General features: G+C 42.9%; 53 protein-coding genes and 1 pseudogene (1 of these 54 running past the window's edge). 2 read left to right on the top strand and 52 right to left on the bottom strand.

All coding sequences use genetic code 11. From position 1 onward, the window contains the following. Positions 1 to 182: 182 nt before the first annotated feature. Complete coding sequence (locus tag SPSYN_RS11810; protein WP_161822684.1) at positions 183 to 1,400, bottom strand: transposase; 1,218 nt, start codon at positions 1,398 to 1,400, stop codon at positions 183 to 185. A gap of 164 nt (positions 1,401 to 1,564) precedes the next feature. On the opposite strand from SPSYN_RS11810, the gene SPSYN_RS11805 reads away from it, so the two are divergent. Beyond that, positions 1,565 to 2,530: an acyl-CoA dehydratase activase gene (locus tag SPSYN_RS11805; protein WP_161822683.1), complete on the top strand. Its 966-nt coding sequence runs from the start codon at positions 1,565 to 1,567 to the stop codon at positions 2,528 to 2,530. 250 nt (positions 2,531 to 2,780) lie between these two features. Here the strand turns inward: SPSYN_RS11805 and SPSYN_RS11800 are convergent, their stop codons facing one another. The 28 genes from SPSYN_RS11800 to SPSYN_RS11665 all read right to left on the bottom strand — a co-directional run bounded on the left by SPSYN_RS11800 (position 2,781) and on the right by SPSYN_RS11665 (position 29,383). Next, positions 2,781 to 3,953, bottom strand: a complete 1,173-nt coding sequence (locus SPSYN_RS11800) for an aminotransferase class V-fold PLP-dependent enzyme (protein ID WP_161822682.1) — start codon at positions 3,951 to 3,953, stop codon at positions 2,781 to 2,783. Between the two features lie 190 nt (positions 3,954 to 4,143). Then, the gene (locus SPSYN_RS11795) at positions 4,144 to 5,544 is read right to left on the bottom strand and encodes a phage-shock protein (RefSeq protein ID WP_161822681.1); all 1,401 of its coding nucleotides are present in this window, start codon (positions 5,542 to 5,544) and stop codon (positions 4,144 to 4,146) included. 382 nt (positions 5,545 to 5,926) lie between these two features. Then, positions 5,927 to 7,384, bottom strand: a complete 1,458-nt coding sequence (guaB, locus tag SPSYN_RS11790; RefSeq protein WP_161822680.1) for an IMP dehydrogenase — start codon at positions 7,382 to 7,384, stop codon at positions 5,927 to 5,929. 111 nt (positions 7,385 to 7,495) lie between these two features. Further along, complete coding sequence (locus SPSYN_RS11785; protein ID WP_161822679.1) at positions 7,496 to 7,720, bottom strand: helix-turn-helix domain-containing protein; 225 nt, start codon at positions 7,718 to 7,720, stop codon at positions 7,496 to 7,498. 52 nt (positions 7,721 to 7,772) lie between these two features. Next, a complete protein-coding gene (locus SPSYN_RS11780; RefSeq protein WP_161822678.1) occupies positions 7,773 to 8,255 on the bottom strand; it encodes a sporulation membrane protein YtrI in 483 nt (160 codons plus the stop codon). Then, a complete protein-coding gene (locus SPSYN_RS11775; RefSeq protein ID WP_161822677.1) occupies positions 8,252 to 8,578 on the bottom strand; it encodes a YtrH family sporulation protein in 327 nt (108 codons plus the stop codon). The genes SPSYN_RS11780 and SPSYN_RS11775 overlap by 4 nt, the downstream gene beginning before the upstream one ends. A 212-nt stretch (positions 8,579 to 8,790) precedes the next feature. Further along, complete coding sequence (locus SPSYN_RS11770) at positions 8,791 to 9,045, bottom strand: translation initiation factor 2 (RefSeq protein ID WP_161822676.1); 255 nt, start codon at positions 9,043 to 9,045, stop codon at positions 8,791 to 8,793. Positions 9,046 to 9,310: 265 nt separating this feature from the next. Then, a complete protein-coding gene (locus SPSYN_RS11765; RefSeq protein WP_161822675.1) occupies positions 9,311 to 10,138 on the bottom strand; it encodes a PHP domain-containing protein in 828 nt (275 codons plus the stop codon). A 93-nt stretch (positions 10,139 to 10,231) separates the two neighbouring features. After that, positions 10,232 to 11,179 (bottom strand): dipeptidase, encoded by a 948-nt coding sequence (locus SPSYN_RS11760; protein ID WP_161822674.1) that lies wholly within the window; start codon positions 11,177 to 11,179, stop codon positions 10,232 to 10,234. 108 nt (positions 11,180 to 11,287) lie between these two features. Then, a complete protein-coding gene (locus SPSYN_RS11755; RefSeq protein WP_161822673.1) occupies positions 11,288 to 11,548 on the bottom strand; it encodes a stage V sporulation protein S in 261 nt (86 codons plus the stop codon). A 120-nt stretch (positions 11,549 to 11,668) separates the two neighbouring features. Next, positions 11,669 to 12,448, bottom strand: coding sequence for a TIGR00282 family metallophosphoesterase (locus tag SPSYN_RS11750; protein WP_161822822.1), 780 nt, complete (start codon positions 12,446 to 12,448; stop codon positions 11,669 to 11,671). A 15-nt stretch (positions 12,449 to 12,463) separates the two neighbouring features. Continuing rightward, positions 12,464 to 12,982, bottom strand: a complete 519-nt coding sequence (locus SPSYN_RS11745) for a hypothetical protein (protein ID WP_161822672.1) — start codon at positions 12,980 to 12,982, stop codon at positions 12,464 to 12,466. Positions 12,983 to 13,164: 182 nt separating this feature from the next. After that, positions 13,165 to 14,712: a ribonuclease Y gene (rny, locus tag SPSYN_RS11740; protein WP_161822671.1), complete on the bottom strand. Its 1,548-nt coding sequence runs from the start codon at positions 14,710 to 14,712 to the stop codon at positions 13,165 to 13,167. Positions 14,713 to 15,009: 297 nt separating this feature from the next. Beyond that, entirely contained in the window at positions 15,010 to 15,486 is a 477-nt protein-coding gene (locus SPSYN_RS11735) for a regulatory protein RecX (protein ID WP_161822670.1), read from the bottom strand. A 5-nt stretch (positions 15,487 to 15,491) separates the two neighbouring features. Then, the gene (gene recA, locus SPSYN_RS11730) at positions 15,492 to 16,568 is read right to left on the bottom strand and encodes a recombinase RecA (protein ID WP_161822669.1); all 1,077 of its coding nucleotides are present in this window, start codon (positions 16,566 to 16,568) and stop codon (positions 15,492 to 15,494) included. A 32-nt stretch (positions 16,569 to 16,600) separates the two neighbouring features. After that, positions 16,601 to 17,137 carry a CinA family protein gene (locus SPSYN_RS11725; RefSeq protein ID WP_161822821.1) on the bottom strand — a complete coding sequence of 179 codons (537 nt, stop codon included), beginning with the start codon at positions 17,135 to 17,137 and terminating at the stop codon, positions 16,601 to 16,603. Positions 17,138 to 17,373: 236 nt separating this feature from the next. Next, positions 17,374 to 18,849, bottom strand: a complete 1,476-nt coding sequence (locus tag SPSYN_RS11720) for an AAA family ATPase (protein ID WP_161822820.1) — start codon at positions 18,847 to 18,849, stop codon at positions 17,374 to 17,376. Then, positions 18,842 to 19,393 carry a hypothetical protein gene (locus tag SPSYN_RS11715; RefSeq protein WP_161822668.1) on the bottom strand — a complete coding sequence of 184 codons (552 nt, stop codon included), beginning with the start codon at positions 19,391 to 19,393 and terminating at the stop codon, positions 18,842 to 18,844. The genes SPSYN_RS11720 and SPSYN_RS11715 overlap by 8 nt, the downstream gene beginning before the upstream one ends. Before the next feature lie 179 nt (positions 19,394 to 19,572). Further along, positions 19,573 to 20,115 (bottom strand): CDP-diacylglycerol--glycerol-3-phosphate 3-phosphatidyltransferase, encoded by a 543-nt coding sequence (gene pgsA / locus SPSYN_RS11710; RefSeq protein ID WP_161822667.1) that lies wholly within the window; start codon positions 20,113 to 20,115, stop codon positions 19,573 to 19,575. Beyond that, positions 20,112 to 21,443 carry a 30S ribosomal protein S12 methylthiotransferase RimO gene (rimO, locus tag SPSYN_RS11705; RefSeq protein WP_161822666.1) on the bottom strand — a complete coding sequence of 444 codons (1,332 nt, stop codon included), beginning with the start codon at positions 21,441 to 21,443 and terminating at the stop codon, positions 20,112 to 20,114. Before rimO ends, pgsA begins: the two co-directional genes overlap by 4 nt. 93 nt (positions 21,444 to 21,536) lie before the next feature. Next, positions 21,537 to 22,271, bottom strand: coding sequence for a helix-turn-helix domain-containing protein (locus tag SPSYN_RS11700; RefSeq protein ID WP_161822665.1), 735 nt, complete (start codon positions 22,269 to 22,271; stop codon positions 21,537 to 21,539). Positions 22,272 to 22,432: 161 nt separating this feature from the next. Beyond that, complete coding sequence (locus tag SPSYN_RS11695) at positions 22,433 to 22,651, bottom strand: hypothetical protein (protein WP_161822664.1); 219 nt, start codon at positions 22,649 to 22,651, stop codon at positions 22,433 to 22,435. After that, positions 22,648 to 22,983: a tRNA 2-selenouridine(34) synthase MnmH gene (locus SPSYN_RS11690; RefSeq protein ID WP_161822663.1), complete on the bottom strand. Its 336-nt coding sequence runs from the start codon at positions 22,981 to 22,983 to the stop codon at positions 22,648 to 22,650. Before SPSYN_RS11690 ends, SPSYN_RS11695 begins: the two co-directional genes overlap by 4 nt. 150 nt (positions 22,984 to 23,133) lie before the next feature. Further along, positions 23,134 to 25,425 carry an FtsK/SpoIIIE family DNA translocase gene (locus tag SPSYN_RS11685; RefSeq protein WP_161822662.1) on the bottom strand — a complete coding sequence of 764 codons (2,292 nt, stop codon included), beginning with the start codon at positions 25,423 to 25,425 and terminating at the stop codon, positions 23,134 to 23,136. A gap of 211 nt (positions 25,426 to 25,636) precedes the next feature. After that, a complete protein-coding gene (gene uppP / locus SPSYN_RS11680; RefSeq protein ID WP_161822661.1) occupies positions 25,637 to 26,419 on the bottom strand; it encodes an undecaprenyl-diphosphatase UppP in 783 nt (260 codons plus the stop codon). A 157-nt stretch (positions 26,420 to 26,576) separates the two neighbouring features. Continuing rightward, complete coding sequence (locus SPSYN_RS11675) at positions 26,577 to 26,792, bottom strand: YlzJ-like family protein (protein WP_161822660.1); 216 nt, start codon at positions 26,790 to 26,792, stop codon at positions 26,577 to 26,579. Continuing rightward, entirely contained in the window at positions 26,789 to 27,613 is an 825-nt protein-coding gene (locus tag SPSYN_RS11670) for a ClpP family protease (protein WP_161822659.1), read from the bottom strand. The genes SPSYN_RS11675 and SPSYN_RS11670 overlap by 4 nt, the downstream gene beginning before the upstream one ends. A gap of 105 nt (positions 27,614 to 27,718) precedes the next feature. Continuing rightward, positions 27,719 to 29,383, bottom strand: a complete 1,665-nt coding sequence (locus SPSYN_RS11665; RefSeq protein WP_161822658.1) for a ribonuclease J — start codon at positions 29,381 to 29,383, stop codon at positions 27,719 to 27,721. Between the two features lie 374 nt (positions 29,384 to 29,757). Here SPSYN_RS11665 and SPSYN_RS15780 point away from each other — a divergent pair. Next, positions 29,758 to 30,995 (top strand): annotated as a pseudogene (locus tag SPSYN_RS15780) (IS4 family transposase). A 225-nt stretch (positions 30,996 to 31,220) separates the two neighbouring features. Here the strand turns inward: SPSYN_RS15780 and dapA are convergent. From dapA to infB, 23 genes are all read right to left on the bottom strand, one after another. Further along, positions 31,221 to 32,105: a 4-hydroxy-tetrahydrodipicolinate synthase gene (dapA, locus tag SPSYN_RS11655; RefSeq protein WP_161822657.1), complete on the bottom strand. Its 885-nt coding sequence runs from the start codon at positions 32,103 to 32,105 to the stop codon at positions 31,221 to 31,223. A 45-nt stretch (positions 32,106 to 32,150) separates the two neighbouring features. Next, positions 32,151 to 32,213: a hypothetical protein gene (locus SPSYN_RS16520; protein WP_480935910.1), complete on the bottom strand. Its 63-nt coding sequence runs from the start codon at positions 32,211 to 32,213 to the stop codon at positions 32,151 to 32,153. Positions 32,214 to 32,845: 632 nt separating this feature from the next. Then, a complete protein-coding gene (locus SPSYN_RS11650; protein ID WP_161822656.1) occupies positions 32,846 to 33,865 on the bottom strand; it encodes an aspartate-semialdehyde dehydrogenase in 1,020 nt (339 codons plus the stop codon). A 40-nt stretch (positions 33,866 to 33,905) separates the two neighbouring features. Continuing rightward, positions 33,906 to 34,496: a dipicolinate synthase subunit B gene (locus SPSYN_RS11645; RefSeq protein WP_161822655.1), complete on the bottom strand. Its 591-nt coding sequence runs from the start codon at positions 34,494 to 34,496 to the stop codon at positions 33,906 to 33,908. A gap of 33 nt (positions 34,497 to 34,529) precedes the next feature. Continuing rightward, positions 34,530 to 35,411 (bottom strand): dipicolinate synthase subunit DpsA, encoded by an 882-nt coding sequence (gene dpsA, locus SPSYN_RS11640; RefSeq protein ID WP_161822654.1) that lies wholly within the window; start codon positions 35,409 to 35,411, stop codon positions 34,530 to 34,532. Positions 35,412 to 35,501: 90 nt separating this feature from the next. Continuing rightward, on the bottom strand, positions 35,502 to 36,302 hold the full coding sequence (gene dapB, locus SPSYN_RS11635; protein WP_161822653.1) for a 4-hydroxy-tetrahydrodipicolinate reductase: 801 nt from the start codon (positions 36,300 to 36,302) through the stop codon (positions 35,502 to 35,504). 190 nt (positions 36,303 to 36,492) lie between these two features. Next, positions 36,493 to 36,681 carry a hypothetical protein gene (locus SPSYN_RS11630; protein ID WP_161822652.1) on the bottom strand — a complete coding sequence of 63 codons (189 nt, stop codon included), beginning with the start codon at positions 36,679 to 36,681 and terminating at the stop codon, positions 36,493 to 36,495. Between the two features lie 47 nt (positions 36,682 to 36,728). Beyond that, a complete protein-coding gene (locus SPSYN_RS11625) occupies positions 36,729 to 37,712 on the bottom strand; it encodes an SDH family Clp fold serine proteinase (RefSeq protein ID WP_161822651.1) in 984 nt (327 codons plus the stop codon). A gap of 93 nt (positions 37,713 to 37,805) precedes the next feature. Beyond that, positions 37,806 to 38,075: a YlmC/YmxH family sporulation protein gene (locus tag SPSYN_RS11620; RefSeq protein WP_161822650.1), complete on the bottom strand. Its 270-nt coding sequence runs from the start codon at positions 38,073 to 38,075 to the stop codon at positions 37,806 to 37,808. 35 nt (positions 38,076 to 38,110) lie between these two features. After that, a complete protein-coding gene (locus SPSYN_RS11615; RefSeq protein ID WP_161822649.1) occupies positions 38,111 to 38,446 on the bottom strand; it encodes a hypothetical protein in 336 nt (111 codons plus the stop codon). A 118-nt stretch (positions 38,447 to 38,564) separates the two neighbouring features. Then, positions 38,565 to 39,014, bottom strand: coding sequence for a dUTP diphosphatase (gene dut / locus SPSYN_RS11610; protein WP_161822648.1), 450 nt, complete (start codon positions 39,012 to 39,014; stop codon positions 38,565 to 38,567). A gap of 23 nt (positions 39,015 to 39,037) precedes the next feature. Beyond that, entirely contained in the window at positions 39,038 to 40,297 is a 1,260-nt protein-coding gene (locus SPSYN_RS11605) for a M16 family metallopeptidase (protein WP_243153031.1), read from the bottom strand. 118 nt (positions 40,298 to 40,415) lie between these two features. Then, positions 40,416 to 41,534: a D-alanyl-D-alanine carboxypeptidase family protein gene (locus tag SPSYN_RS11600; RefSeq protein ID WP_161822647.1), complete on the bottom strand. Its 1,119-nt coding sequence runs from the start codon at positions 41,532 to 41,534 to the stop codon at positions 40,416 to 40,418. 133 nt (positions 41,535 to 41,667) lie between these two features. Further along, on the bottom strand, positions 41,668 to 42,357 hold the full coding sequence (locus tag SPSYN_RS11595; RefSeq protein WP_243153030.1) for a polysaccharide deacetylase family protein: 690 nt from the start codon (positions 42,355 to 42,357) through the stop codon (positions 41,668 to 41,670). Positions 42,358 to 42,544: 187 nt separating this feature from the next. Then, a complete protein-coding gene (locus SPSYN_RS11590) occupies positions 42,545 to 44,782 on the bottom strand; it encodes a polyribonucleotide nucleotidyltransferase (protein WP_161822646.1) in 2,238 nt (745 codons plus the stop codon). A gap of 421 nt (positions 44,783 to 45,203) precedes the next feature. Next, the gene (gene rpsO, locus SPSYN_RS11585; protein ID WP_161822645.1) at positions 45,204 to 45,473 is read right to left on the bottom strand and encodes a 30S ribosomal protein S15; all 270 of its coding nucleotides are present in this window, start codon (positions 45,471 to 45,473) and stop codon (positions 45,204 to 45,206) included. A gap of 98 nt (positions 45,474 to 45,571) precedes the next feature. Then, positions 45,572 to 45,793 carry a hypothetical protein gene (locus tag SPSYN_RS11580; RefSeq protein WP_161822644.1) on the bottom strand — a complete coding sequence of 74 codons (222 nt, stop codon included), beginning with the start codon at positions 45,791 to 45,793 and terminating at the stop codon, positions 45,572 to 45,574. 5 nt (positions 45,794 to 45,798) lie between these two features. Beyond that, entirely contained in the window at positions 45,799 to 46,029 is a 231-nt protein-coding gene (locus tag SPSYN_RS11575; RefSeq protein ID WP_161822643.1) for a hypothetical protein, read from the bottom strand. Between the two features lie 129 nt (positions 46,030 to 46,158). Further along, positions 46,159 to 47,097, bottom strand: coding sequence for a bifunctional riboflavin kinase/FAD synthetase (locus tag SPSYN_RS11570; RefSeq protein ID WP_161822642.1), 939 nt, complete (start codon positions 47,095 to 47,097; stop codon positions 46,159 to 46,161). A gap of 26 nt (positions 47,098 to 47,123) precedes the next feature. Continuing rightward, positions 47,124 to 48,041: a tRNA pseudouridine(55) synthase TruB gene (gene truB / locus SPSYN_RS11565; RefSeq protein WP_161822641.1), complete on the bottom strand. Its 918-nt coding sequence runs from the start codon at positions 48,039 to 48,041 to the stop codon at positions 47,124 to 47,126. Between the two features lie 2 nt (positions 48,042 to 48,043). After that, on the bottom strand, positions 48,044 to 49,030 hold the full coding sequence (locus tag SPSYN_RS11560) for a DHH family phosphoesterase (protein WP_202623820.1): 987 nt from the start codon (positions 49,028 to 49,030) through the stop codon (positions 48,044 to 48,046). After that, positions 49,023 to 49,370, bottom strand: coding sequence for a 30S ribosome-binding factor RbfA (rbfA, locus tag SPSYN_RS11555; protein WP_161822640.1), 348 nt, complete (start codon positions 49,368 to 49,370; stop codon positions 49,023 to 49,025). Before rbfA ends, SPSYN_RS11560 begins: the two co-directional genes overlap by 8 nt. 33 nt (positions 49,371 to 49,403) lie before the next feature. Then, positions 49,404 to 51,799 carry the 3' portion of a translation initiation factor IF-2 gene (gene infB / locus SPSYN_RS11550; protein WP_161822639.1) on the bottom strand. It continues 313 nt past the right edge of the window, so 2,396 of the gene's 2,709 nt are visible here — the last part of the coding sequence; its start codon lies beyond the right edge, outside the window; it ends in the stop codon at positions 49,404 to 49,406.

Below are 51,799 nucleotides of genomic sequence, written 5' to 3'. Positions count from 1 at the left end.
TAAGCATTTTGCATAATTTCTGTAGCATAAAATTCAATGCCATAATTTAGAACTGCAATCGCATTAACTTAACACAGTTATGGTAAGTTGCTATGCTAAATGCTATTTTATAACTGTGGATAATCAAAAATGGACAAAAATACCCCTTTGAGCTATAGAGAGTTTTAAAATACCAGTATCGCCTAAGCTACCTGCTTTACAACTTTGGGCTCAAATACTGAAACCATCGCTGTGGATAACATTGCAATACATGATAATAAGACACGCGCTTTTACTTTTTTGAACCCTCGCACATTTAAGTTTTTTAGGCTCAGGTATTCTTTAAGGCGACCAAAGCAGCGCTCGACGGATGTACGTTTATTGTATATTTTGGTCCAGTTCTTACTGCCACGATGGGGAGTGTTAAACCGTCTGGGGTCATCTTTAACCCGTGTTTTCACTACTAGCCCGTAGTTTGAAGAAGAGCACCAGGCTAAACCATGTGGGCAGTTTACTTTACCCAAAACATGCGGGCACCTAAATTTATTGCAACCATTCTTATCACTACCCCAGTAGATCATAGGGTAACCACCGGAGCAAATAGGGGTGCCGTTAAAATCAAGGCCTTCAGGCGGCATTTTAGCTCCACGTAAGTTTAGCGGTATAATGCCTTGTGAATTATATTCGTGATAAAGGGTTGCGTAGATTTCCTTGATATCGTAACCGGAATCCATTGTCCAATGTTTTGGATAATCTTTTTTCGCCAGAGGCGCAGTTACTTTTTCTACAAGAGGTAGTGCTTCCATGCTATCTGATCTACTGGCAGGAGTTAAATTTACGGCCAGCGGCATTTCGCTTTTACAGTCAACCGCTAGGTGTACTTTCCAGCCAAACCAGGTTATTTGATTGCCGTGACTGTCTTTTTTGGAGCCCCAATCCGGTTGGGTACCATCTTGTTCTATGGTTTTCTTAGGTTTTGCTCTTTCTCGGGATTCTAATTTGGTTGCATCGATAGCAACACAATTACCGTCTATAGTCCCTTGTTTCCGGAGTTGACTCACAAGTTGTTGAAAATACTGTTCTAACAATTCATTTTCGGATATTGCTTTAAATAGTCGGCTAAAGGTGGAAACGCTCGGTGCTTGACTTGCTATTGGAAAACCGCATGCAAATCTAAAAACAGGATCTTGGCTTAATCGTTCGGTTAAAGCAGTAAAATTCGGTATTCTTTCAATAACCATTGCAAACAGAGCTCGTAACTTTGCAGCCATAGAGTACCCATTAGGCCCTAAAGAACTTTTCTCAAAGTTATCAATAATGGGGCTAAGATCGAGGGTATGAAAAATCTTTTCTAACCGGGTTTCCGGTTGCAGTTTCATAATTTCGTCAAAGGAAAACAGGCACTGTTGTTGAATATACAAGTAACTTCACCTCTGGTTTTTGTCGTTTGTTATTAGGTGCTACTTGTAATATTCGGCAAAACAAGGGGTGAAGTCCTTTTTTGTGGCCTTGAAACCCTTGATTCTATTGGCTTATGGATTATGCAAAACACTTAATTAATTCCAACAACCAAGGAAGTGAATTTATGAAAGCTTATCTTGGTATAGATGTGGGCTCAGTTAGCACTAACCTGATTATCCAAGATCAGTCCGGAAAAATTATTGCCAGTCTTTATCTACGTACAATGGGGCGCCCGGTAGAAACCATACAGGCTGGTTTAGAGCAAATAGCCAAAGCAATACCTGAACAGACACAGATCTGCGGAGTAGGCACCACCGGCAGCGGGCGATATCTAGCTGGGGTAATGGTGGGAGCAGATGTCATAAAAAATGAGATCACTGCTCACGCTGTTGCCTCCTCTCATTTTATTCCCGAGGTGCAGACAATTTTAGAAATAGGTGGACAAGATTCGAAGATAATAATCCTTAGAGATGGTATCGTCACTGACTTTGCCATGAATACAGTATGTGCCGCAGGCACCGGTTCTTTTTTAGATCAGCAAGCCTCTAGGCTGGGCATACCCATCACCGAATTTGGCTGTTTGGCCCTTAAATCAACTAATCCAGTACGTATCGCCGGTCGCTGTACGGTATTCGCTGAATCAGACATGATCCACAAACAGCAAATGGGTCATCCCATATCTGATATTATTAACGGTTTATGCGAGGCGCTGGTGCGAAATTATTTAAACAATGTAGGTAAGGGCAAAGAGATACTTGCTCCTGTTGTTTTCCAGGGGGGAGTCGCCGCGAATGCAGGAATAAAGGCAGCCTTTGAAAGGTCGCTGGGAACGGAAATAGTCGTACCTCCCCACTATGATGTCATGGGAGCCATCGGAGCAGCAATGCTGGCTAAGGAAGAACTGGCCGACACTCAACAATCAACAAGATTCAAAGGTTTTTCCATAGCTGGCTTGACCTATCATACTAAAAGCTTTGACTGTCAAGGTTGTGCCAACAACTGTGAAATTGCTCAAATATTTGAGGAAGACCGAGTAATCGGACGCTGGGGGGCAAGGTGTCCGAGATGGGATATTCTTCAGGAGGGATAGCGTGACAGAGCACGACTTAAGAATACTAGCAGTTTTTTTTAACACTGTAATTGTTCTTATTATGCTCGTCTCCGGCTTGTGGGTAAGTATTGATGCCCGTAAAACAGGGCGCACCTGGACAGAGTCTATCATGTGGGGTATTTTTGCCTGCTGGTTATTTATAGTGGGTCCTGTAGTATATTACTTTTTTAAACATAGATTTTACAAATAACAAATTGCCCGGGTTACCCCGGGCATCATTGATTAATGATTATTCACTGTTACACCCATAGCCACTAAACTGATCAATATTCCTTTCCTTAAGGTCATCTAGACATTGCAGTGCAATATCCACTTCCTCAAGTTTATTGAAATATGAAAAACTAAACCTAACCAACATGCTATTTAAGGTGCCTAATGTGCGGTGGGCATCCGGAGCACAATGCAGTCCGGCGCGGCAAGCAATATTATACCATTGGTCCAGGGCACCAGCCACAGCAATACTATCCTTATCCTGTAGTTGAAAGGAAACTACCGGCACACGGTTGGCAGTATTCGGCGAACCGAATATTTTAATGCCAGGTATTTCCATTGCTCCCTGCAAAAACCGATTAATAAGCATCAGCTCATGCTCTAGTATTTTGGATATCCCGGTATTGCGAATATAATTCACTCCGGCAGCCAGCCCGGCAATACCCACAAAGTTAAGTGTACCACTCTCATATTTTTCAGGTAAATAATCTGGCTGTGCACCTAACGAATGTAAGCCTGTGCCTCCCTCACGCCAGGGTTTTAGCTTGACCCGATCTCCCACATATAGTATCCCGGTGCCCGGTGGTCCCATTAATCCCTTATGCCCGGGCACAGCCAGTAAATCAATATTCATTTTAGCCACGTCGATATCCAGTAAACCTGCGGTTTGAGCCGCGTCAACAATGAAGATGATCCCAGCCTGGCGAGCCATTTCCCCGATTTCCCTAATTGGCATAACCGTACCGGTAACATTTGAGGCATGAGTTAATATGATAGCCCTGGTATTATAATTAATGGCTCTTTTAACCGCATCCGGGTCCAGCGTACCATCATGAGCACAGCGCACCTTGGTTACAGATATTTTGCCCCACATTCCATATAACGGCCTGACCACTGAGTTATGCTCCATAGAACTAATTACTACATGATCACCAACCCTTAGAGACCCTTTAATAGCCATGTTCAATGCATCTGTAGCATTTAAAGTAAATATCACTCGCTCGCTTTCTTTAATATTAAATAGCTCGGCTATAGATTGCCTGGTATCATCAACTAACTTCCCGGCTGCCAGTGACATTTTATGGCCAGACCGGCCTGGATTAGCCCCTATATTTTCCAAGCAATGATGCATTGCATCCAACACTTCGGGTGGTTTAGGCCAAGTAGTAGCGGCATTATCAAAGTATATCAATACATAACCTCCCGGTGGTTAATTATATTAATAGTTATTTCTTTAATAATTAACTTAGACCAGAAAAATAAATTAATTGTTTGATAGTGGATGGCTTCTTCTATAATTCAGTCAGTTAAAAAAATTATTAAGCTTATTTTTTGCTAATATACCAACCCACAAATAAAAATAAGGATACCAACAGGTATCCCTATGAAGCCACTTGTCTGGCATTCTTTCTAAATAAGCTTACCAATCTAGCCATCATTCTCACTAAGGGATGAGTTAAATGATTTTCTAAGTATTCATACTCATTTTTTATTTTTTCTAACTCTTGCTGAGCTAAGCGCAATGCGTTGCCCAGCTTCTCACTTTCAGACATGGAATGCTTAAGATCAGCACTAAGGGTATTAATTTCCGTCCGCCAAATTTTTTGCTCCTGACTAGTATTTTCCTTTAGCCGTTCCAATTTTTGTTTTAATTCAACAATCTCTGTTTGCAGTTCAGCAACCCGGTTAGCATGACTCTCTTTCATCTCAATTAATTTTGCCCTATTCTCACGTTCCCTCTCTTTATATTGCTGAAGTTTAGAGAATAACGATTCCTGACTTGATTGATTAACGTTTAAAAGCTGTTGTAATTTTTGTATCTCTTTTTCTTTCTCTTTATATCTGGCTACCCATAGCCTGCACTGGTACAATATACTATTTGCCTTAGCATCTAGCTTTTGCATATGTTCCTTATATCGATAGATCTCCTTTTTCCTCAATGCTAGCAGCAGATCCTTTTCAGCCATTTGAGTAGTCATTTGCTCAAACTGACTTACTTCGTTTTGACGTAAAGCCAGTGCTGCTGCAACCTCACGATGTGTCGCCGAAATCTCCTCAATTTGTTTCTGCAAGCCGGCACATTTTTGGGACCATTTCAAACGTTCTCTATGCCAACGATCCCTTTGGCGCTTGATTGACTTCAAATATCTTTTTATTATTCGCTCATAAATAACCCTGGCTTCTGCATTGTAACACCACACCCCATTACCTATTTCATCGAAATAAGGAAATTTTCTTAAAACTCCATATATTTCTTTCTGCCCTGCTGTCTGCCGCCAGTTACCAACCACATCAGTTAATTGTGCCAACGATAGGCCGGTCGGATGTATCTTCAGAGCTTTAATAATTAAATGCTTTAAGGAATACTGTTCTGTTTCTACCTCCCATTCTGTCAAACCCCATTGACCATTGGACAGTTGAATAAACCTACCATCGTTGATTAGTTCCGCCTGTTCCGCTAAAAGCTTATTTTTTTTCTTCTTTAAACCATTCTTAATTAGTTCGCTAGAACTAAGCGGTTGCTGTTTCTTCAGCAACAGATTATACAATTGGTCATTTTCACGTTTTCCTTCCAAGTTCAGGACCCATATGTAACCATCACTACTTTCAAAGCATTTATGCTGTTCTAAACATAAGCAAATATTTTCTTCTACTTGTTCCTGTGAATAATCCACCAGCATCTGCTTGTGCACATAAGGTGTCAATTCAGCTACAGTAAGAGATTCAAAGAAAAACAAGGTCTTTTTAAGTACGTCGGTAAGCGAATTTAATTTACCGCTCATCAAATGTACACCACCTTAAGCAATTATTTACATTTATTTCCTAGATATATACTTCATCTTTAATTTCAAATATCCTTCCTTATTTTAAATTTTTTTCAATAATTTTCCTTCTATTTTGTGGTACTAATTACGTGGCTTGAGCAATAAATCGTTGATTGGCTTTAAAATATTTGGTTAGCTCATCGAAACGTTACTTAACCGGTGTTAATAAGGCGTTTGAACTGCTTTAAGTCTCATTTAACAAACTAAGCCCACAGCATCAAATTGACACCATGGGCTTAATATTAACTTAATATGATTAATTAACGTTACATGATAGAGCAATGTAAATTTGTTATATCACATAGAATGGCGAAAGTTAAAAACTTATACCAAATGGTTTTTAGCGCAAGCTGTAGTTTGGTGCCTCCTTGGTAATTACTACGTCGTGGGGATGGCTTTCCCGCAAGCCGGCTGGTGTAATGCGAATAAACTTGGCATTTTTCTTTAAATCTTCAATGGTGGGCGTCCCGCAGTAACCCATACCGGCTTGTAGACCGCCAATAAGTTGAAAAACAGTATCAGCAAGTGTGCCCCGAAAAGGAACTCTACCTTCTACCCCCTCGGGAACAAGTTTCTTTTGATCTTCTTGGAAGTACCGGTCCTTACTGCCCCCTTTCATAGCAGTCAATGAACCCATGCCCCGGTAAACCTTATAACTACGTCCCTGATAAATTTCCATATCCCCCGGACTCTCTTCCGTACCCGCCAGCAAACTTCCCAGCATAACCACATCAGCACCTGCAGCTATAGCCTTAGTAATATCTCCTGAATACTTGATACCTCCATCAGCTATGATGGGTATATCGTACTTGGCAGCTTCCTCGGCGCAGTCATAAATAGCTGTTATTTGCGGAACGCCTACTCCTGTTACAACTCTGGTTGTACAAATAGAACCGGGACCGATACCGACCTTAACTGCATCAGCACCGGCTAAAATCAAATCGCGTGTACCTTCCGCTGTAGCCACATTGCCCGCAATAATATCCAGCTCAGTAAACTTATTCTTAAGAGCATTCACTGTATTCAATACCCCACGTGATTGCCCATGAGCAGTATCAATAACTATGACATCCACTTTAGCTTCCACAAGGGCTAGAGCTCGTGACATAGTATCAGCGGTTACCCCAACTGCTGCAGCAACTAGCAGTCTACCTCCCGTATCCTTGGCGGATAGTGGATACTGGCGAGCTTTTTCGATATCTTTGATGGTAATGAGACCTCTCAAATTAAAATCGTTGTCCACAATAGGCAGCTTTTCAACTTTATGAACCTGCAAAATTTCCTTGGCTTGTTCTAAGGTAGTACCGACTGGAGCAGTGATCAGGTTTTCCCTGGTCATAACATTGCCCACTTTTTGCTGAAAGTTCTTTTCAAATCGCAAATCCCGGTTCGTTAAAATGCCTACCAGTTTACCATTATCCGTAATGGGCACACCAGAAATACGGTAGCGTTCCATTAAAACCAACGCTTCACTGATCAGGTTGTCCGCTGATAAATAAATAGGATCAGAAATTACCCCGTGTTCCGACCTTTTTACACGGTCTACTTCCAAAGCTTGACGCTCAACAGGCATATTTTTGTGAATTACACCAATGCCGCCCTCCCTGGCCATGGCAATAGCCATACGGTACTCGGTAACAGTATCCATGCCAGCGCTCATCAGGGGAATGTTAAGTTTAATATTTTTAGTAAGCCTGGTAGAAGTATCCACATCCCGCGGCAGCACCTCTGAGGCCGACGGCATCAATAACACGTCGTCAAACGTTAATCCTTCTTTATTAAATTTATCAGGATACATGTCCCCTCACTCCCCTCAGTCAAGTTTACGATTAATATATTTGCTTATTATAGCACAAGGTGTAGTTTTAAGGGGACATATTATTGATATTTCCCTGAAAAAACTATTTATTTAATCCTGCCCCATAACATGTCCCAGGCCATAGCGCATAAAATGGTCACGCAGATGATAAATTAGTTTTTCTGTTACATCAAACTCATCAGCCATTTCAACATCAGACTTGCCATCCTTTAACCCTGCAATGAAATCGTCAAAATTAATACCGACTTCGTCTGTCTTGAATTTTAAACTAGGTTCCGTACTCCAGGGCACTCTGGAAGGGATATATTCTTCCATTAATAATAACACCTCCTTTTACAGGTAGTGTGTCCGGTAGGCGTTGCCTTTATCATACTATGTTTTGTGAGGGTATTATTTCCAGATAAACAATGACATGTTCCGATAACACGACCAACAGTACTTTTAAACGGATATCTTTTCCTTCCACCTCTATCTCCCGGTTATCCACAATACGGGGTACTAGCAAATAATTAATTGTTTCCACTTCCTGACCGGAAATTACTTGTAACCATTCCCTAACTTTTTTCTCTACTGCTAACTCAATAGTACTTCTTTCGTACTCAGAATAATCGCATTCTTCATTGAATCTAATGCTAGTGCTGATTTTAGTGATCACTCTAGGATGCATTTTTTCACTGACTTGTCGCAGCTGCTCTAATTCCTTTTCAGCAACCGCTAGGTTATCTGCAAGATACCGGTTCTTGATATACAAGTCATCAACCTGCTTACCTATAAAAACTCCTGTTAGAGCGGCGCCGATTATCATACCCAACCCAAAAATGGCTGCACCGAATATAAGGCGATTCCTCATTGCCCTTCACCCGAAAGTATTAATAATAAATAATACCCGCTCTGGGTGCCGGCCAAGGCACTGGTTATATAAATCAGTTGTTTAATGACCGCGCGTACTTCACCCTGAAAAAGGCCAGATTCCAACACTTCAAAGGTTGAAAAAGTACCACCTATGGCAGCTACAATGGCCCAAATTTTAATTTCTCTAGCCAATTTCATCATTGTACCCACTGGCGGTTCACGCACCAAAACAGCCGCTAGAGCACCCACCAAGGCAGCACCAAGCATAACACCAAGAGCAGTAAAGAATATTAGCACAGTTTTATTAATAAACGTATCCATGATTTTTCCTTTCATCAATTATGCAGGAGAAAGTCAAGAAAAGGACAATCTATCCCATTATATGTATGCAATGACAAAATGAGAACCTAGTTATCATGAAATTGGCAGCACCTTTTTTCCTCCAACTTCCTCTCACAATTAAGTTATTATTAAATGCAACTGTTTCAAAAAAAAAGACCCCTCTTAGGGTCATTGCGCACAAAGCATAGTAATTACTGTCCTTTAATTTTTGACTCCAGTTCAACTATTTGCCTGTTTTTCTTTAATAACCAACAGGCATACTTATAATTATTCCGGTGTAAACGGCGGTTTTCCTTTTCCAGCCTGGTTGTAAATAAATTTTTTTCTTTTTCTACCTTTTCAATTAAGTTCATTAATACCCTACGGCTAAGACGGAGTTGGTCCACCTTATCCTCCAATTCCTGTATCCTGCGCTGGAAATATTTTAAATCTGAATTTTCTTCCATCGCAACACCACCTTGACCGTCTTTATAAAATTATTATATGTCAGGTAGTGTCCAAATAGACATCTTACCCCTGCCTCTGGCCTAAAAATTCACCAATGCGGCGCACCGCTTCTTGAAGAACAAGTTACCAATCCGGCATCCAGCCATATTATATGTTTTAGACAATCCGGGCTCCAAACCTAAATTAATCACTCTAATCCCCTGCTGTCCCACCTGTTCTTTACTTCATCCATTTCAGCAAAAATTGCTGAAATGATGCACAAGCTTACTTAACGTTTTCCGCAGCCAGCGCCCGCAATTGTATAACCACAGTATAAGGCACTTTAGCTTCGCCTAGCCGCCCATGTCCTGTTGCGCCTACACCGTGAAAATCAGAGCCACCGGTGCCTAGCAAATTATGTTGTCGACAAAGTCCGAGATAGTAAGCCTCCATCTCACTAGTTTGTTTGGGGTGATATACTTCCAGTCCCTGCAACCCGGCATCAATTAAGGTTCTGATAAAATCCTCACCGCAAGATATGCCCGGGTGAGCTAACACAGGCACCCCGCCTAGTCTTCTGATCAGTTTGACCATTTCTACCGGGTGATATTTTAAACGGGGTTCATATGCCGGCTTACCGACACCGATATATTGCTCGAACGCTTCAGTAACACTGCTGACCTTACCTATAGCCTGTAAAGCCTGTGCTATATGCGGTCTACCCACTGAACCAGAACCGGCATATCTAAGCACCTGGTCATAGCCAATATTAATACCCATATGCTGTAGTTTAGCCACAATTTTGCGTGCTCTGCTCAGCCGGGCAGCGCGGAAAAGATTTAGATGTTTCTGCAAGACACTGTTTTCCGGCTCAACACAATATGCCAGAATATGTATTTCCATACCATCATGTTCAGTGCTTAATTCCACACCGTCAAGTACATCTATACCATACAACGCGGCTTCTAGTTTAGCCTGGCAAATACCTTCCATAGTATCATGATCTGTTATTGACACCGCCCGTAAGTTTGCTTGTACCGCCATCCGAACGACTTCATTCGGTGAACTGGCACCGTCGGAAGAAGTCGTATGTATATGCAAATCAGCAAACATTGCCCTCACCCTAACATATCGCAAACTTTACAAATCTTGCACCATGTTTCTATTGTACCATACTAATGTAAGCTATTCTGAATATTTTGTACTTCATTTGAGAACTCTGGTGAGTAGTCTTAACCAATTCCCTCCCATGATACCGGATACTTGATCGATACTATAATTATGCTTTATTAATTCCTCAGCCAAGCGCAAAGTACAACTAGCATCATCAAGACCGTGGGTAACCTTATCCATACCATCAAAATCAGACCCCAACCCTATACACTCCGTACCAAAATGCGAGGCAATATACTCTATATGTTTGAGCAGTGTTGCTAGACAAGGATTAAATTGATCGATAAATTCGGGAACAAATGAAAGACCAATTATCCCGCCACTTTTAGCCAGGTATTCTATTTGCGCATCATCCAAATTCCGAGGATGCTCACATACCGACCGGCAGTTGGCATGTGTAGCAGCAAATGGCATACTTGACATCTTCGCCACCTCCCAGAAACCCTTGGGGGACAGGTGAGCTACATCAATTAACATACCCAGCTCGTTCATGGTCTGCACCACCAACCGACCAAACTGACTCAGTCCACCTGCGGTAATACCTTCGCCCATACCGTCACCAATCTCATTACGTCCATTCCAGGTCAACGTTAGCGAACGCACCCCCAACCGGTAAAAGATTCTTAACGTCGAGACATCACCGGCCAACGCTTCACCACCTTCAATAGCAAGTAAAGCGGCAATTTTACCTGTGCCCGTGATCCGGTGAATATCTTCTGCATTTAAGGCCAGCTCAATGCTATTCTGGTCATTAAGTATTTGTTCGTAGAAAACATCTATTAACTGCAAGCACCTTTTTATAGCCATATCCTTATACTTAGGAGCAATAAAAGCAGCGAAAAACTGGATATTAATGCCCCCTGTCTGCATACGCGGTAAGTCAAGCTGTCCTATGGCAGATTTATCGCAAAAGGAACGGTTTTGCTTCAATAAAGCTGTTATTGTATCACAATGGCCGTCCGCTATCCACGGTAACTTCAATATTTAATACCTCCTACTCAATGAAAAACTAAAAAACCTGTTTATTCTTAATGTGAATAAACAGGTTAACCTATGCACATCAAAAAAATGTTACCAAAACAATAAACATTACCGGGGTTCGACAATTAATTTAATTGCTGTTCTTTCTTCCCCATCTATGATGATATCTGTAAAGGCCGGGATACAAATCAAATCGACGCCGCTCGGCGCAACAAAGCCTCTGGCAATGGCTACTGCTTTTACAGCCTGGTTTAAAGCACCAGCACCTATGGCCTGCATTTCTGCGCATCCCTTTTCCCTTAACACTCCAGCAAGGGCACCGGCTACAGAGTTTGGATTAGATTTTGCTGAAACTTTTAACACTTCCATTCATCGAACCTCCTTCTTCTCTAGAAAGAATGTTTGCAATATCCCTATTTCTAAAATATATTCTGCAAGACCGGTAAAATTCCTTTTCTACTCAATATTTTTTTATATCTTTCCGCTCAACTATTCAAAATTTTGAATTCTCTTAATTGCCACAGCCTGGCCTGTTTCCTGCTGAATATCAATGACCACAGCGTTAAACTGGTATAAACCGGTGGCGGCTTCAAATTTTTGCGGCATTTGGGTTATAAATTTTCTTATAACAAGCTCTTTTTTGACGCCAATTACTGAATCACGGGGACCGGTCATACCAATATCGGTGATAAAGGCCGTCCCCCCTTCCAGAATACGCTCATCCGCTGTCTGCACATGAGTATGCGTGCCACAAATAGCTGATAACCGACCATCTAAATAGTAGGCCATGGCCGCCTTCTCTGACGTGGCCTCTGCGTGAAAGTCCATTATTATGATAGACGTTTTTTCTCTTAACAGAGGGATAACTTGGTCGGCACACCTGAATGGGCAGTCTAATTCCGGCATAAAAATCCTGCCCGACATATTTACCACACCAACTACATCATTGTTTTTTGTTTTAAATAACCCAAACCCCATTCCAGGCGTGCCTGGCGGGTAGTTTTGTGGCCTTATGATTCTCTCCTCTTTGTCCAGGTAATTAATAATTTCCTTTTTATTCCAAACATGATTGCCCATCGTAATTACATCAACACCGGCGTCAAAAATTTCCCTGGCATTTTCCCTGGTAATACCGTTTCCTCCGGCAGCATTTTCACCGTTAGCTAGTACTAGGTCAATTTTGTGCTCTCGTACCAATTCAACAACATTATCCTTAAGAGCTCGGCGCCCTGAACGCCCGAATACATCGCCAATCATCATTATACGTATCAAAGTAATAACCACCTATTTATTAAAAACCAGTACCTTACCTTCTTCCCTGAAGGCATACAAATGCTTGTCTTCCTCAGAACCCCTCACGCTTTCCAGCATTTGCTCAATAATTTCTTCCTGCACGATTAAATCCTCTTCAATTATAGCTTCATTTAAGTCAGAAACCAAATTTCCCCCCAAAAACTGATTAAAAACTGCAACAACTAGAGCAATTTCTTCCTGCACCAGTGTACCTACATCTCTTTTGATTTCAATTAAGGTTAAATCATCATAAACCTGGTGCACAATTTCAATAAGCACCGCATCTTTCTTTTCCAGGTAATTATATGTTTGTATAGAGTTTAAAAGCAAAATTTTAAACTCTTCAAATTCAAGGTCATTCAAAACCCGGGAACAAATAAAATTAAATCGAAGTATTTGCTCCCAAGGGTCAAAATTTATGGAAGCTACTTGGGGATAACGAACAAGTATGGAAATTAATAAACCCACACAATCCGTTACGTCATCACCTGCTTTTACATGGGTACGCAAAAATATTCACCTTCCTTCCATTATCACAAACGTTATAAAGATTTCGTGCTTACTTGTCTTTTTCCTGCCTTGCTTAAAGTCGAAAGACAATTAATATATTCCAAATTAAAAAACGATCTCTTTTCTCAATATTCTTCAATTACGAAAAATATTGTATTTAGCAAAGAGATCGTTTATTTTTCTTACTTGGCGTAACCCACAACTCTGGTTTCCCGAATAATCATTACCTTGATTTGGCCGGGATAATCCAGTTCATTTTCTATTTTTTTGGCAATTTCCCTGACCAACTTAACAGCACCCAAATCGTCAACTTTTTCTGGTTTGACCATAATCCTGATTTCGCGTCCGGCTTGTATAGCATATGATTTTTCCACACCGTCAAACGCACCAGCAATTTCTTCTAGTTTTTGTAAGCGTTTGATATAATTTTCCAGTGTTTCACGCCTAGCCCCCGGCCTAGCCGCTGAGATGGCATCTGCTGCTTGCACTAAACCAGCCACGATTGTTTTTGGTTCCTCATCACCATGGTGTGCAGCGATAGCATGAATAATCTCTCTGCTCTCCCGGTATTTTTGCGCCAATTCAACACCAATGGTTACATGAGGTCCTTCAACTTCATGGTCCACCGCCTTGCCGATGTCGTGCAAAAGCCCAGCCCTTTTCGCCATCTGCACATCCACACCCAATTCAGCGGCCATTAATCCAGCCAGATGTGCTACTTCAATGGAATGCTTTAAGACATTTTGTCCATAACTAGTTCGGAACTTCAGCCTACCAAGCAGATTAATCAGTTCAGGATGCAAACCATGTATACCGGTATCAAATATGGCTTGTTCACCGGACTCTCGTATTTGCTGTTCCACTTCCTTACGGGATTTTTCAACCATTTCCTCAATCCGGGCAGGGTGGATACGTCCATCCACAATAAGCTTTTCCAGAGACATTCGAGCTACTTCACGGCGGATTGGATCAAAACCGGATAAAATCACCGCTTCCGGGGTATCATCAATTATCAGGTCAATACCAGTTGCTGTTTCAAAGGCTCTTATATTGCGGCCTTCACGACCTATAATCCGGCCTTTCATTTCATCATTAGGTAAAGGAATAACCGCCACCGTTGTTTCGGCAACGTGATCAGCTGCACAGCGCTGAATAGCTGAAGTTATAATTTCCTTTGCTCGTTTTTCTCCTTCCTCTTTGGCCTTATTTTCTATTTCCTTAATCAAGATGGCGGCTTCATGTTGAATTTCCTTTTCTATATCGGAAAGCAGGATCTGACGGGCATCATCGGAAGTAAGCCCGGAGATTCTCTCCAACTCTTCAACCTGGCGGCTATAAATGGCTGAAAGCTCCGCTTTCAGCGCATCAACCTCCATGTCTTTTCTGGTTAAGATTTCCTCTCTTTTTTCTATACTTTCCACTTTGCGATCAAGTGTTTCTTCCTTTTGAACCAGCCTGCGTTCCTGCCTCTGCAACTCGGAACGACGTTCTTTATTCTCCCGCTCCATTTCGTTGCGTTGCTTTAATATTTCTTCTTTGACTTCTAATATCGCTTCTCTTTTTTTGCCTTCAGCTTCTTTTTGGGCTTCTTCCAAAATCCTCGCCGCTTGTGTTTCGGCAGCTGCAATTTTGGATTCAGCAATAAATTTTCTTACTATATATCCTGCACCAAAAGCAATTAGTACAGCAATAATTATTACAATAAAAAATACTGTCAGGCTAGCTTGCATATTTCACCTCCTACTAAAAATAATATATATAATTTTTGGCTCAGTTAACAAAAAAAACACCGAGCGATACTCGGTAAGAAAAAGAATCGGACTCTTTTAACCATGGTTGTCCAAGCAACAGTCCCACAACATATTGACCGCTGCTGCACATAGTTACATAAAAGCAGCAACTAGTCAAATAGCTCTCCCTTGCCTGCTCAATATATTATTTTATGGTAATATATATCAACCCAATGGCAGGGTAATTCCAATTCTACTTTCTCCCAGACATCATTTTACTTTTTTTATGTCAACGTGTCAAGATATATCCAACTGGCCATTATCTGCCATGATATCACATACTTTCACCACAACAGCATAAGGGAAACCACGTCTTCCCAGGTAACCGGCCAACCTGGACCAAGTTAGCCTAGTATAGCGTTCCGCTCTTTTTTGGGCCAGAACCAGTGCCTTTTCTAATTCATCTTCGGGCCCATAACCCTTTAAAGATTTCTCAATTATGGTGTTATCAATACCCTTATGCCGTAATTCGTTACGCAAGTACTCCCTGCCTACCGGCTTTGTTGAAAGCCTCCAGCTTACCCAGTCGCTGGCAAAAAGTTCATCATTTAATAAGCCCTTTCGATACAAGATAGAAATTGTTTCTTCTATAACAGCGTTATCGAAGCCAGCTTCTTTTAAACGACATTTTAACTCGTATTCTGTCCTGGGCTTGTAAGTTAATAACCTATAGCATTTGTTCTTAGCGGCTTGGACACCTTTTCCATCTGGCAAGTTACTCAATCCACCTTGATAACATCTACGTCAGCTTCAAGGTCATCTTTAATGTCAGCCTCAACGTCAAAAGCCTGGGCTGGCTTATCCATAACAACCCCTCCCAACTTTTGGCGTACCAACAGATCCAACTCTTCAGCTAAATCTACTCGTTCTCTCAGTAATTCCTTAACATTTTCCCGGCCCTGTCCCAGCCGCTCATCTTTATATGAATACCAGGCACCGCTTTTATGAACAACACCCATCTCCACCGCCACGTCCAGTATGCAACCCTCCCGGGAGATACCAGTGCCATACATTATGTCAAACTCAGCCATTTTAAAGGGCGGGGCTACCTTGTTTTTAACCACCTTTACTTTAGTCCTGTTACCAATAACATCGCTGCCCTGTTTTAAAACATCCGTTTTGCGCACATCCAAACGCACAGAGGAATAAAATTTGAGTGCCCTCCCACCGGTCGTTACTTCCGGGTTACCATATACCACCCCAACTTTTTCCCTTAACTGGTTAATAAAAATAGCCGTACAGCGAGATTTGCTAATTACACCAGTCAGTTTACGCAACGCTTGAGACATTAATCGTGCCTGCAGTCCCACATGGGCATCACCCATATCACCTTCTATTTCTGCACGGGGCACCAATGCAGCCACGCTATCAATAACCACCACATCCATAGCCCCACTGCGCACCAGGTGCTCAGCAATTTCCAGCGCTTGTTCCCCGGTGTCTGGCTGGGATACATATAAATTTTCAATGTCTACGCCAATTCGATTGGCGTAAGTAGCATCCAGGGCATGTTCAGCATCAATAAAAGCAGCCAATCCTCCGGCCTTTTGCGCCTGGGCTATAATATGCAACGCCACTGTAGTTTTACCCGATGACTCGGGGCCAAATATTTCAACCACTCTACCACGGGGTACACCACCTATCCCAAGGGCCACATCCAGAGATAGTGCACCTGTGGGGATAACTTCTATATTTAACCCTGCTGAGCTCTCACCCAATTTCATGATCGCGCCCTTGCCAAATTGCTTCTCAATATGCTCAATGGCGCTCTCTAACGCCTTACCCTTATCTGTCAAGTCATTCCCTCCTTATAACAGGCATTTCGATATTAACTGTTTTCACAGTTTACATTATCCACATCCAGTAAATACCGCCAAAGCATTTCAAGTGCTTTATTGGTTGCACTGGAACGCACCTCCGAGCGCTGTCCCCGAAAAACATTTCTTTGGCAAATAGTTTTATCTTCACCAGACAATGCAATATAAACCAAACCAATAGGTTTTTGTTCCGTGCCACCGTCAGGCCCGGCAATGCCTGTTATACCAACGCCCAGGGAAGTACCAGTTATTTTTTTGACACCCTCAGCCATTAACCGAGCAGTTTGCTCGCTTACTGCTCCATACTGCTCGATTATTTCCCGGGGTACACCCAGTAGGTTAATTTTTAAATCGTTACTATAAGACACCACCCCACCGGCTAAATAACGGGAGCTACCGGGCACATCAGATAAACATTTCATCACCTGGCCCCCGGTACATGATTCGGCGAGAGACACATTCATATCCCGTTCTATTAGTAAAGCTCCAACTGCTTCATTGAGTACCTCTTCTTTAACGTTTGTATTACAGATACTTTCCTGATGCATAAAGACCACCTCACTATAATGTGCATATTCGTGCCACCTAAAGACAATTCCTGCTATAGCTTTAAAAAACATTGCCCCCCCAGAACTGCAGTCTAGCTACCGTAAAGATTATGAAACTTATCGTGTCTAATTGCTGACTTCTTCAGAATATAAAAAGTGCAGTATATAATAGCCCGTAAAAGATACAATCGATCCGGACTATGATATGCTGCACTAGCGATAGCCAAAATGCTTAGTCACGAAACTTTTTTCATCATCATTCTAAATTGCTCACCATTAATTTTTTCCTCAGCCAACAGGGTATACACAACTTGTATAATGACTCCATACATGCGGGTCAGGAATTCCTTAACAATCTTCTCTTGTTCCCTGATGATACCGGTAACCACCCGGTACCGCAGATCCGGCGGTAGAATATCTGGATCTACTACACCTAGTTCAGACATACCTGAACGGATTATCTGTGCAGCAGTTTTCAGTGCCTGTTCAAAATCATTTGCCGCCCCCGTGCTGCGATTACCCAGCACTACTTCTTCCGCCAGCGAACCGGCCAGCAGGACCCGGATTTGACTTTCCAAATAATCCCGTGTATGCAGGTAAGCATCGTCCTCCGGTATCTGCCGCATGTAACCCAACGCTTGGCCGCGGGGGGTAATCGTCAGAGTGGATACAGAACCCGGCCGGTTTCTTTCACTGACCAGGGCATGTCCTACTTCGTGCACGGCTATCCGCTCCAATTCTTGTTTGGACGGTCGCCGGTCCAGTTTTTCACCCATCATCACCTTGTCGATGGCCTCATGCAAGTGCCGGTGTTCAATTTTTAAGCAACCTTCTCGCATAGCTAAAATAGCCCCTTCATTGGCCAAGCTTTCCAGGTGTGCCCCGCTAAAACTAAATGTTTCCCTAGCAATCTCTTCCAAATTTATGTCTTTAGCCAGCGGCTTATTGCGACAGTGCAACTTTAATATTTCCAGCCGCCCTTGTTTATCCGGCAAATCCACCTTGACCACCCGGTCAAACCGTCCTGGGCGCAACAATGCTGGGTCCAGCATATCCACCCGATTGGTAGCGGCCATCACCAGCACACGAACTTTATCGTTTACCTTGAGTCCGTCCATCTCCACCAGCAGCTGGTTTAATGTTTGGTCATATTCATGATGACTTGTGTTCTGACCTCTTTTCCCACCCAGGATATCTATTTCATCAATAAATATCAACGCACTGTCCTTTTTTAGCTTCTGGCCTGTATCCCTGGCAGTTTGAAAGAGCTGGCGCACCCGCTGGGCACCCACACCAGCGTACATTTCGATAAATTCCGAACCGCTGCAGGCAATAAATATAGAGTCAGTATACCCAGCGGCAGCTTTGGCCAATAATGTTTTTCCGGTACCAGGCGGCCCGGTGAGCAATATGCCTTTTAGTGGTCTGATACCCAATTTAATAATTTTTTCTTGATTTCTTATGAAATCCAGTGCCTCTTTTAACTCATTAATTGCAGAACTCTGCCCGCCAATATCATCAAAACAAATTTCCGGCCGGTGTGTCAGCGGCGCAGTATTAAATATCCTGGTGTTCAGGCCGCGAGACCGGGCAATATAAGTTAATGCCCCGGCAGCCAGTATCAAAAAAATGATTGGGGTGATGTCTTGGCCGGAAACAGCCAGAAATATGAGCAAAGCCAAACCTACTCCTAAACTTACCTCTTTAAGCATCATTTGCCCCCCTTTCCTGTACATTTACGGCCCATTCCCCTCTTGGTATAACTGCATACAGAAAATATGCTTCATCTTTCATCTGCCAGTATATATTGTCGCTGTCAATATATACTTTTGACTGGACACCACTTGCACGGGCATACTGATTCATGGAATCAGACATCTCCCGAAAATTGCCCTTAACCATAGCCTCGTGAATAGCAAACTGACCCTTATTATAAACGTCAGTTAGGCGTTCATTGCGCCGGTCATCCAACTCAATAATAAAGGGGCGCTTGCCCATGATATCCTGCATACGCTCATTGATTAGGCAATATGTTTGCCTTAAATCAGCAGTTTCACGCAGAGTTACTACTATAGTATAGACAGCATCTTTTTCTTTAATTTGATAATTAATTATCTGTTGGTTACTATCCAATTCTTTCTTTAACGGTTGCTGGAAATTCAAGCTGGTATATAACCACTGGGCACCAAAAAAAGCTGCCAGCGCAACCAGCATTGATACAGCAACTACATGAATTTTAAAGTCCTGCCAGCGCATGCCATCACCCTTTCATTCCTAAACCATTATGATTAAATAATGCTCTGACAATGAGTAATTATAACATAACCATTAAGCTCTTAAAGCAGGTAATTGTCACCATCAGGAATGGACAGCCAAATACATGATGAGATCAAAAACAACCCACTGCATGGCAGATAGGTTGTTGCTAGTTATTATTAGTCTTTGGTTCGCAATAAAAAACCGGCCTGCTGAAAATAATTCATGCCTGACCAGATGGTAAAAACAACAGCCACAGCCATAGCCATATTACCAAAAGGTATGTTAATTAGATTAAAGGGATAATCTCGCAAAAACAAAGCCACAATTGCAACAATTTGAGTCACCGTTTTTATTTTGCCTAGCTTACTGGCTGCAAGGACTACCCCCTCGGCAACAGCCAGGGAACGCAGCCCTGTAACAGCAAATTCACGTCCTACAATCACCACAGCAACCCATCCGGATAACCTATCCAGCTCTACCAGAGCAATCAATGCGGCTGAAATAAGTAATTTATCAGCTAGCGGATCTAATAATTTACCCAAGCTGGTTATCTGCTTGTGTTTGCGAGCCATATAGCCGTCCAGTCCGTCGGTGCAGGCAGCCAGCACAAATACAGCAGCTGCGATATAATCCCCCCACGGCAGGTGTAAAGCCAGGATAACCAGAAAAACTGGTACCATAAAAATTCTAAGTAAAGTCACACGATTTGGCAAATTCATTTTGTCCGTACTCCTGATAAATCATATTCTGCAGCATCTAGCACCTTGACCTGCACAAAATCACCTTCCCGAACCACTGCACGGGATGTAAAAAAAACCTTCTCGTCTATTTCTGGAGCATCTGCCTCTGTCCTGCCCCAGTACATTTTTGCATCATCATCCCAGCCCTCCACCAATACCATAAGCTCTTGACCAACCTTGTCAAGGTTGTGGCTTAATGATATACGCTGCTGCAAACTCATTGCCCGGTTTACCCTTTCCGCTACCACGTTATCGCGAATGCGACCCGGTAGCATCTCGGCCGCAGTACCCTCCTCAGGCGAATAAGCAAAGACACCGGCTCGTTCAAACTTAACTTGTTCCATAAAATCAAGCAACTCATTAAATTCCTGTTCAGTTTCACCGGGGAAACCGACAATAAAGGTGGTCCGCAATGTCACGCCGGGAATTGACTTGCGCAGCTTGTCCACCAGCTTGATGATATACTCTTTACTGCCTCGCCTGTTCATTAACCGCAACAACCGGTTATTAATATGCTGCAATGGTAAGTCTATATACCGACATATTTTGGGAGTTGTAGCTAATAATTCTATTAGACTATCTGTAAAAGAATCAGGATAGCAATACATGAGCCTGACCCAACGGCACTCATCAATTGCCGCCAGCCGCTGCAAAAGTTCGGGCAGCGCATACCGGCCATATATATCCCGTCCGTAGCGAGTGGTTTCTTGAGCTACAACGATTAATTCCTTAACACCGCTGGAACATAACCACTGCGCTTCACTAACAATATCATCCATGTCACGACTACGGTAAGGACCTCTGATGGCGGGAATAGCACAATATGAGCAGCAATTGTCACATCCTTCGGCAATTTTTAGATAAGCTACATAGCTGGGTGTAGTTAGCACTCTGGCCTCCAGTCTCTTTGGGATATAGCCAGGGGCACCAACTGCCAGCGGTCTATGTCCCGAGTGTATTGTTTGCAATACTTTCACGACCTCTGGCACCGCTCCAGTCCCCATAATGCCATCAATTTCTGGCATTTCCTGCAACAATTCATTACCGTAACGCTGGGATAAACAACCCGCCACCAACAGCTTTCGGCACCGACCAATTATTTTATATTGGGCAGCTTCCAAAATCGCGGCTATCGATTCTTCCTTAGCCGCATTGATAAAACCACACGTATTAACGATAATTACCTCTGCCTTGTTAATATCACCTGTCAAAGTATAGCCTGCCTGGTGCAATTGCCCTAGCAGTACCTCTGAATCTACCCTATTTTTCGCACAGCCCAAACTAATCAATCCAATTAAAATAGACATTATTTAGCACCTTTTTTAAATTCTTAAACCAGTATAACTCACTGCATACGACACTGTCAAAGAATATGCAAATAAAGTAAAAACCAGGGGCGGTTACCCCCCGGCTGTTTGCTGACCATCATCTTTTGTAAACGTCCTGGTTACAACCTGACCAGGACCGTCAAGAAAACCATAATCCTGGTCATTTACCTTCACATTTACCACACCGGCATTACCAAACTTTACCCATATTTTTTCCCGTCCGGTAAATTGTCTAACATGATTGGGTCCTAACGTTCCCTCGAACACATACTTATTATCTACCGCTATTTTGATCCAACTTTCTCCTCCAACCACCTGCAAAACCATGTTAACCGTTTTTGTCTCCTGGTCAGTTTTGGGTGCCTGTCCTTTATGTTCATCTACACTATATTGATTCGAAGTTCCCGACTGCTGTCCGATGTCCGCAATATCATCGGACAGGTTCCCTAATACAAAACCACCTCGGTAGATCAGGGCAAGCACCACCAGGGCTAGTACAGCAATAGCAAAACCCTTCCACCGGATCGCAGGTTTTGAATATCGGGTAGTTACACCAGCCTTCTGAGCTGCCAACCGGGGTCTAAACTGTTCCTCATACTGGGTAACCAATGTGTCTCCGTCCAAGCCTAGAAAGCGAGCATATGTTCGCAAAAAGCCCTTGACATATACCTTTTCCGGCAGCACGTCAAAGGCATCATTTTCCATTGCATTGATATACTTTGTACGAATTTTAGTTTCGTTTTCCACATCTTTCAACGATGCTCCCATTTGCTGCCTGGCTTGCCGCAGTTCCTCACCAATGGACAAAACCATCACCTCCCCGGAATGTTATACTCCGGAAGTCTCTGTTTATACGTTGCACCCGCGCATTTAAGGAAGCATACAATAGGACCCGATGCCTGACTGCATATTTTTCATAACTGATGCAGGTACATACAGGTTTCCCAACCGCCGGCTTTCACATTCAACTATATATATCCCGTATTGCTCAGCTTTTTGTAAATCCCTCTCGATATATGACTAAACATTTTTTGCCCGGGTGAAGGAGGTTGTCCTATTTTGCCAAATACTGAACCCCTGTGTTTAGCCAGTCCTTCCAAATCAAGCACGGGATAAACCATATCCTTTAAGGCGATGAGCAAATCGTTTTGCCTACCCCGGTTAAACCGTGCACCACCACCGCTCAAAAGGGTAGATTTTCCCTACCCAAATATGCTCTGACATAGTCCCGGTAGGCTTTATATCCACCGTTAATCCGATAGACCTGGAAACCCATGTTAGCTAAAATACTACTGCAAAATGGCTGCGTTCGCCGCCACGCCAGCAAAAGACCACTACTTTTTTCCGGAGCAATTTTTTGAAAAGATTTTATGAAAACAGGTAGCTTTGGGGCCAAGATATCCATGGTCAGTTCTCTAGCTTCTACGATACTATGATTTTTATAAACTGTGCCCACCAGAGACCGTTCAATGTTATCCAACAAGGGTATGTTATAGGCAACCAGGTATTGTGGCTTCACTATATTCCATCGATCTCAGGTCAATAACAGGTATACCAGCTGCCATATGTGCGAGCTGGTATATATCAATATCTTTATCCATTAATTACCCCCTGTAGGAATATAAATAACAAAATTATTCTTCGACATTTCAATAATATAATCCTCTTTTCATTTATCATTCCCCGCCTGGGGAGCAATTACATCATAAAACTTATTATTGTACTCTTCTTCCGTAATTAATACCACCCGGGGTTTGCTACCTTCGTAACCACCTACATACCCTTTTTTCTCCATAATATCCATTAACCTGGCAGCCCTGGCATAACCGATATGCAAACGGCGCTGCAGCAGTGAGATGGAAGCATGTCCGCTTTCAATAAAAATCTTCACGGCCAGTGGCAGCAGTTCATCACTTAATTCCTCACCAGCTTTACTAACCTCATCGGCAATACTGGGGTCATATTCCGGCTCAGATTGTTGTTTCCAGTACCGAACCAGCAATTCAACTTCACGGTCAGATAAATAAGCCCCCTGGACTCTGATTGGTTTACTAGCCCCCACCGGGTAAAATAACATGTCACCACGGCCCAACAATTTTTCCGCCCCCCCCATATCTAATATCGTTCTGGAATCTATTTGTGAGGAAACCGCAAAGCTAATACGGGAAGGTATATTAGCCTTAATCAAGCCAGTGATGATATCCACTGATGGCCGTTGAGTAGCTACCACCAGATGAATACCTGCCGCCCTGGCCATCTGGGCCAATCTACATATAGCATCTTCGACATCCGCAGGAGCCACCATCATTAAGTCTGCTAGCTCGTCAATAATAATCACTAGTAACGACAACTGCGTTTTATTTTGCTGTAGCATCAACTTATTATAACGAGTGATATCCCTCACACCACAACCAGCAAATAAATCATACCGGTATTCCATTTCTTTAACCGCCCAGCGCAACGATGTGGCAGCTTTTTTGGGATCAGTAACCACTGGGGACACTAGGTGAGGAATACCGTTAAAAGCTGCTAATTCTACCATCTTTGGGTCAATAATCATCAATTTTACTTGCTCAGGCGTTGATTTAAATAAAAAGCCTGCGATCAACGTGTTTAAGCAAACACTTTTCCCCGCTCCGGTAGCTCCAGCAATCAGCAGATGCGGCATGCGGGCTAAGTCATCCAAAACCGGCTGACCTGCAATATCTTTGCCTAAAGCAATGGTAAGATGTGAGTTCGCTTGTTGGTATTCCGTTGTTTCCACAAGTTCCCTTAGAAAAACCGTGGCGATTTCCCTGTTCGGTACTTCTATACCCACCACCGCCTTGCCAGGTACCGGCGCCTCGATGCGGACATTAGAAGCAGCCATGCTTAAGGCTATGTCATCAGCTAGTCCAACAATTCGGCTAACCTTAACTCCCGATGGCGGTTGAAGCTCATACCTAGTAATCGCGGGTCCTTTATAAACCTGAGTAACTCGAACCCTAATACCAAAACTACCTAATGTTTCCTCCAATACTTTAATATTATCGTTAATATCTCGATTATCCTTACTTGCTTTGCCACGGGATGGTTTGGCCAACAATGAAACAGGTGGCAGCTGGTACTTCTTTTCAGCTATTGACAGTTCCTCGCTTCCAGGTAGTTCCTGACCAAATGATATAGTTTCCTCTGTTTCACGGTCTCCCACCTGTTCGTTATCAAGCAGCTTACCTGTATTAGCAGGCTGCCTTAAGGGCCGATAGTAAACAACATTAGGTTTTTCCCCTTTTTCCCTGGTGTTCGATACCGAACTGCTTATTCTGCTATTATGCAAAGTGCTTGACGGGTAATCTTCATCACCAACTTCTCTGGAATTTAAGTGTCCTGCATTACACCGGTCAATGATTACCGGATACAAATCCCCTTCTTCTTCAATTTCTTCAGTTTTATAAAACAGGAATTCATCCACCATACGTATCGTTTTTTTTAGACCCTGACTTATTTTATTAATTGTGTTTTTTGACATTGTAACTAAAGACTGATTCGACAACAATAAAAAGCCGACCATAAACATAGTGACCAGTATAATATAGACCCCAGGATCGCCAAACGACTTGATCAAGATATAATAAGCAACTCCCCCGATAATGCCACCACCATCGCCTTGCCATCCAGCTTTAATAATATAATCCTCAGGAATGGACAGGTGTAAAAGAGTTAACACCACGATAGCTATAATTATCGCGCCGTATAAATTTACGGTTTTTTTGGCTTTCTTTTTCCGGCAAAACATTTTATAACCCGCGACCGCCAGTAAAACAGGAAATAAATATCTTCCCTCCCCAGCCATATGCATCAAGGCAACGTTTAATAAGCTTCCCGCCAAGCCTAACGAAGGATTTATAATGCTCAGTAATACCAACAAGGCTAAGCCAAATAATATAATGCCAGTTATTTCATATGACAACTTATCCGACATAGTAAATCACCCCCCCACTTGATAAATAAGTTATTCCATTTTTTACATATAATTCCTTCCAAGAAAAAGAAAATCCATCCCGTTAAAGATAAAAAACACCTAAAAGCCTGTTTTTAGGACTTCTAGATGTTTTTTTAATTACTATATAAATGCTGCTGCAAACCGTAGCCAAGCGCTAGCACAGGTAAAGCAGCAGAAACATTCACAGTCCTCATCTAATGAAATAAATAACAATAACCACTAATCCCACTAACAAGCGGTACCATACAAAAATAGAATAACTTCGCTGTGCTAGATAATTTAATAAAAATTTGATAGATAAGAAACCCACCACCGCTGATACTGCCACCCCAATGATAAAGGATGTGTTAATATCACCAGCAGTTATCTCGGTTAGTTTTTTTAAACCCGCACCAGCAACAATGGGTGTTGATAATAAAAAGGAAAAGCGAGCTGAGGTTTCACGTGTCAAACCCATTAACCGGCCGGCGGTCATAGTAATACCCGAGCGTGAAACACCTGGGATAATAGCCAGGGACTGGGATATACCAATCATTAGTCCTTCTTTCAAACCCACTTCATCTAACTTTTTCGTAGCAAGAGAACGCGTATCAACTAGATATAGTATGACACCCATAATCATCAGCATAATACCAATTAATAACGGGTTGCGGAAAATTGTTTCCGCCTGGTCTTCCAGCAAATATCCCACCAGTGCTCCGGGTATAGTACCTAGTATGATATACCAAAATAATCTTCCTTCAACAGTTTTTTTAGCCCGCAGCCCATCACTAATTAAAATCAGCCAATCCCGCCAGAAAAAGGCCATCACCGCAAATAGTGTACCCACATGCAAAGCCACGTCAAAAGTTAGTCCGGCGTATGGCCAACCAGCTAGCCAAGGAATCAACACCAAATGAGCGGAACTAGAAATGGGCAAGAACTCACCTAAACCCTGCACTATACCCAGTACTACAGCTTGAAATAAGTCCAAACCACCACCACCCTTTATAGATAAACAGCATCATTATAACATAAGGACAAACCATGCTGCTAAGAATTTATTCTAAAAAAAAGCTGTGGTATTTATTTTATATGATAAATACCACAGCTTTGGTTTATTAGGTAACCTATTCTTCAATAAATTGTCTTTATCTGACCGGCATTACGGTAACGCCCGGGTATATGTCTGAACGCAAATAATCCTGGGGATCAGTGCTTAAAAGCTGCACCAACTCTTCCCTGTCACCCACATTACGTACAAGTGCAGGTACTCCATTGACAGTAGTTTTTCTTTCCGGGTAATGTTTCATCTGCTCTAACCCAGCCAGCACGAGCTCTAATTGCATAGGTGTGTAAAGTATCACTGCAGAGGCACCCCATTTCTATCCTTCCATTCTTCAATTAAATTTTTCAGTTTAACCATGGCGTGCTGTACGCCACCAACCTCATTGATTAAACCGCATTCTACAGCTTCATGCCCAATTAAAACAGTGCCGATGTCGCGGGCCAACTCCCCAGTGCGAAACATCAGCTCCCTGAATTTTTCCTGAGAAACCTGCGAGTGTGCGGTAACAAACCGCACAACCCGATCCTGCATTTTATCCAGGTACTCATAGGTTTGGGGGACACCGATAACCAATCCGTTAAGTCGGATCGGGTGAATCGTCATACTGGCAGTTTCAGCAATAAAAGAATAATCTGTGGCCACCGCTATAGGCACACCGATGCTGTGACCGCCACCTAGTACTACTGATACAGTGGGCTTTGATAAACTGGCGATCATTTCAGCAATAGCCAAGCCAGCCTCTACATCGCCGCCCACAGTATTTAATACAACTACAATACCTTCAACCTCAGGGCTTTGTTCCAAAGCCACTAATTGAGGTATCATGTGCTCATATTTAGTGGTTTTATTCTGCGGTGGGAGCACTAAATGCCCTTCTATTTGGCCTACGATAGTTAAGCAATGGATATTACTCTTAATTTCGGGCACCTGGGTGGTGCCCATTTCTTTGACAGTTTCTAAAGTATTATTCTTGGTTTTACCAACTACCCTGGTTTTTTCAGTATTTGGATCATCACAGGGTTGCTCCGGATGATGCGGATCAGTTTCTGGTCCGGGTTCAGACGGTGGGTGATAAGGGAATACACCCGGCACCTCATTGTATGAATGGTAGTGAGACATTAGTATCCTCTCCGTTCTACTAGTTGTTCTGGAAATTCCCTATTAGTATGCATAATAAGGCAAAAGAATACACAGGTTATACACCTGTGTATTTTTGGCAAGTATTTATATTTCCATTATGATGGGTAGAATCATTGGCCTTCTCCTGGTTTTTTCAAATAAAAACCTACTTAAATCATCCCTAATCTGGGATTTTATGGATGCCCACTCCGATATTTTACGAGAACTGCATTTGTCTAAAGCTGATTTCACCTTTTCCTTGGCTTGGTCCATTAATTGTTCAGACTCTCTTACATACACAAAGCCACGGGATACAATATCCGGTCCAGATATAATCATTCCTGAATCACGGCTGATCGTTACCACAACGATTAAGATACCGTCCTGAGATAACTGACGTCGGTCACGCAGTACAATGTTTCCTACATCACCTACACCCAGGCCATCTACCAGTACTCGCCCGGAGGTAACCCGCCCGGCAAAGCGGCCGCCGCGTTTTGATAGCTCTAGCACCTGGCCGTTTTCACCCACAAAAATATTGGCTTCCGCGATACCCATATCTACGGCTAGCTGTGCATGCTTAATGAGCATTCGATACTCTCCATGTACCGGTATAAAATACTTGGGTTTAACCAGGTTAATCATTAGTTTTAATTCTTCCTGGCTGGGATGTCCACTTACGTGAATACCCGATACCGCTTCGTAAATGACATTGGCACCTAGTTTAAAAAGCTGGTCTATAACTCTGGACACCAGTTTTTCATTGCCTGGAATGGGGTTGGCAGAAATAATAATTGTATCACCGGACATGATTTCAACCTGGCGGTGATCACCACTGGCCATTCTAGTTAGAGCACTCATCGGTTCTCCCTGACTACCAGTAGTTAAATAGACAACTTGATTCCTAGGTAACCTGGAAGCCTCATCAAGTTCCACCAGTAAACCATCCGGCATTTGCAGATAGCCCAGCTCACAAGCGATATTTACTACGTTAACCATACTGCGTCCCACCACAGCCACTTTCCTATTATAGTGACTAGCCATGGTAATAGCTTGCTGCAACCTGTGTACATTAGAGGCAAAGGTGGCTACGATAATTCTTTCCCGGGCTTTTCTAAAGGTATCGGCAAAAGTTTGTCCCACTACCCGTTCGGACATAGTGTACCCGGGCCTTTCTACATTCGTACTGTCACTTAACAGAGCCAGTACACCTTTTTCCCCTCGCTGGGCAAACCGGTAAAAATCAGTTACTTCCCCATCCACAGGGGTTGGATCAATTTTAAAATCACCGGTATGAATAATTACTCCCACAGGTGTCTCAATAGCAAGTGCCACAGCACCGGGGATACTGTGGGAAACCCGGATAAACTCAACCTTAAACGGGCCAATAGAAACTATATCCCGCGGTACTATGCAGTTTAACTTAACATTGTCTAACATATGCTGCTCGCGCAACTTTCCGCCCAAGATCCCCAAAGTTAGTTTGGTGCCATAAACCGGCACATTCAGTTGCTTTAGCACATATGGTAAAGCCCCGATATGGTCCTCATGACCATGGGTAAGCACAATACCGCGTACTATATTCTTATTTTCCATAAGATAGGTGATATCCGGAATTACAACGTCAATACCCAGCAAATCTTCTTCAGGAAACATCAGGCCGGAATCAATAACCAAAATATTTTCCCCGTATCTCACCACCATCATGTTCTTGCCAATCTCACCTAGTCCCCCCAAAGGGATCAAGGATACTTTAGGTTCACGCGCCATACTATACCTCCTAATATTGTACAAATTTTTATCAAAAAAAATGAGAATTTGGTGAGAATTAGGAGAAGGCGGGAAAATATTTTATTTTTGTTATAAAGTCCGTTCAGATCTCGTCAATACATTATACTTTATCTTGAAAGCATAAACAAGAAATAACCAGATTTTCAAAAAATATTAGTTACCATAAATATATTTAAAATCACTATCGTTACATAAATAGAATTTATAAACGTCAAGCTTGAAAAACACTTAAAAACAGTTAAAATTATTCATATTCCGCCGAAATGGCAGATAAACCTGTTCTTGCAAAAAAAATCCTTATTATAGAGATATGGGTAGTCCTTGTCCAAAATCTCTAGAATAAGGAGATTCAAATGCAGGACAAGGATACAACAAAATCCACATTTTTTAACTACTTAAACCGGTTTTTAATAAAACTTTTTATGAGCAAATTGATAATCTGAAACTTAAGTATGTTAAAAAGTTAAGCACCAAACAGCTGATTATTCTTTTCATCTTCGCCCAATTGGAACAGTATAGTGGATTAGGGATATTAGCAATAGTCTTAACGAAAACCAATTTAGCCAGGCAATGAATCTTGATTCTTTTAGTGCTTCACAGATATCCCGTCGATTAAAGGATTTACCTCCGGAAGTGATGCAGCTGCTGCTAAAATATGCATTATTGAAATTGGGAAAGAAATTGGTTTTGATAGTATCACCCGTCAATTTGGCCGTATTTACCTCATTGACTCTTCGACTATCACTCTCTGTCTTTCCCAGTACCAATGGGCTGATTTTAGAAATACAAAAGGCGGCATAAAGCTACATCAAAGGCTTAGGTTCTGTAAAGAAGGAGTTGTACCGGATAAGGCAATAATCACACCTGCCAAACCCGCTGACAAAACCCAAATGGACGAACTGGTAGTTATGGATGAAGACGCATTAAATGTTTTTGACCGCGGATATCTGGACTACAAGAAATTTGACAACTACTGCACAACGGTACCAGGTTTGTTACCCGCCTAAAGGGCAACGTTAAGATTGAAGTGATCAAGGAATTGCCGGTATTTACAACAGGTTTAATTAAAAAGCATCAAATCGTTTGCCTGGGAACAAAGGGCATTAATCAGATGAAACGCTCTCTTAGACTTATTGAAGTCGAAGACACTCAAGGTAAACCTGTAATTATCATCACTAACGATTTCAAACTGGATGCTGAAGAAATATGTGACATCTACCGCAACCGCTGGCAAATAGAACTATTCTTTAAATGGATAAAACAGCATTTTTCAGTTAAGCATTTCTACGGCACAAGTCAGCAAGCAGTGCAAAATCAGTTGTTCATAGCGTTAATTACTTATTGCTTGTTAATGTTAATTAAGTTGAGAACAGAGTACAAGGGACCATTACTAAAAATTAAAAGATTGCTTGATGCCTGCATGTACGAATCTATTACCGTATTCGTCCAGAAGCTTTACCATAAGCCTAAACGCAAATCAAAAGGACGGCGAAAAATAGACCATGAAACTATTTTTCAAGAAATAGTACGGCAAGTGGAAGCAGGCGAAGCACTTTACCTTTACGATTTGACCAACGATCTTTTAGTTTAATAGAAACATATTACTGTCAAAATGTGGATGATGACTACTAATTAATTGGTTCTTCCTTTAACACAGTGAAGAGAAAATTATTTTCCTTTATACACCAAAACTACAAAAACGCTACATCAATTGATATTTTAGACATAACCTTGAAAATGGAAAATTACTTTTATGCAACGCTAGTGATTTATAATACAAAAAAGGAGCCTCTCAGGCTCCTTGAAATATCATTATTTATAACAGGTTAGCATCAGATAGCATTTTCTTGATAGCATCCCTTTCTTCCTGAGTGGCATCAACCAACGGTAGTCTAGGTGCACCCACTTGCCATCCCAGCATATTAAGAGCAGTTTTAACAGGCACCGGGTTAGTTGTGATAAACATGCCTTTAAAAACCGGGTATATACTACAATGTATTTTTGTAGCCATGGTAATGTTCCCTGAAGTAAAGGCGTTTACCATTTCCTGAATACGTTGTCCAATGATATGGGAAGCCACGCTGATAACTCCCATGCCGCCCAAGGACAAAATGGGCAGGGTTAAAGAATCTTCCCCGCTATATATAGCGAAATGATCCGGTAACAAGCGCCGCAGCTCGCTAACCTGGTCAAGGTTGCCTGAAGCTTCCTTGATCGCCACTATATTTTCGATCTCAGATAATCGTACAACAGTTTGAGGTAAAATATTTGCCACAGTACGCCCTGGTACGTTGTATAGTATGACAGGTAAATTAGTACTCTGGGCAATGGTTTTAAAATGCTGGTATAGTCCCTCCTGGGAAGGCTTATTGTAATATGGCACCACCAGCATAACCCCGTCCACTCCCACCTTTTCCGCAATCTGAGTCAATTCAATGCTTGACGCTGTGTCATTACTACCCGTACCGGCAATAACCACGGCATCACCACCAACCTCTTCCACTACCACACGGAAAAGCTCCACTTTCTCATCTTTGGTAAGGGTAGGCGATTCACCGGTAGTACCGGAAATGACCAAGCCGTCCGAACCCGACTGCACCAGGTGACGAGCCAACTTCTTAACTTGGTCATAATCAATTGTTAGGTCCTTTTTAAATGGGGTTACCATCGCCGTTAATACTCTCCCAAAATCAATACCCAAAACTTGCACCTTCCTTCCAGGTTAACTGCCCTGCTTTTTGTGGGCTTACTTAAACTGCCTGTGCAGAGCCCTTACGGCATTTTCCATTTCCTCGTGTCTGAGCAGCATCCAGATAGTAGTATAAGAGTCGTTGCATTGCTATATCTGAATATCATTTCTTTCTAGCGCTTCAACCATATCAGCTAAAACTCCAGGAACCTCAAATATACCTGCACCGCAGAGACCTTAGCACATTGGGTAGTTACTTTTACGGCATAACCAGCGGTTTCCAATGCACGGACCGCAGTTTAAAGCTTTTTACCCTGAACAACAAACGAAACTGCTGCAAGTATATATAACAAAATCAATACTCACTCCGTTTGAGCCAAAGTTTTAAACATGCAGCCCGGCTGAATGAAGCCTTCGATACCGGGGCTGTTATTGACTAATAACGCTGGGCAATGGCGGATTTGGCACCTTCATGAGCTAGGTGGCATATCTCATCACTAGGTAATGACCTCCAGGGTTTTAGCCTCCGTGCTCGGCTGGTTATAATAACTTCCACGTCAGTGTAAATATCAATAGATTTTCCAAGGTATCCGTGGCATATGGATCACCCTGTCGACCGATGGCTGAAACAACTACCACTGACGCATAGCCGTCTTCTTTAACTGCAATAATCTTGCCGCCTCCTTTTTCCTAAGTTCTGGGGAAATTAGTGAAGTTCCCCCGAACTTAAGTACCAGGAATGTCATTAAACACTACCTTTTCCCAAGGCAATCGTATTTAATCAACAACTCCGCTATTTGTATCGCATTAGTAGCTGCCCCCTTGCGCAATTGGTCAGCCACCACCCAAATATTAAGCCCTTTATCCACTGAATTGTCCTCCCTTATCCGGCCTACAAATATCTCATCCTTACCGGAAGTGTAAAGAGGCATTGGGTACTTCTTGTCAGCAGGACTATCTTGTACAATCACCCCAGGGAAATCCGCCAGTATTTTCTTAGCGTGCTCTGCTGTGACCTTGCTTTTGGTTTCTATATTAATGGATTCCGAATGGCTGCGGTAAACCGGAACTCGAACCGTTGTCGCGGTGATCTGCAGAGCATCATCATGCAAAATTTTACGAGTTTCCTTGACCATTTTCCATTCTTCTTTAGTGTAATCCATCTCCTGAAATACATCAATATGTGGTATTAAGTTAAAAGCAATTGGATATTGAAATTTAGACGGAACAACTTCGCCGCCATCCAGCGCAGCCCGGGTATGTTCGGTTAATTCTGTAATCCCTTCAGCCCCTGCCCCGCTTACCGCCTGATAAGTGGATACCACCACCCGCTTAATGCCCGCAACATCATATATCGCTTTCAAGGGCACCACCATGATAATTGTTGAGCAGTTCGGGTTAGCAATAATGCCTTTATGAGTTTTAACATCCTCCGGATTAACTTCGGGAACCACCAGCGGCACATCCGGGTCTAGGCGAAAATTACTGCTGTTATCAATAACCACAGCACCCATTTCTGCCGCCAGCGGGCCGAATTCCAAACTAGCCTCGCCACCGGCAAAAAAAGCGATTTCCATACCTTCAAAAGAAGCCGGCGTGGTTTCCTCAACCGTATAAGCTTTACCTTTAAAGAGCATTTCTTGGCCGGCGGAACGTTCGGTAGCGCAAAGTTTCAATTCGCTCACCGGGAAATTCCTTTCTTCCATAATTTTCAACATTTCCTGTCCCACTGCTCCAGATGCTCCTACAATGATTACTTTATTGCCAGCCAAATCAATACCTCCATTCCTTCTCTTCCACCGGCTTATTTAGTTATTCGCAGGCTACTAGAATTGGTTGAAGCTGCTCTTTCTTTAAAGCATGCTCAATGGTGTCCACCAATTTATCCATCTTAGCCTTTAACGAGTTTGGTTTATCGGCAGGGCTATCCTGTCCAAAGGGCACCATGTATATGTTTTTAGCATTTAATAGCAAACCAATATTTTTGGCGTTCAAACTGAGACCATCATTGGTAGATACTGCCAATACCACAGGACGCTGGTTGCGCAAGTGCGCTTTAATAGCCATCAACACCGGACTATCGGTAATCGCGTTAGCCAGCTTAGCCAATGTATTTCCGGTGCACGGCGCCACCACCAGTACATCCAGTAATTGCTGAGGGCCAATTGGTTCAGCGGCAACAATGCTGTTGATTATTTTTTTGCTACCGCTAATTCCCATAACCTGTTCTTTCCAGCCGGCTGCTGTACCAAACCTGGTGTCAGTTTCATCGACAGCAGTACTTATTATAGGATACAATATAGCACCCTCATCAGCAACCCTTTTCATTTCCACCATTACTTCTTCCAAGGTACAATGAGAGCCTGTTAAAGCAAATCCCACTTTAATACCCTTTAATCTCATTAACACATGCACCTCCTGGTTAAAACCGGAAAACTAATGTCCCATCTTCTGCAGCAAAATGCCGGGTACCACCCGTGACAGGATCATGCCGGCAGTTTTAGGCGCCACTTTGCCAGGCAAACCAGGCGCTAAAACAGCCTCAATGCCTAACTCCCTGGCCTTCCCAAAATCAGTGCCCCCGGGAGCAGAAGCAAGGTCGATAATTAGGGTTGCCGAGGGTAACCTTTGTAGAATTTCCCCGTTAATAACCGGTGCAGGTATAGTATTAAATATTACATCCACATCTCGTAAATAATCTATTAATTCTTGAAAATGGAGCACTTTTAAGCCCATAGCATACGCTCTGGCCAACTGTGCGGAGTCCCGGGCTACTACCGTGGTATGAGCATACATATTCTCAAGTAATTGGGCCAGTGTCTGGCCTGTGCGGCCAAAACCCAGCACCATTGCTTTTGCCCCATGAATAGTGATAGGCATCCTCTCCATAGCCATCTGCACAGCCCCTTCCGCAGAAGGGATCGCGTTTAAAATAGCCACTTCATCAAGTTGCATCAGTTCTACAAAATCCAAAGCGTGTTTTTCCAGCAGCTCGCGCAGCGGTTTCCGGGCAACTCCCACCAGAACAGGTGTCCCGGCTGGCAGTAGTGAAAGAAGTTCCTCGTTAATTATCGGCTTGACTTTTAAATATGCCGACGATAGCTCCATTTGTTCATTAACCCCTGGGACCGGTAATATTAAAGCCTGCACCCCGATCAGGCATTCCTCCGGTTCCGGACAGGTAACAATATTTGGCCCCTTTACTGGCAAACCATAAGTTTTAACGGTTGCACCAACCTCAGCCAAATACTCCACCAGAGTCACTTCTCTGGCGTCTCCGCCCATTACAGCTACCGTTAGGCCTGTCAAAATTTGCATGGCCGGCAAACCCACCTCCAACCTTCTTGTACTTAAACCAATATATGAAGCGTCGGTTTTAGAGGTGCATATGTGAAATTGTAATTAATATTATTCAAACAAAAGATTTTCTAAACCATATACCACTCCTTCGAGGCGCAACACCTTTCGAATAGCCATTAAAACGCCCGGCATAAAACATTCCCGGGAAGTGGTATCATGTCTAATGGTCAACGTCTGTCCTACATCTCCGAAAATTACCTCTTGATGTGCCACAAAGCCAGGTAACCTGACGCTGTGAATACGCAATCCACCTGGCATTTTACCGCCCCTGACACCAGCTATTTTTTCTTCTTCTAAGACTACACCCTGCTGGAAGTCACCCCGCTGCTCTATAATTTTCTCCGCAGTTTTAATCGCTGTACCGGAAGGGGCATCCAGCTTTTGGTCATGGTGTTTTTCTATAATCTCAACATTCGGGAAATATTTAGCAGCTTCAGCAGCAAATTTTATCATCAACAGCGCACCAATGGTAAAATTAGGTGCTATGATACATCCTAAACGTTTATTTTGAGCCAGTTTAGAAACCTCGGCGAAATCGTCCGCTGACATACCTGTGGCCCCGACAACAGGACGCACACCTGCTTTTAAGGCTGTAATCACATTTGCTCCCACCGAACGGGTATCAGTGAAGTCTACCATTACCTCGGCACCGGAAGTAGCCAGCGCCTCAGCCAGGTTGGAGGTAATTTTAACGTCCAGAGTTTCACCACTCAAGAGTGTACCAGCATCAAGTCCATCGTTAAAAATATCAATAGCCGCGCATAATTCGGTATCCTCTGCAGCCAGTACGGCTTTTAGCACTTCCCGGCCCATACGCCCGGCCACACCGCAAATAGCAACTTTAATCAAAATAGTTTACCAGTAATTAATTTGTGCCGTATTTAGTAAAAATTAATTACCGGCTACCCCCTTTCTATACTAATTTTCACATACATAAATTAACTTATAAAATTCATTCTCTAATATCTCAACAAGTATGTCAAGTGAAAAACCATTACCAAGTAAATTCCCATTGCAAGAAATGATTCTCTATTCATGATCATACCGATTCTATATTAGCCGAGCTGTCCCTGTCCCTGGGCATGATTAAACCGTTGGACATTTTTCTGGATTGATAATAAAAATCCGCTGCGGGAGCGCCTGAATATTCTGTAGCTACGTAATACTTACGGCTTGCTGTCTGGTAATTAATTTTATATCCCATCGATTGGCGTAATTTTCGTTCCAAAATTATACACCCCCTTTAGAATATTTATTTGCTTTGGCTCGGTTAGGTTATACTGACCGCCAGCCTTGTTTATTTATATTTACGTTAATCTGGCCAGTCTCTGGATAATCTCTTCGTTCCACCATACCTGAAAATACAAAGTAATCGCTGCCACATTCAGACTCAACTATACCGCTGGCCACTTCAAATTCAGTGCGATTTCCCCTCATTATTTCAGTAGGATTAAAAGGTTCGGCCAGCTTTAATTCAGTGGCGATGTCATCATATAAAGTCCAAATCAAATTATTAAGTTCGTCATCCGCAAAAATAACTGGCAACCCTATTTCTTCTTTAGCTTCCCGCCTAGCGATCATGTGATTATGAGCATATAACTTCTCGGTAAGGTAATTTACAATATTTTGCGACTGTTCACTGGTCAGCACTTCTTTGCGCAGACTAAGCATTCTATTGGCCAGAGAGCGGATAAGCATCCAGTTGCGGTGCACATTGCCCAGAGCTAGTGGATGAATTTTTTCCGCTAGTAACAAAAAAGCCTTAGCCATAATATTATCATCATAAATGCCCATCTTTTCTGCAATCAATGTCATGTAGGAATAAACGTCCTCAATGCTAACTGGCAGTTTGGCTGAAGGATTCGACGGATCCTGAGGATTGAAGGCGTTAATAACACTGGGATCGATAGGCCCCAGCTCACCCATTTTCCCCATAACAATCTCATCGGCCCCTAAGCATAAGAGTGTACCAGCACTGTAGGCCCTAAACGGAACTAAAACGGAAAAATGCTCCGTATACTCGCGAATTAAATTAACCAAGCGCCACGGTGTTAGCACATCACCACCTCGGGTATAAAGTAGCAGGTCTACCCGTGGCTTGTTACCAAAAACTTCAAGATGCCGATAAATTACCTTTACTACATCAGGAGCAATTCTGGTACTTACATTTTCTCGATCTCCCGTAACATACGAAAGGACAACTGAACCTCTAAGCTGGCCTATCTTTTGCATTAGCTCGATTCTTTGCGGCCGGGCCATAATATGCCCTCCTATTTTCCATTATTATAGCCCGTTTAACTCCACATTATATTAAACTATGTACCATTAAAAAAATCCGTGCTACGACGGATTTTATACTAAATGTTTGCCATACCTGGGAATAGCTTGATCGAGTTCTACTATAATTACCTCGAACCCAACTTTTTTTATCGCTTCCCAGGGGATAATCAATTCTTGCTTTTCGCTAAACATACTTAACAAATTACCTCTGCGAGGCAAGATAATGGACTCTATCTGTCCAGTTTCATCATCGATGGCCAAATCGGTTTCCCCAATTACCCCCAACCGGGCGCCATCGTTAATATTGATAATTTCTTTTCCCGCCAGTTCGCCCAGTCTCACTTTGCCACAAGCCTCCTTTGAGCTATTTAAATAAATCAAAATCTTCTTCCCAACCATAAACGCATGGCAAAGGGTTGGATAATAGCCAGTACGATGGACAATGTTGCCAACGGTTCCAAACTAATACCGCTTATCTGGATAGATTTTGGTATATGCAATTCTAAGAAAGCCTGTAAGATGATTAAAGAAAGGTATATACCACCCGCCGTGCCCACCATACCAGTGATGGCCTGTGATAAAGGTGAAGATTTAGGGTCACCTAAAACATCCCAATTTTTATTCCGCATAGATTGCCATTTAACGCGCTCGCGTACGGAAACAATAATTAACAACAAAACAATTAATAAAAATACAATCAAACTAATCTGCATTTTTTCACCTCCCGTACCAAATTGTATTTATTTTATTGTAAAATATTCCTTGTTTTTTTACGGGCTGCTATATCAAATTAACCGAAAAAAAAAGAAAGACCGTTTACACAGTCTTTCTTTATCTGCCCGTAGATCCAAAACCCCTTGAAGACCTGACCGTTAAAGTCAACTCATCAGTATAGATAATGTCCACCTGCCAACACGGCATAAATACAAGCTGGGCGATTCTGTCACCAGGCTTGATTTCGTACGGTACCTCACTGTTATTTTGCATAGCACAAATTATCTCGCCCTTATAGTCACTATCGATGACCCCCACCGTATTGGCCAGGGTTAGCCCATGTTTGCTTGCCAAACCACTGCGTGGGAAAACCAATCCCACCATATTTGCATCCGGTATATCAACCGCCAGCCCAGTGGGAACAAGCACCCTTTCCCTCGGCGCTACTATCATTGACTCCGTTAAGGAAGCGACCAGGTCAATACCGGCCGCACCCGAAGTCGCATAAGCCGGTTCAGGTAAGGTAACCCCAATCGCCTGGTTTAACTTTTTAAATTTTACTTGCACCTTCCCACATCCTCAAATGACATTTAGCCTTGTCGAATAATCTCTTGAAAAATTCCACCGTCATCCCAAGGACCAACACTGGCCATACAAAAGTTATCCGGATTTAAAAAGTCCCTTGCAAAATCTTTTATATCACTGTCCGAGACAGACATAATACGATTAACAATTTCATCTGGTGAAACAACCTTATCTAGATATAATTGGGACTTACCCAGCCTACTCATCCTGGTGCTGATACTTTCCAGGCTGAGAAACAGATTACCTTTCAACTGCTCCTTAACCCGCTGCAATTCGATAACAGACACTCCGCTGGACTGGATATTGTGAATCTCATTTATAATCAATTCCAAGGCAGGGCGAACATTCTGTTTGCTTAGCCCCGTATATATGCAGAATAATCCGGAATCATGGTATGAACTATGATATGAATATATCGAATAAACCAGCCCGCGCACTTCCCTGATTTCCTGGAAAAGCCGAGAACTCAAACCTCCGCCTAAAATTGTGTTAATAATTTGCAGAACATAAATCTTCTCATGGTCCAAAGCCAATCCCTGTGTTCCTAGACATATATGTACCTGCTCGTTATCTTTAGCCCGGCATACCACTTGATGAGCAGGCTCGGGTAAAGTATAAAGTCTTTGTTTTTTTCCCCCGGTTAATTTCCCAAAGGTATCGTTTAAAACATCCATAACCTTATTGTTATCAAAGTTACCTGCCACCGATATGACCATGTTGCCGGAGCTGTAATACTTGTAATAAAAGGACAGTATTTGCTCCCGGGATATTCCCAGTACTGTATTTTTATCACCGCTGATCGGCCTACCCAGCGGATGGGACTCCCAAATAGTACCGGCAAAAACATCATGGACCAGTTCATCTGGGGCATCCTCATACATTTTTATCTCTTCGATAATTACATTGCGCTCCCGATCAATGTCGTCCTGGTCAAAACGGGAATTTAGCAGCATATCACCAAGCAAGTCAACTCCAAGCATTAAATGTTCATCCAACACCCTGGCGTAATAACAAGTGTATTCTTTGGTGGTAAAAGCGTTCAACTGACCACCCACAGCATCTAGCGCCTCGGCTATTTCTTTAGCTGTACGTTTTTCGGTTCCTTTAAACATCAAGTGTTCGATAAAATGTGATATACCTGCCAATTCATTACTTTCATCCCGGGAACCTATATCCACCCAAACTCCAATGGCAACAGATCGCACATGCGGTATATTCTCCATCAGCACCTTGATTCCATTAGCCAATTCGGCTACCTGTATCACATGGTTACCTCCTGTTTATCAAATCACCAGTACTACGACACTAATTTGTATATACTTTCTTGATGTTTAATAAAACTCCTTGTTTAACTGTATCTTTTTTAGTTTCGATCATATTACCTTACCTGAGCACCTTATGTAATAAAGAACTTTTATCGATAGTACATCCCGCTACAATATTAGTAGCATCCACTTCTTCGCCGTTGAGTAATACAATTATTTGGCCTAAGGTTTGTCCCTCATATACCGGCGCGTTGATATTGCGCAATAAGGCTACTTTTTTCTCAAGCTGGTCCGTGCCGTCCACTCGCATATTAATTGTAATATTCCCTTCCGCCCTAACCGGTACTGTATCGCTCACGCCTCCGGTTACCTTAACTCGGTCATATACTTCACCGCTATAAACAGTTTGTACATCTTTAAATGTGTTAAATCCATAATCCAGCAGTCGACGAGCATCTTCAAACCGGTCACTCCCATTTAATATAACAGCCAGCAAACGCCTGTCCCCCTTAGTAGCGGATGCCACCAGACACTTACCTGCCGCTATGGTTGTTCCCGTTTTAACACCATCCGCTCCCGGATAACGCCAAAGTAACTTATTCGTGTTTTGTAAATAATGGCTTACACCATTGAGACTTTCCACAACCCGAGCACGAGTTCTTACGATCCGGCAAAACGCAGGGTCATGTAGTGCATAACGGGTCAACAATGCCAAATCAAGGGCGGTTGTATAATGTTCAGCTGCTGGTAAGCCATTGGTATTACGAAAACTAGTCGTTTCGGTACCCAGCAACACCGCCTTTTCATTCATTAATTGCACATAAGTTCCCTCTGTACCAGCCACATGTTCGGCAATAGCCACGCAAGCATCATTGCCGGAACGCAGCAATGCACCATACAATAGCTGTTCCAGGGTAAGCTCTTCTCCTGGCTCAAGATACATGGAAGATTCACCAACTCCGGCTGCTTGGGGACTAACTTTTACTTTACTTTTAATATCTGCCCCCGCCAGGGCTACCACCGCGGTCATGATCTTAGTCGTACTGGCCATCGGCTTAGGTTGCCTGTGGTTTTTTCCATAAAGAATTTGACCGTTATTTACATCTACTAGAATTGCAGACTGAGCGCTAACCTGCGGTGATTGTTGATGATTGTTCGCCAGGCCAGGCGAGGTAAAGCTAACTGCAGATAACAGACAAAGAAATAGCCCTAACCCAGTAAAACTGCTTAAATGCAATGGGAACACCTCTTATTGACAGAATAACCTTTATGTTAGGTTTTCCCGTTAAACATAATTTATCCAATAGTTAACCACCACTAATACTCTGTTTCGGTACGCTGGAGATATTGGCACCTCTTCTAGCTAATTTCTACTGCTTAGGCATTTGTTCCAACATCTTTCCCACGGTAATTAATTGATAACCTTGTTCATGTAAAGCATCTATAATGCCCGGCAAAGCATTTACCGTAGGTGCAGTTGGATGCATCAGCACAATAGCGCCGTTTTCCATTTTATTTAAGACACGATTACGAATGACCTCGGGGGCAGGTCTCTGCCAATCCACGGTGTCAATACTCCACAACACAGTACGGTACCCCAACTCCTGTGCAGCCTCCAATACTGCAGATCCCCTCTCTCCATATGGAGGGGCATAAAGACGTGGTTTTTCTCCAATAAGATCAGCAATTATTTTTTCTGCACGACTTATATCCTGCAGGTTTTCCTGCCGGGATAAACTGTCAGGATGCGGGTGTGAGTATCCGTGGCTGCCAATTTCGTGCCCTTGTTCAAATATTTTATTCACCAAGTCGGGATATTTTTCAGCCCAGGTGCCACCGATAAAAAATGTCGCTTGCACATTTTTTTCATTTAAAATGTCCAGCATCTGACCAATATAATCCTCACCCCAAAATACATTACAGGTCAGCGCTATAGCTTTCACATTTTCATTACCCTGGTAAATAGGTTCGACTACAGCGGAAGTGGCGACATGTTCACGCGGATAAACCGCCCATAAAACAAAAGCCCCGATACAAATCAAAAGGAAATATTTAACCAACCGCTGTCTGCTAATGAGAATAAATATATTTATACCCCCTGCCTAAACTGTTTTACATCAATATTTATTCAGCAATAGAAATGAAAATGCTGGGGTAATAAAAATAACCTGCCTTTAGGTAGGTTATTTGAGATACTTGTTTGCCTTACAAAGAAATACACCCCTTTTATCTTAGGGGTATAGTTCACTAGCTTGTAGTTCTATTACTGGGTGTCCGCCGTTGGTTGCGCTGAGGGCGCCGGTTATCTCTATTTTCCCTTACCCTTTCTTTATATTCAATGCCCTCGGGAACCGGTAACAAATCTTTATGAGAGAGTTTTAATCTCCCTTGATTGTCATAACCAATTACTTTAACTTCTAACATATCTCCTTCGTTGACTACATCTTCCACTTTATTAACCCGCTCGTGTGCCAACTGTGAAATATGAACCAACCCATCTTTTCCTGGTAAGCCTAATACTCCAGGAATTATTTCCACGAAACATCCAAAATCAGTAATCTTAACCACTTTTCCATTATAAATTTGGCCGCTTTCCACATCCTTGGTTAGCTTTTCTACCATTGACAGTGCTTGGTGGCCAGCTTCAGGATTGACCGCAGCTATAAATACGCGGCCGTCATCTTCAATATCAATGTCCACACCGGTTTCTTCAATAATCTTTTTGATGATTTTACCACCAGGACCTATTACATCTCTGATTTTATCCGGGTCAATAATAGTTTGAATAATCCTGGGTGCGTATAAAGATAAATCAGTTCTAGGTTTATCGATCACTTCGAGCATTTTACCGAGAATATGCATTCTACCTTCATTGGCTTGGCTCAGGGCAATCTGAAGTATCTCCCGGTCAATACCTGCTATCTTAATATCCATCTGCAAGGCAGTAACCCCTTTGGCAGTGCCGGCCACTTTAAAATCCATATCACCCAAATGGTCCTCTAAACCTTGAATATCTGTTAGAACCGCAAATTCATCGCCTTCTTTAATTAAACCCATCGCCACCCCGGCCACCGGTGCCTTAATTGGCACACCTGCATCCATAAGCGACAGACAGCTACCACAAACACTACCCATCGATGTGGAGCCATTACTTTCTAATACTTCGGACACAACCCGGATTGTGTAAGGGAACTTATCCTCCGCGGGGATCACAGGCTCAAGAGCACGCTCAGCTAAAGCACCATGGCCAATTTCCCGTCTGCCCGGTGACCGCATCGGTTTGGTTTCCCCAGTACTGAAAGGAGGAAAATTATAGTGGTGCATATAGCGTTTACTTTCTTCGATACCCAAGCCGTCCAGCCTTTGCTCTTCAGATATAGCCCCTAGAGTTACTATCGAAAGCACCTGAGTTTGCCCCCGGGTAAAGAGGCCGGAGCCATGTGTACGGGGTAAAATACCAACTTCCACGCTAATAGGCCGCACTTCATTAAGAGCTCTGCCGTCCACGCGCACCCGATCAACTAAAATAAAGCGGCGTACTACTTTCTTTTCTACGCTTTCGATGACATTGACAATAGCTTTAGATTGCTCGGGATACTCTTCCAGCAATTCCAGAGTCAACTTATCTTTAACACCATCAATTAAGTCTTCCCGCTCTTTTTTGGATAATTGTTTAACAATACCTTCCTGTACTGCTGATTTAATTTCCTCGGTGACCCTGGCCGTAATAACACTTTCCAATTCTTCATCGATAACCGTTAATTCGGGGTTATATTTTTCTTTGGCTAAGCCCATGGCCAGCGCTTCAGCACGAAAATCTTCAATAAATTTCACAATCTCCTTGATCTTTTCATGTCCAAAGATAATGGCTTCTAACATCTCATTCTCGGGCACTTCTTTAGCGCCCGCCTCGACCATCATAATTGCGTCACTAGTTCCAGCAACCACCAAATGCATATCGCTTTTTTCAGCATCAACTATATTGGGGTTAATAATGAGTTTATTATCCACCCGACCTACAGTGACAGCACCAATAGGTCCGTTGAATGGAATATTGGAAATATGCAGGGCGGCTGAAGCGCCTACCATGGCAGCCATTTCAGGAGGGTTATCCTTATCCACTGATAAAACTAGGGCAATAACTTGCACTTCATTGCGCAAACCCTTAGGAAACAGCGGGCGAATAGGACGGTCAATCAACCGCGCAGTTAGCGTGGCCTTTTCACTTGGCCGCCCTTCCCTTTTAATAAAACCGCCGGGTATCTTGCCCACTGCATAAAGACGTTCTTCATAATCACAAGTAAGTGGGAAAAAATCGATCCCTTCTCGGACCTGCTGGGACATAGTAGCGTTAACCAGTACCACGGTATCCCCATACCTAACCAGCACAGCACCACCGGCCTGTTTAGCCACCCGGCCTGTTTCTATGGTCATTGGCCTACCGCCGACCTCAATACTTTTCGATAAAATGTTTGGTTGCTGCATATTATACTTTTAATTCCGGTCCAAAAAAATGGGAACCGGTATACCTCCTTCCTCATCCAGTCAAGCTACCCAGGACTGGAATAATTTACTTTTACCATAAAAGAATCACATTCTACATATTTAGTAGTATATCCTGCCTAAATTGAAAAAAATACATAATTCTTTTGTTATTTATATCGGACTGTTCAAAGTCTGTATAGCTAAGGTAGCTAAGACATTCGTAGAGTTTATGCTCAATAAAAACACTCAAATAATCAAAAAATTTGGTATAGATAATTCGCCAAGATCTCTATTTTATTGGAAAGGTGGTCTCTTGTATAACTCTGTCGCACCAGCATTGAGGGTGATTCTCTGTTTCGTAAGTTTCGCGTGCTTAAATGGCTAAAGCCATTAAAAAATAAAAGCGGGTTTAAACCCGCTTTTACTTACGTAAACCTAACCTTTCAATTAATACACGGTAACGATTAAAATCCCGGCTCTTCAAATAGTTCAACAAAGCCCGACGCTGGCCAACCATTTTAAGCAGCCCACGCCTGGAATGGTGGTCTTTTTTATGAATCTTAAGATGCTCGGTTAGATCGTTAATCCGCCGAGTCAAAATTGCCACCTGAACTTCGGGTGATCCGGTATCGTTTTCATGCAACTTAAAATTATCAATAACCGTCTGCTTATCAGGCGCTGATAGTGCCACAAGGTTCACCTCCTTCATTTCAAAATCGCTGCTAGCCAAGCTAATCGTCGGAGATAAACGAGTTCCCTAGCTAACAGTTCAAATATAATAAATTGAAATTATTTACCAATTACAGTAATCACTAGTCGCCCATCAGATATATCCTTAGCCACAATATCAAACATCCGTCCCGATTTAGCAAAAAAACCTCTAAAGCGTGTTGCTGTGGGTATCCGGCCTGGTATACCGGTAGTGGCTGTGATAATATCGACAACTGTTATTTTATCCTGGCGATAATCACGTAAACGCTTTCGTGCATGTTCAGTAATAATTACATTCATTTTATTTAATTAGCCCCTGTCTGGCAGGCTAATTTATCTTCTTCCTGCGCTAAAAATGCATACAAAGCATCTTGAAAGGCGGCTATTTGGGCATCTTCCTCAATGTCAGCCTGTCGATATATCTTTTCCAATTCCCTTTTTAAATCCTGAAAGTCCTCACTTAAACAAATCAAGGCAATGTGGTTTAACCATCTTTTCATTTCCGCTTCCGGCAAATCGATCTTGGACACCCCCATTAATGAAACATCTCGATGAGACGTTTACAGACCGGGCAACAAAACCGTTTTTATTACAAAATCATTGTAGCATATTCCACTCGACAAGTAAACTTAGTAAGAAATAGAATACACTGGTTGGCTTAACGATTAAACTGCAAATGATGCATCTATGCGGGCTTCATATATGTCTTTCTGAATCTGTTCCACTAATTCCACAGCTGAGTTAAATTTTTGTTCATTACGCAGTCGCCTGATGAAATGCACTTTAATAACCTTGCCGTACAAATTGCCACTATAATCTAGCAGATGGACCTCAATGCTTCTCATAAAGGAGTTGCTGTGAAATGTAGGCTTAATTCCAATGTTGGCCACCCCTCCCCAAGATTGCCCCTCAAGATTGACTTTCACTGAATATACACCATTGGCCGGCACTAATAAGTTTTGAGCAACCTCAATGTTCGCTGTGGGAAAACCCAGGGTACTACCACGTCTTTCACCATAAACCACCGTACCCTCAAGGACTGGGCTGTAGCCTAGAAATTTTCTCGCCTCAGTTATTTCTCCATCGGCCAGCAGACTCCTGATCAATGTACTGCTTACCGGTTGACCGTTAATGCTGACAGGTTGCAAAACCTCCACATCAAAACCCAGTCTTTCACCATAGTCTTCTAATAATTCAGGAGTTCCAAGTCCCAGGTAGCCAAATGTATAATTATAACCTACTAAAACAGCACGCACAGCAAGTTGTTCATATAATACCTGCTTGATAAAATCCTCTGGACTCAAACGGGCAAACTCCTCAGTAAATGGTATCCACAACAGCACCTCTACACCCAGTTTAGCAAACATATCCCTTTTCACATTCGGCGGCAAAATCAAGGGCGGAGCACCCTGGGGGTTTAATAGCGCCAATGGGTGGGGGTCAAATGTAAATACAGCCGGCGTTCCATTAACCGCTTTAGCTTTAGCCACGATATCGCTAATCAACCGCTGGTGCCCTAAATGTATGCCGTCAAAATTACCAAGCCCAACTACTAGGTCTTTAAATGTATCTTTTAACCCTTTCCAGTCTCTATAAATACGCACTGCTGCTATAACCTCCAGATTTATGTTTAAACCAGCACTTTAACAGGTTGAAGCATATACTTACCCGACGTATTAAAGTCATCTTTAATAACAATCGCCAAGGCAATTAAGGCACCGGCTTTTTCCAAGCGAACCATCTGTTGAGGAGTCAACCGGCCTGCTAAGGCACGGCCATACAGCTCAAAACTATTTCCACACTTAATAGTTCTTTCCAATGCACTTTCAACAGTAACCACAGGTAAGTATTCCAGCGCTTTACCCATTGGTACCAGCAAGGTAGCCACATCAAGGCCGTTAGGCTCACTCAATTGCTCTAGTATCATAGAATCCTCTAATTTAAACAAACCCGCTCTAGTGCGCAATAAAAACGACATATAAGCTCCACAACCAAGAATTTCCCCTAAGTCGTGACATATTGTACGTATATATGTGCCTGCGGAACAATTTATATGCAATATTGCTTTTGGAAATGACGGATCATCATAAAAACCTCTCAACTCAATTTCGCTTATGTATATAGCTCGAGGAACCCTCTTCACTTCAATACCCGCCCTGGCCAGTTCATAGAGCTTTTTACCTTGCTGTTTGATGGCCGATGTCATTGGCGGTATTTGCATAATCCACCCTTTAAAACTCTTTAGCGCTTGCTCAATATCTGTAGCACGTAACCCTTGGGCGCCGGTCGATGTAAGCACGTCACCAAACATGTCCTGGGTAGTGGTGGATTTGCCAAAGGTAACCTCAGCCCGGTAGTCCTTAGTGTCTGGCAAATACTGAATGATTTTCGTAGCCTTGCCTAAACAGACGGGCAATACACCTGCAGCTCCCGGATCCAACGTGCCAGTATGTCCAGCTTTTTTTTGACCGGTCACTCTGCGTATAAAACTTACCACATCATGACTGGTCATACCCGGCGGTTTAAGGATATTTAGAATGCCATCCATAATCATTCATCCTTTAAAAAAGGTAATGCCGCCTGCAGCAATTGGTGTTTTACATCCTCTAAATTTCCTTCCATCACACAACCTGCTGCCCGTGGATGTCCGCCCCCGCCAAACAAGGTCGCTAATTTGTTAACATCTAAGTAATATTTAGATCTTAAACTGACCTTATATTTGCCATCCTCTATTTCACGGAAAAATAAAGCCAGTTCCACACCTTTAATTAAGCGAGGGTAGTTAACCAAGCCATCTACATGTTCATCAGTTGCATTCAACCTATGCAGCGTATCTCTTTGCATAAACATCCAAGCCACTCGGCCACAGCCGCTGAGTTCCAGCGATTGTAAAACAGTACTTAATACTTGCAGGCTAACTAGTGGTTTCTCTTCATACAAGCGTTTATTTATCCATGCTGCCTTTACGCCAAGCTTCAATAATTCAGCAGCTCTAAGGTGGGTCAGGCTGCCCGTGTTATCATAAGAAAAAGAACCTGTATCGGTGACAATCGCTACATACAGACAGGTAGCAATATCTTCGTCTACTAACACCGGCAACCAACGTAAAAGATCATACACAATTTCACCTGTTGCTGCACAAACAGGTAAATTCAAATAAGTATTACCAAAAGGAACAGAACCAGTGTGATGATCTAAAACGGCCACCCGACCCGCCCGGCCAAGCAGTACTTGAAAATGCCCCAACCGATCGGGCACCGAGCAATCCACGGAAACAAATAAATCAAATTGACATTGTTGCTCAAGCTCAACATGGATTTCATCTGCACAAGGTAAAAAGGCATACAACTCTGGCACCGGGTCGGGGCTATAAAAAACCACCTTCTTTCCCATTTGCCGCAGAGCCAACCCCAGAGCCAGCATTGCCCCCAGGCAATCGCCATCGGGCATAACGTGACCGCAAAGCGCTATCTGCTCCGCCTTATTTAACTCACTAACCATTGCGGAAAACAGCTGTTTTGCTTCTTGCTCACACATCTTTGCTCTTAACCTCTTCCAACAGTTCCATAACCCGGACCCCGTGATCCAAGGATTCATCAAGAATGAAGGATATCTCAGGCACTAGCCTCAACCTGATGCGACGCCCAAGTTCCGTGCGGACAAACCCCTGAGCTTTGGTTAAAGCCTGCATAGTGCTTACCCTTTGCTCATGGTTACCTAACACGCTGACATAGATTTTTGCGTATTTCAAATCACTTGATACATCTACACCAGTAATAGTAGCAAAACCAATCCGCGGGTCCTTTAATTCATTTAACAACAGGTCGGACATTTCCTTTTTTATTGCCTCGGCCAACCTTTCCGGCCGGTGGGACATAATAATCCCCCCTCACGGTTATAGTACTACATATTAAGCCAGTTCACGTTTAACAGCCTCTACAATATAGGCCTCTAACTGGTCGCCTTCCCTGATATCATTAAACCTTTCCACTGTAATACCGCACTCGTAACCCTGCATCACTTCTTTAGCGTCATCCTTAAACCTTTTTAGAGAATCAAGATGTCCCTCATGGATTACTATGCCATCCCTAATTACGCGCACACCGGCATCCCTGGTTACTTTGCCTTCCGTTATATAGCACCCTGCTATTGTGCCCACCTTGGTCACCTTAAATGTCTTGCGCACTTCTGCACGTCCCAACACCACTTCTTTATACTCGGGCTCTAAAAGACCGCTCATGGCCTTCTTGATATCCTCGATGGCATCGTAAATTATTCTGTATAACCGTATGTCCACTTTTTCCGTTTCCACAGCATTACGGGCATTTTCAACGGGCCGTACATTAAATCCAATTATTATCGCATTAGAAGCCGAAGCCAGCATAATATCAGATTCAGTGATGGCACCAACACCGCCATGGATAACGTTTACCCTGACCTCACTATTACCCATCTGTTCCAGCGATTGACGCACGGCTTCCACCGAACCCTGCACATCAGCCTTAATGATTATGTTTAGTTCTTTAACCTGGCCTTCTTGAATCTGGTTAAATAAATCATCCAGCGATATTTTTGGTGCGGAAAGCCTAAACTCTTCCTCCCGTTTTTTCGTAAAACGTTCATCAATGAGCTGCTTGCCGAATTTTTCATCTTCCACAGTATAGAACAATTCTCCCGCCGGTGGTACTCCCGAAAAGCCAAGTACCTCAACAGGCGTGGACGGACCTGCTTTACTCACCCGCCGGCCGGTATAATCCATCATCGCTCTAACTTTACCATAAGCCACACCGGCAATAATGAAATCACCTACCCGCAGCGTGCCATTTTGCACTAAAACGGTAGCCACCGGCCCTCGGCCCTTGTCAAGTTCAGCCTCAATTACTGTGCCCCGAGCCGCCCGGTTAGGATTGGCCTTAAATTCACCAACTTCCGCTACCAACAGGATCATTTCCAGTAATTCGGGGAGGTTTAATTTTTCCTTAGCTGAAACCTCCACAAAAATAGTATCTCCACCCCATGCTTCAGGTACGAGATTATACTCTGTTAATTCACGTTTCACTTTTTCCGGGTCAGCACCGGGTTTATCGATTTTATTAATTGCCACAATAATGGGTACATCTGCAGCTCGGGCGTGATTAATGGCTTCAACAGTCTGTGGCATCACACCATCGTCAGCAGCGATTACCACGATGGCAATATCTGTTACTTTGGCACCCCTGGCTCGCATTGCCGTAAATGCCGCATGACCGGGTGTATCAACAAAAGTAATCTTTCTACCCTTATGCTCAACCTGATAAGCACCGATATGCTGAGTAATACCACCCTCCTCAGAAGCTGTCACATGGGTATGACGAATAGCATCCAGTAGAGATGTTTTACCATGGTCAACGTGACCCATGATCGTTACCACCGGCGGACGCCATCTTAAATTTTCAGCATCATCTTCAGGTTCCTTCATCATCAGCTGTGCTTCTTTATCCAGCTCTACCTTTACCTGCACTTCGAAGCCCATTTCATTAGCTACAATAGTTGCGGTATCAGCATCAATTTCCTGGTTTATAGTGGCCAATGTGCCAAGTTCCATTAATTTTTTAATTACCTCACCGGCGTTTATACGCATCTTTTCAGCCAGTGTTTTAACGGTAATGGTATCACCAATCACCACAGGTTTTTTCTCTACCACAGGTGCGGGTTGGCTTTTCTTCTGGGGACCCTTGTTAAATCTTCTGTTCGAGCCAGACTTAAAGCTGCGCTCTTTGGATGCGTCCTTATTTAACCTGTTATCTTTGGTATCCTTTCCTTTAAAGGCATGTTTTTCAACCTGTTTAGAACGTTCCTGAGCTTTATTCTTCTCCAGTGCTTTTACTTGATCAGGCATGGACTTTTGAACCATCTTAGCAATAACACCAGCCTGAGTATTTGGACCACTACCTGTTCTGGGACCTTGGTTGCTCCGATCAAAAGGTTTTGAGGGGCGCTGTTGACCTGTCGTACGATTATAGTCACCCACCTTGTTGCGGTCGCGAAAAGTTGAAACTGGGCCTCTGGTTTGTTCTGGTTTATTTGCTGCCGTACGGTTGCCAACCGGCGCATGGTTACGGTCAGCTGTGGCTCTACCTGGTTGGCCGCTGGGCTGATTAGGCCTGGGTTGGTTACTCTTGGGCTGGCTACTACCCGTTTGGTTACCTCTGGTCTGGTTACTCCTGGATTGGCTACTTTTATACTGATTGTTTTTTGGTTTATCGTCTTGTCTCTGGAACCGTGGCTCACTAGCTCGCCCTTTGTCGTTCGAGAAACTACCAATTG

Source organism: Sporotomaculum syntrophicum (assembly GCF_009932395.1).
GTDB classification, from domain to species: domain Bacteria; phylum Bacillota; class Desulfotomaculia; order Desulfotomaculales; family Desulfallaceae; genus Sporotomaculum; species Sporotomaculum syntrophicum.
The sequence above is the reverse complement of the archived record's forward strand: the minus strand, read 5'-3'. Positions and strand labels throughout refer to the sequence as shown.

Coding starts and splice junctions, on each gene's coding strand:
- SPSYN_RS11780 (WP_161822678.1), bottom strand. CDS start 8,255: ATGAGGAATCGCCTTATATTCGGTGCAGCCATTTTTGGGTTGGGTATG.
- SPSYN_RS11560 (WP_202623820.1), bottom strand. CDS start 49,030: ATGTGTGAGCAAGAAGCAAAACAGCTGTTTTCCGCAATGGTTAGTGAG.
- SPSYN_RS11775 (WP_161822677.1), bottom strand. CDS start 8,578: ATGGATACGTTTATTAATAAAACTGTGCTAATATTCTTTACTGCTCTT.
- truB (WP_161822641.1), bottom strand. CDS start 48,041: ATGGATGGCATTCTAAATATCCTTAAACCGCCGGGTATGACCAGTCAT.
- pgsA (WP_161822667.1), bottom strand. CDS start 20,115: ATGAATTTGCCAAATCGTGTGACTTTACTTAGAATTTTTATGGTACCA.
- SPSYN_RS11720 (WP_161822820.1), bottom strand. CDS start 18,849: ATGCTTAAAGAGGTAAGTTTAGGAGTAGGTTTGGCTTTGCTCATATTT.
- SPSYN_RS11725 (WP_161822821.1), bottom strand. CDS start 17,137: ATGCATCAGGAAAGTATCTGTAATACAAACGTTAAAGAAGAGGTACTC.
- SPSYN_RS11715 (WP_161822668.1), bottom strand. CDS start 19,393: ATGCGCTGGCAGGACTTTAAAATTCATGTAGTTGCTGTATCAATGCTG.
- rimO (WP_161822666.1), bottom strand. CDS start 21,443: ATGTCTATTTTAATTGGATTGATTAGTTTGGGCTGTGCGAAAAATAGG.
- SPSYN_RS11755 (WP_161822673.1), bottom strand. CDS start 11,548: ATGGAAGTGTTAAAAGTTTCAGCAAAATCTAATCCAAACTCTGTAGCC.
- SPSYN_RS11645 (WP_161822655.1), bottom strand. CDS start 34,496: ATGAGATTAAAGGGTATTAAAGTGGGATTTGCTTTAACAGGCTCTCAT.
- SPSYN_RS11590 (WP_161822646.1), bottom strand. CDS start 44,782: ATGCAGCAACCAAACATTTTATCGAAAAGTATTGAGGTCGGCGGTAGG.
- guaB (WP_161822680.1), bottom strand. CDS start 7,384: ATGTATCCTGATAAATTTAATAAAGAAGGATTAACGTTTGACGACGTG.
- rny (WP_161822671.1), bottom strand. CDS start 14,712: ATGCAAGCTAGCCTGACAGTATTTTTTATTGTAATAATTATTGCTGTA.
- SPSYN_RS11765 (WP_161822675.1), bottom strand. CDS start 10,138: ATGTTTGCTGATTTGCATATACATACGACTTCTTCCGACGGTGCCAGT.
- SPSYN_RS11670 (WP_161822659.1), bottom strand. CDS start 27,613: ATGTCTCACTACCATTCATACAATGAGGTGCCGGGTGTATTCCCTTAT.
- SPSYN_RS11580 (WP_161822644.1), bottom strand. CDS start 45,793: ATGAATGTAATTATTACTGAACATGCACGAAAGCGTTTACGTGATTAT.
- SPSYN_RS11625 (WP_161822651.1), bottom strand. CDS start 37,712: ATGGCCCGGCCGCAAAGAATCGAGCTAATGCAAAAGATAGGCCAGCTT.
- rbfA (WP_161822640.1), bottom strand. CDS start 49,370: ATGTCCCACCGGCCGGAAAGGTTGGCCGAGGCAATAAAAAAGGAAATG.
- dpsA (WP_161822654.1), bottom strand. CDS start 35,411: ATGCAAATTTTGACAGGCCTAACGGTAGCTGTAATGGGCGGAGACGCC.
- SPSYN_RS11805 (WP_161822683.1), top strand. CDS start 1,565: ATGAAAGCTTATCTTGGTATAGATGTGGGCTCAGTTAGCACTAACCTG.
- SPSYN_RS11785 (WP_161822679.1), bottom strand. CDS start 7,720: ATGGAAGAATATATCCCTTCCAGAGTGCCCTGGAGTACGGAACCTAGT.
- SPSYN_RS11615 (WP_161822649.1), bottom strand. CDS start 38,446: ATGCAGATTAGTTTGATTGTATTTTTATTAATTGTTTTGTTGTTAATT.
- SPSYN_RS11665 (WP_161822658.1), bottom strand. CDS start 29,383: ATGGCGCGTGAACCTAAAGTATCCTTGATCCCTTTGGGGGGACTAGGT.
- SPSYN_RS11575 (WP_161822643.1), bottom strand. CDS start 46,029: ATGGGGGTGTCCAAGATCGATTTGCCGGAAGCGGAAATGAAAAGATGG.
- SPSYN_RS11685 (WP_161822662.1), bottom strand. CDS start 25,425: ATGTCGGATAAGTTGTCATATGAAATAACTGGCATTATATTATTTGGC.
- SPSYN_RS11770 (WP_161822676.1), bottom strand. CDS start 9,045: ATGGAAGAAAATTCAGATTTAAAATATTTCCAGCGCAGGATACAGGAA.
- SPSYN_RS11795 (WP_161822681.1), bottom strand. CDS start 5,544: ATGAGCGGTAAATTAAATTCGCTTACCGACGTACTTAAAAAGACCTTG.